General features: G+C 55.0%; 43 protein-coding genes (1 of these 43 running past the window's edge). 14 read left to right on the top strand and 29 right to left on the bottom strand.

What is annotated here, in order from left to right; all coding sequences use genetic code 11:
• From PCH01S_RS27865 to PCH01S_RS27855, 3 genes are all read right to left on the bottom strand, one after another.
• Window positions 1-303: the 5' portion of a chemotaxis protein CheX gene (locus tag PCH01S_RS27865; protein WP_042235442.1), read on the bottom strand. 162 nt of this gene lie to the left of the window's left edge; 303 of the gene's 465 nt are visible here — the first part of the coding sequence; its start codon is at window positions 301-303; its stop codon lies beyond the left edge, outside the window.
• A 345-nt stretch (window positions 304-648) separates the two neighbouring features.
• Entirely contained in the window at window positions 649-1,317 is a 669-nt protein-coding gene (locus tag PCH01S_RS27860) for a response regulator transcription factor (protein ID WP_042235439.1), read from the bottom strand.
• On the bottom strand, window positions 1,310-4,849 hold the full coding sequence (locus tag PCH01S_RS27855) for a PAS domain-containing sensor histidine kinase (protein WP_042235437.1): 3,540 nt from the start codon (window positions 4,847-4,849) through the stop codon (window positions 1,310-1,312). Before PCH01S_RS27855 ends, PCH01S_RS27860 begins: the two co-directional genes overlap by 8 nt.
• Window positions 4,850-5,112: 263 nt before the next feature.
• Between PCH01S_RS27855 and PCH01S_RS27850 the strand changes: the two genes are divergently transcribed.
• The gene (locus tag PCH01S_RS27850; protein ID WP_042235435.1) at window positions 5,113-5,814 is read left to right on the top strand and encodes a futalosine hydrolase; all 702 of its coding nucleotides are present in this window, start codon (window positions 5,113-5,115) and stop codon (window positions 5,812-5,814) included.
• The gene (locus tag PCH01S_RS27845) at window positions 5,811-6,641 is read left to right on the top strand and encodes a 1,4-dihydroxy-6-naphthoate synthase (RefSeq protein WP_042235433.1); all 831 of its coding nucleotides are present in this window, start codon (window positions 5,811-5,813) and stop codon (window positions 6,639-6,641) included. Before PCH01S_RS27850 ends, PCH01S_RS27845 begins: the two co-directional genes overlap by 4 nt.
• A 423-nt stretch (window positions 6,642-7,064) precedes the next feature.
• Here the strand turns inward: PCH01S_RS27845 and PCH01S_RS27840 are convergent, their stop codons facing one another.
• Window positions 7,065-8,183, bottom strand: coding sequence for an NADH-dependent flavin oxidoreductase (locus PCH01S_RS27840; RefSeq protein WP_042235431.1), 1,119 nt, complete (start codon window positions 8,181-8,183; stop codon window positions 7,065-7,067).
• A gap of 396 nt (window positions 8,184-8,579) precedes the next feature.
• Between PCH01S_RS27840 and PCH01S_RS27835 the strand changes: the two genes are divergently transcribed.
• A complete protein-coding gene (locus PCH01S_RS27835) occupies window positions 8,580-9,302 on the top strand; it encodes a DsbA family oxidoreductase (protein WP_042235428.1) in 723 nt (240 codons plus the stop codon).
• Window positions 9,303-9,406: 104 nt separating this feature from the next.
• On the opposite strand, the gene speD is transcribed toward PCH01S_RS27835, so the two are convergent.
• From speD to PCH01S_RS31560, 5 genes are all read right to left on the bottom strand, one after another.
• Window positions 9,407-10,249: an adenosylmethionine decarboxylase gene (gene speD, locus PCH01S_RS27830; protein ID WP_042235427.1), complete on the bottom strand. Its 843-nt coding sequence runs from the start codon at window positions 10,247-10,249 to the stop codon at window positions 9,407-9,409.
• Between the two features lie 162 nt (window positions 10,250-10,411).
• Entirely contained in the window at window positions 10,412-11,470 is a 1,059-nt protein-coding gene (locus PCH01S_RS27825; protein ID WP_042235425.1) for a site-2 protease family protein, read from the bottom strand.
• 158 nt (window positions 11,471-11,628) lie between these two features.
• On the bottom strand, window positions 11,629-12,207 hold the full coding sequence (locus PCH01S_RS27820; RefSeq protein ID WP_042235423.1) for a GNAT family N-acetyltransferase: 579 nt from the start codon (window positions 12,205-12,207) through the stop codon (window positions 11,629-11,631).
• Window positions 12,208-12,218: 11 nt separating this feature from the next.
• Entirely contained in the window at window positions 12,219-13,151 is a 933-nt protein-coding gene (locus PCH01S_RS27815; protein ID WP_042235421.1) for an AraC family transcriptional regulator, read from the bottom strand.
• Window positions 13,148-13,294 (bottom strand): hypothetical protein, encoded by a 147-nt coding sequence (locus tag PCH01S_RS31560; protein WP_156972873.1) that lies wholly within the window; start codon window positions 13,292-13,294, stop codon window positions 13,148-13,150. The genes PCH01S_RS27815 and PCH01S_RS31560 overlap by 4 nt, the downstream gene beginning before the upstream one ends.
• Window positions 13,295-13,519: 225 nt before the next feature.
• Between PCH01S_RS31560 and PCH01S_RS27810 the strand changes: the two genes are divergently transcribed.
• On the top strand, window positions 13,520-14,077 hold the full coding sequence (locus tag PCH01S_RS27810) for a DJ-1/PfpI family protein (protein ID WP_042235419.1): 558 nt from the start codon (window positions 13,520-13,522) through the stop codon (window positions 14,075-14,077).
• Window positions 14,078-14,217: 140 nt separating this feature from the next.
• On the opposite strand, the gene opuFB is transcribed toward PCH01S_RS27810, so the two are convergent.
• The 5 genes from opuFB to PCH01S_RS27785 all read right to left on the bottom strand — a co-directional run bounded on the left by opuFB (window position 14,218) and on the right by PCH01S_RS27785 (window position 19,649).
• Window positions 14,218-15,738, bottom strand: a complete 1,521-nt coding sequence (gene opuFB, locus PCH01S_RS27805) for an osmoprotectant update ABC transporter permease/substrate-binding subunit OpuFB (RefSeq protein ID WP_042235416.1) — start codon at window positions 15,736-15,738, stop codon at window positions 14,218-14,220.
• Entirely contained in the window at window positions 15,735-16,697 is a 963-nt protein-coding gene (locus tag PCH01S_RS27800; protein ID WP_042235414.1) for an ABC transporter ATP-binding protein, read from the bottom strand. The genes opuFB and PCH01S_RS27800 overlap by 4 nt, the downstream gene beginning before the upstream one ends.
• Window positions 16,698-17,049: 352 nt before the next feature.
• Window positions 17,050-17,526 (bottom strand): 2-thiouracil desulfurase family protein, encoded by a 477-nt coding sequence (locus tag PCH01S_RS27795; RefSeq protein ID WP_042235412.1) that lies wholly within the window; start codon window positions 17,524-17,526, stop codon window positions 17,050-17,052.
• A gap of 106 nt (window positions 17,527-17,632) precedes the next feature.
• The gene (locus PCH01S_RS27790) at window positions 17,633-18,961 is read right to left on the bottom strand and encodes a sensor histidine kinase (RefSeq protein ID WP_042235410.1); all 1,329 of its coding nucleotides are present in this window, start codon (window positions 18,959-18,961) and stop codon (window positions 17,633-17,635) included.
• Window positions 18,951-19,649, bottom strand: coding sequence for a response regulator (locus tag PCH01S_RS27785; RefSeq protein ID WP_042235453.1), 699 nt, complete (start codon window positions 19,647-19,649; stop codon window positions 18,951-18,953). Before PCH01S_RS27785 ends, PCH01S_RS27790 begins: the two co-directional genes overlap by 11 nt.
• A gap of 168 nt (window positions 19,650-19,817) precedes the next feature.
• Here PCH01S_RS27785 and PCH01S_RS31555 point away from each other — a divergent pair, with 168 nt between their 5' ends.
• Window positions 19,818-20,336 carry a CopD family protein gene (locus tag PCH01S_RS31555; RefSeq protein ID WP_084706692.1) on the top strand — a complete coding sequence of 173 codons (519 nt, stop codon included), beginning with the start codon at window positions 19,818-19,820 and terminating at the stop codon, window positions 20,334-20,336.
• Between the two features lie 194 nt (window positions 20,337-20,530).
• Here the strand turns inward: PCH01S_RS31555 and PCH01S_RS27775 are convergent, their stop codons facing one another.
• Complete coding sequence (locus PCH01S_RS27775) at window positions 20,531-21,484, bottom strand: helix-turn-helix transcriptional regulator (protein WP_042235408.1); 954 nt, start codon at window positions 21,482-21,484, stop codon at window positions 20,531-20,533.
• A gap of 140 nt (window positions 21,485-21,624) precedes the next feature.
• On the opposite strand from PCH01S_RS27775, the gene PCH01S_RS27770 reads away from it, so the two are divergent.
• The gene (locus PCH01S_RS27770; RefSeq protein WP_042235406.1) at window positions 21,625-22,704 is read left to right on the top strand and encodes a DNA alkylation repair protein; all 1,080 of its coding nucleotides are present in this window, start codon (window positions 21,625-21,627) and stop codon (window positions 22,702-22,704) included.
• Between the two features lie 278 nt (window positions 22,705-22,982).
• On the opposite strand, the gene PCH01S_RS27760 is transcribed toward PCH01S_RS27770, so the two are convergent.
• From PCH01S_RS27760 to PCH01S_RS27745, 4 genes are all read right to left on the bottom strand, one after another.
• Window positions 22,983-23,582: a response regulator transcription factor gene (locus PCH01S_RS27760; protein ID WP_042235400.1), complete on the bottom strand. Its 600-nt coding sequence runs from the start codon at window positions 23,580-23,582 to the stop codon at window positions 22,983-22,985.
• Window positions 23,579-24,715 carry a sensor histidine kinase gene (locus PCH01S_RS27755; protein WP_042235398.1) on the bottom strand — a complete coding sequence of 379 codons (1,137 nt, stop codon included), beginning with the start codon at window positions 24,713-24,715 and terminating at the stop codon, window positions 23,579-23,581. The genes PCH01S_RS27760 and PCH01S_RS27755 overlap by 4 nt, the downstream gene beginning before the upstream one ends.
• Before the next feature lie 65 nt (window positions 24,716-24,780).
• Window positions 24,781-25,836, bottom strand: coding sequence for a Delta(5) desaturase DesA (desA, locus tag PCH01S_RS27750; protein ID WP_042235395.1), 1,056 nt, complete (start codon window positions 25,834-25,836; stop codon window positions 24,781-24,783).
• Between the two features lie 147 nt (window positions 25,837-25,983).
• The gene (locus PCH01S_RS27745; RefSeq protein WP_042235392.1) at window positions 25,984-26,541 is read right to left on the bottom strand and encodes a DUF1273 domain-containing protein; all 558 of its coding nucleotides are present in this window, start codon (window positions 26,539-26,541) and stop codon (window positions 25,984-25,986) included.
• 251 nt (window positions 26,542-26,792) lie between these two features.
• Between PCH01S_RS27745 and PCH01S_RS27740 the strand changes: the two genes are divergently transcribed.
• Together PCH01S_RS27740 and nrdG are read left to right on the top strand one after the other, a co-directional pair.
• Window positions 26,793-28,772, top strand: a complete 1,980-nt coding sequence (locus PCH01S_RS27740; RefSeq protein ID WP_042235390.1) for an anaerobic ribonucleoside triphosphate reductase — start codon at window positions 26,793-26,795, stop codon at window positions 28,770-28,772.
• The gene (gene nrdG, locus PCH01S_RS27735; RefSeq protein WP_042235388.1) at window positions 28,769-29,302 is read left to right on the top strand and encodes an anaerobic ribonucleoside-triphosphate reductase activating protein; all 534 of its coding nucleotides are present in this window, start codon (window positions 28,769-28,771) and stop codon (window positions 29,300-29,302) included. The genes PCH01S_RS27740 and nrdG overlap by 4 nt, the downstream gene beginning before the upstream one ends.
• A 135-nt stretch (window positions 29,303-29,437) precedes the next feature.
• Here nrdG and PCH01S_RS27730 read toward each other — a convergent pair whose 3' ends face one another.
• Window positions 29,438-32,023 carry a metallophosphoesterase gene (locus tag PCH01S_RS27730; protein ID WP_042235386.1) on the bottom strand — a complete coding sequence of 862 codons (2,586 nt, stop codon included), beginning with the start codon at window positions 32,021-32,023 and terminating at the stop codon, window positions 29,438-29,440.
• Window positions 32,024-32,026: 3 nt separating this feature from the next.
• Window positions 32,027-33,292 carry a class I SAM-dependent methyltransferase gene (locus PCH01S_RS27725; RefSeq protein WP_042235384.1) on the bottom strand — a complete coding sequence of 422 codons (1,266 nt, stop codon included), beginning with the start codon at window positions 33,290-33,292 and terminating at the stop codon, window positions 32,027-32,029.
• A gap of 173 nt (window positions 33,293-33,465) precedes the next feature.
• On the opposite strand from PCH01S_RS27725, the gene PCH01S_RS27720 reads away from it, so the two are divergent.
• The 3 genes from PCH01S_RS27720 to PCH01S_RS27710 all read left to right on the top strand — a co-directional run bounded on the left by PCH01S_RS27720 (window position 33,466) and on the right by PCH01S_RS27710 (window position 36,552).
• Window positions 33,466-34,797 (top strand): helix-turn-helix transcriptional regulator, encoded by a 1,332-nt coding sequence (locus PCH01S_RS27720; RefSeq protein WP_042235382.1) that lies wholly within the window; start codon window positions 33,466-33,468, stop codon window positions 34,795-34,797.
• A complete protein-coding gene (locus PCH01S_RS27715; protein ID WP_042235380.1) occupies window positions 34,772-35,653 on the top strand; it encodes a WYL domain-containing protein in 882 nt (293 codons plus the stop codon). Before PCH01S_RS27720 ends, PCH01S_RS27715 begins: the two co-directional genes overlap by 26 nt.
• Before the next feature lie 125 nt (window positions 35,654-35,778).
• Entirely contained in the window at window positions 35,779-36,552 is a 774-nt protein-coding gene (locus PCH01S_RS27710; protein ID WP_241688742.1) for a class I SAM-dependent methyltransferase, read from the top strand.
• Window positions 36,553-36,657: 105 nt separating this feature from the next.
• Here the strand turns inward: PCH01S_RS27710 and PCH01S_RS27705 are convergent, their stop codons facing one another.
• The 4 genes from PCH01S_RS27705 to PCH01S_RS27690 all read right to left on the bottom strand — a co-directional run bounded on the left by PCH01S_RS27705 (window position 36,658) and on the right by PCH01S_RS27690 (window position 41,345).
• Complete coding sequence (locus tag PCH01S_RS27705) at window positions 36,658-37,797, bottom strand: glycoside hydrolase family 18 protein (RefSeq protein ID WP_042235378.1); 1,140 nt, start codon at window positions 37,795-37,797, stop codon at window positions 36,658-36,660.
• 2 nt (window positions 37,798-37,799) lie between these two features.
• A complete protein-coding gene (locus PCH01S_RS27700) occupies window positions 37,800-38,903 on the bottom strand; it encodes an acyltransferase (protein WP_042235376.1) in 1,104 nt (367 codons plus the stop codon).
• Window positions 38,904-38,918: 15 nt separating this feature from the next.
• Window positions 38,919-40,295: a glycosyltransferase family 2 protein gene (locus tag PCH01S_RS27695; RefSeq protein ID WP_042235374.1), complete on the bottom strand. Its 1,377-nt coding sequence runs from the start codon at window positions 40,293-40,295 to the stop codon at window positions 38,919-38,921.
• Between the two features lie 387 nt (window positions 40,296-40,682).
• On the bottom strand, window positions 40,683-41,345 hold the full coding sequence (locus PCH01S_RS27690) for a phosphodiester glycosidase family protein (RefSeq protein ID WP_042235372.1): 663 nt from the start codon (window positions 41,343-41,345) through the stop codon (window positions 40,683-40,685).
• Between the two features lie 195 nt (window positions 41,346-41,540).
• Between PCH01S_RS27690 and PCH01S_RS27685 the strand changes: the two genes are divergently transcribed.
• From PCH01S_RS27685 to PCH01S_RS27675, 3 genes are all read left to right on the top strand, one after another.
• On the top strand, window positions 41,541-42,131 hold the full coding sequence (locus PCH01S_RS27685; RefSeq protein ID WP_042235369.1) for a DUF1989 domain-containing protein: 591 nt from the start codon (window positions 41,541-41,543) through the stop codon (window positions 42,129-42,131).
• Between the two features lie 82 nt (window positions 42,132-42,213).
• Window positions 42,214-42,840 (top strand): LysE family transporter, encoded by a 627-nt coding sequence (locus PCH01S_RS27680; protein ID WP_042235367.1) that lies wholly within the window; start codon window positions 42,214-42,216, stop codon window positions 42,838-42,840.
• Window positions 42,841-42,935: 95 nt separating this feature from the next.
• The gene (locus PCH01S_RS27675) at window positions 42,936-43,700 is read left to right on the top strand and encodes a YqcI/YcgG family protein (RefSeq protein ID WP_042235365.1); all 765 of its coding nucleotides are present in this window, start codon (window positions 42,936-42,938) and stop codon (window positions 43,698-43,700) included.
• Window positions 43,701-43,756: 56 nt separating this feature from the next.
• Here PCH01S_RS27675 and PCH01S_RS27670 read toward each other — a convergent pair whose 3' ends face one another.
• The 4 genes from PCH01S_RS27670 to PCH01S_RS27655 form a co-directional block, all read right to left on the bottom strand.
• Window positions 43,757-44,413 carry a spore coat protein gene (locus PCH01S_RS27670; protein ID WP_042235363.1) on the bottom strand — a complete coding sequence of 219 codons (657 nt, stop codon included), beginning with the start codon at window positions 44,411-44,413 and terminating at the stop codon, window positions 43,757-43,759.
• Between the two features lie 96 nt (window positions 44,414-44,509).
• The gene (locus tag PCH01S_RS27665) at window positions 44,510-53,086 is read right to left on the bottom strand and encodes a GH36-type glycosyl hydrolase domain-containing protein (RefSeq protein WP_042235360.1); all 8,577 of its coding nucleotides are present in this window, start codon (window positions 53,084-53,086) and stop codon (window positions 44,510-44,512) included.
• A 278-nt stretch (window positions 53,087-53,364) separates the two neighbouring features.
• On the bottom strand, window positions 53,365-55,245 hold the full coding sequence (htpG, locus tag PCH01S_RS27660) for a molecular chaperone HtpG (protein WP_042235357.1): 1,881 nt from the start codon (window positions 55,243-55,245) through the stop codon (window positions 53,365-53,367).
• A 199-nt stretch (window positions 55,246-55,444) separates the two neighbouring features.
• On the bottom strand, window positions 55,445-57,671 hold a 2,227-nt coding region (locus PCH01S_RS27655; RefSeq protein ID WP_042235355.1), incomplete at its 5' end, for an S-layer homology domain-containing protein.

The following is a 57,671-nucleotide window of genomic DNA, read 5'->3' as shown; positions in this document are numbered from 1 at the left end:
GATGGCCGATGTATTTCCGGCAATCATATTCGCCATTTCACCTACAAAACTATGGAGCATTTCACCTTCAAGAGGCATGCCAAACATGGATTGTCCCAGTTTACCGAACGTTTGCATATCTCCTTCGATCACCAGTCTCCCTTCGACATCACCGACAATCCCGATCAACACCCCGATCTCGCCCTGGATGACCGCATTTTGCACCAAACTGGGCGGCTTCGTGTCGATGGGGATGGGAAAAACCTGGCTCATCGATGCAATGGTACTGTTCAGTAAATCTTGAATTCCGTTTGGATTCTGCACTTCAATCATCCACCCTTTATGTGTATAAAATGATCTGGGACCGGGACCCTCGCTGTGAAACGCCCGCGGCCCGCAGTTAGAGACGGGCACTTACCCGCAAACTCGCATTCTCCACCCTAGGGGAGCGCTAAAAATTTGAGCAATCCGGCATAGGTTAAAAGACCTAAAAGATGCTTTAATCATAAACCGCAAAAGAACGATGGTAACCGAAAAAACTTTGCGGGAACCCGCAAAAATATTGCGGAAACTTGTAAATTCCTGTCGGTTTAATGGTAATAAACAGACAAAAAAACCGTACCACGGCTGTGTACGGATGAGTTTATGTCGAACTTGATAAATTTTTTATCAGGCCATTTTCGGAAAATCTTCGTCGGACAGGAGACCCAACTGCTTCGCTTTCATGGCCGCTTCGATCCGTGATTTCACGTTAAGCTTGTGAAACAGGTTCGTCAAACAGTACTCCAGCGAGCGCTGGCTCATCAGGACGGAGGCGGCGATTTCCTTGTTGCTTCTTCCTCTCGCAATCTCTTTCAAGATCTCGTATTCCTTGGAGCTGACCGCCTGCGTTTCCGGATTGCCGCTTGCCGATTCCGCAAACTGGCTGCCCGTCGTCCGCCTCAAGTGTTTGACCAGGGACAAAGGCAGCACCGCTTCACCCCTGAGAGCGCACCTCACAGCCGTTACGAGCTGTTCCTTGTTTGCCGTTTTGAGGACAAAACCGGAAATCCCGGCTTCAATCATCAGATTGAAATGATTGTTGAATTCAAAGCCGGTGTAAATGAGGATGACGGCGTCCGGAATAAGGTTGAGAATTTGTTTGGCCAGATCGATTCCGTTCATCGTAGGCATGTGCAGATCGATCAGCATCACATCGAAACGCCGGGCAACCGCCAGTTCCATCGCTTCTTTGGCCGTATAGGCCAAGGAGACTTTCATATTGGTATCCTGCTCCAGCAGCATTTTCGTCCCTTCCATGACGGAAGGGTGGTCGTCGACCAATAAGATTTCAATCATCGTTATCCCTAACACTCCAATTTCTGATTTCGAATTTCTGATTCTGTTTCACCGGTACGTTAATGAAAACGGCGAGCCCATTGTTCGGGGAGGAGTAAAACTCAACGTCGCCATCCATGCTGCGAACCCTTTCTTTAATACCGTAAACTCCCATACTGTTAAAGGACTCCACCATTCCGCTAACATCCATACCGATTCCGTTATCCTCATAACTCAAATGAATCCGGTCGGAGTGAGCCGACAACTTGAATTGAACTTTCGCTGCGTTAGAATGTTTCGTCGCGTTGGCCAGAAGCTCCTGTACAATTCGATACAACCCAATCAGCAAATCGTCGTCGTGCAGGGAGCCGTGAAAAGCCGTGTAGTCAAAAGCAATCGAATAGTCGCTCCGCAATTGAGTAAATTCGAACAGGGCCTCCAGAGAAGCCACGAGCCCCTCTTCCTTGAGCATCGGCGGCCTCAATTCGTTGCACGTGATGCGGATCTGATAAATAACGTCGAGCAGCCCCTGTGTAATCTGAGCCAGCTTCTCGCGCAGGACCGGCGGAACCTCGTCGTCCGACGAGATCTCGTCCAGCTTGCGGTACCAGATGATCTGCTCCTGCAAAGCCCCGTCGTGCAAATCCTGGGAAAGACGCTTGCTTTCATTCTCGGACAAATTGAACAAAAGCCGGATCAGCCAGGAAGGCGTCTTTTGGCGGGTCGCCAGCTCGCGAAGCTCCTGAGTCAGATCTTCGATGACTCTGAAATTGTCGTACAGGACACTCGCGTAGCGGGCAATCGTTTTGATCCATACCCTTTTGGATTGAAACCCGAGTGAAGGGGGTTTTTCCCCGATGCAGAGCAGATAGCTTTTCCCTTTTATTTCCCCGATGCGGATCAAATGGCCGTCCGGCGTGTCGATAATTTCGCAGACTGGCAGCGGGTCGGAACAGCCTTCGACTATCTCCTCCCAGACGTGCTGGGGAATGTCCGGGCTGCCGTTTTTGACCGTAATCTTGTTCTGCTTGTCCACCTCAACGAGACTGATCTTCTCCGTGCGGATCATTTCCCGCACTTCCTGAATGAGCCTCCGGTCCAGCTCCTGTACATTCATAAGCCCGAATAAATCGCTTGAGAAGCGGTCCAGACTCGTTTGCAGCATATAATAGCGGTCCTTGCTCTCGCGGACAATCTGTTCCGCATATTCCCGGTCCATTTCCGCCTTCTTCTGTTCGCTTATATCCCGGATGACCGTCATGGCGACATCTCTGCCGATATACGGGATGGGAATGGAAACCATCTCGGCGTCGATGATCCGTCCGTCCAGACGGATCATTTTGTTCTCCGTAATGCGGGTGGCTTCCTTGCTCTCGTAAACCGTATGCAAGCGGGCCCGCACCTTGTCTCTATAATCCGGGTGGACGGTATCGTAAATCGGGCGGCCCAAGAGGCTGCAGCTCGTTCCCGCTCCGAACAGATCCAGCCCTGCCGGATTCACGTATTCGAATTTGTGGTCCCGGGTCAGAATCGTCGGAATCGGCGACAGCTCCACCAGATTGCGGCTGAGCCGCTCGCTTTCCTCCAAGGCCGTTTCGGCCTGCTTGCGCACCGTAATATCCTCGAAGAAAACGAGGAACGCTTCCGACCGGGCATCGTAAATGGCGGTCGCCAGCATATCGACCACCTTGCCGTCGCGCCGGGTAATCGCCAGGTCGATAGGATCGTTGACTCCGAATTCGCGGATAACATCTTCTCTCACGACAGGCGAGCCCGGCTGAATCCAGTCCTGCGGCGTCGTGCCTATGATCTCCTCCGGACATTCCGCCCCCAGTACCCGGACCGCAGCCGGATTCGCATAGATGACCTGCCCGTCTTTATAAAGCGCGATCGAAACCGGGGACATCTCCACAAGGCTGCGGTAGCGCTCTTCGCTGTCCCGGAGCGCCCGCTCCATCTCCTTGCGCGCGGTAATATCCGTATGTACATGCAAGGACGAGTTCGTGAGGCCGTCGTAGATGCCCGTCACTTCCACATCGATGACCCCGCCGTCCAGCCGGACCATCTTGTACTCCAGCGCCGGGCCATATTTCTTCTGCGCCATCGCCACCGCGCGTCCGCGGGCCTGCTCCACATAATCCGGATGCATGAACTCGTAAATGCTCCGGCCGATAACCTCGCAGGGCTGCACGGCGCCGAATAACTCCAGCCCGGCGGGATTCGTATAGATAAACCGCTCGTCGCGGATCATCGTCAAGGGCTGGGGCAGCAGCTCGATCAGATGCCTGTAGCGCTCTTCGCTCTCCACCAGCTCCCGTTCGATCCGGACTCTCTCCGTAATGTCCCGGGACACGACAATGACGCTCTCGACTTCGCCGCCGGCTCCTTGGACAGGGTTCGCCACACAGTCGAAATGCAGCTCGGAACCGTTCCTATGAATAAGCCGGCAGCGCGCCGTCCATACGCAAGCCGATTCCGGCATTTCTTCCAGCTTAAGCCGGAGAATCTTCTCGTCTTCGGGATGCATGATATCGCACAGCGACAAACCCGCTTCGGTCGCACCGTCCAAACCTAGCCGCGCTTTGTAGGAAGGTGACGTATAGCGGAACTTTCCGTCCGTACCGATTACGGCCACGAGGTCCGTCATGTTTTCCGCGATCAGACGGTACAAAGCTTCGCTCTCTTTTAACGACTGCTCCGTCCGTTTCTGCGAAGTGATGTCCCGGCACAGCACAAAAATTCCCGTAACCGCGCCGTTTACATACACGGGCACCATTTTTATATCCCAGTGGTACATACGGTCTTCTTTATGGTAAGAAGTCATTTCAAACGTCTGGGTCGTTCCCTGCACCACCTGCTCGAAATACACCGATATTCGCTTCAGGCTGTCCAAACCGAACAATTCGATAAGCGACAGCGGGTTCGCGATATTGCGCCCGTTCCCCGTAATTTCCAGGGCGGCCGAATTGATATCCAGAACCTTCCCGTGCAGATCCAGCTCCACAATCACATCCGAATGATGTTCGAATAGAGAACGGTAGCGCTGCTCGCTTCTCAGCAGTGCTTCCTCCGCCGCTTTACGGGCCGTAATATCCAGCACCACACCGTCCAAACGGACAAACCGGCCGCCCGTTTCATCCAGCGTCGGAATCATTCGCACCTGTACCCACCGGATCTCGCCGGTCGCGTGAACGATCCGGTACTCGCTGTAATCGGAAATCCCCTGCCTGACGTTAGCGCACGCTACCTTGTACCGCTGAAAATCGTCCGGATGGATAATTCTTTCCCACGCTTGCTGGGTAGCAAAATATTCAGGCCGATAGCCGGTAATTTTGAGTAGAGCTTCCGATGTGAAAGGAACGCGCCGGGACGAGTAATCGTACGACCAAGTGCCGACATCCACGGTATGCATAATTTTCAATAGCAGGCCGTACTTTTTGACAAGCTCTTCATGATGTTTCCATTTTTCCAGATTTCTTTTGTAAAGGATAAGAAGGATTTGGACGGTCAGAAGAAGGATGCATACAACAGCGCCGATGATAAATTCATTCAAGATGTGTGTCTCCTTTATGCGTTGAAGAGTAAGCTTGGGGATGATGTGCGGCAGATGCGGCTGCCATGGAACAAGAAAGATACGAATTGGATTCAACTAGCTATTAGTTCGGAAAAACCACGTTCCAGTCCTTCACGATCCGCGCGTAAATGCGGATAAATTTGGTAACGGGGAAAATTTGTTTAGCGCTAAAGTTTTTATACCGCGAAGCATTGGTTTATAATATAGCTTATCCGGATCAGCATTTAAAGGAGATCTTGCAAATGAGCCCTGATTTTTATTCGGCCTCTTCCCCGCTTCCTGCCGGAGGAACGCCTCACATCAAGCGCGTCCTGATCATGACGCCCGTGGAAGCCGAGCGGGACGCCGTGCTCCGCGGTCTGGCCGGAGCGCCCGGCTTCCGGGTGGAGCTCGCGGGCGTCGGGCCCGTGGCCGCGGCTGTCTCCACAACGGCGGCGCTCGCCGCCGCCGAATACGACCTCGTCATAACCGCCGGAATCGCAGGCGGCTTTGAGGGCCGGGCCGCGGTGGGCTCGCTCGTCGTATCGAGCGAGATTCTCGCCGCCGATCTGGGCGCCGAGACGCCCGGGGGTTTCCTCAGCCTGGACGAGCTCGGCTTCGGCTCGGCCCGCGTGCCCGTCGACGCGGCGCTTGCCGGCCGCGTCGCCGAAGCCCTGGCGGCCGCCGGGCTGTCCGTAAGCACAGGTCCTGTGCTTACCGTCTCCACCGTGACGGGCACGGCGGAGCACGCCCTGAAACTTGCCGGGCGGGTGCCCGGCGCCGCCGCCGAGGGCATGGAGGGCTTCGGCGCGGCAAGCGCCGCCCTCGCCCGCGGCATCCCGTGCCTGGAGCTCCGCTCGGTCTCCAACGCGGTGGGGCCGCGCAACAAAGCGGCATGGCGAATTCCCGAAGCGCTCGCCATGCTGGAGAAAGCCAGTTCAGTCTTACCGGAGGTGCTGTTATGAAAATCGCGTTTTCCCCGTGTCCGAACGACACGTTCGTCTTTCACGCCTGGGTGCACGGACTCGTTCCGGGCGCACCCGAGCTCGATGTCCTGTATGCCGACATCGATATTACCAACGGCCTGGCCGCTAGGCCCGGCGGACCCGAAGTGATGAAAATCTCTTACGCGGCCCTGCCCTGGGTCCTCTCGGACTACGCCCTGCTTCCTTGCGGCGGCGCTCTCGGCAGAGGCTGCGGACCGCTCGTGCTGTCCCGGGACTCCGCCGATCCCGCGTCCCTCTCCGGCAAGCGCGTGGCCGTCCCGAGCGAACGCTCGACCGCGTACCTGCTGTTCCGGCTATGGGCCGCCCAGCAGGTTCCGGGCGGCGTCGGCGAGATCGTCGTGATGCCTTTCCACGAGATCATGCCGGCCGTGCGGGACGGGAAGATCGACGCGGGCCTCGTCATTCACGAGGCGCGCTTCACTTACCCGTCCTACGGTCTCAGTCTGCTGGCCGATCTCGGCAGCTGGTGGGAGTCCGACACGGGACTCCCGATTCCGCTCGGCGCCATCATCGCGAAACGTTCGATGGATCTGCAGGCGGTGGCGGGATGGATCCGCTCTTCCGTGGAGTACGCGTGGGCTCATCCGGAAGCGTCTCAGGCTTATGTGCTCCAGCATGCGCAGGAAATGTCTCCCGAGGTCGCCAAGGCGCATATCGACCTGTACGTGAATTCATTCACGGCGGATCTCGGCGAAGACGGCTACGGAGCGATCGAAGCGCTGCTCGGTCGGGCCGCGCAGGAAGGGCTGGTGCCCGAGTTCGATCTGAAGATGCTTCGCGGGTAACGGGGCCCTGACGGAAGTGATGCGGCTATTGTTTGGTTGCTGTTTGGCGCTTTTAGCGCTACCTAGCGCTGTGTAGATGCGGCCTACTGTAGGGGTCTCCATAGCTTGTTGGCCTTACCCTCGTGAGAAGCGTCGTCCCGGCAGCCTTGTTCTGCAACCGTCAGCACTGGAAGTGCCCCGGAGTTCCTCAACGGACAACGGACGGGTTCCTGTTATAAACAACCGGAATTCCCGCTGCTTTTATTCGTTTACTGAATCGCCGGAATCCGGCGGTCTTTCATTTTATTTTTTTACTACCGTGGAAAAGCATAAAAAGAAGAAGCCCGCGTATAGCGTGGCTTCTTCTTTTTATGTCTATGGTTTCCGTTCGCGTATGTCTATGGTTTCCGCTCACGCCAGCCGCATCTCAGCCGGCCTAGTCGCTTAAACCACAGGGAACCAGCCCGGTGTATTTATGATCGCGTTCCACAGCGGGTCGGGAATGACCAGACGCTCCTGATCGTCTTTCGTCAGCGTCGTCTTGATCTCCGACTCGTGTCCGTCCGCGACTTTTCCGACCCAGTCCGGTTCCACGATCAGCTCGCGGCCCAGGGCGATCAGAGGCACGCCGGTCTCCAGCGCTTTCAGTGCGTCGTCCGCCGTATGAATGGAGCCTACGCCCATCACGGGCGTTCTGCCGCCGACGGTTTCGAGGATAATCTCGATCCGCGGACGGTTATCGTCCATCGTTCTCGAAGCCGACCAGAAATCCATCAGGGAAACATGGATATAATCCAAACCTTTGTCGGCCAGCGTATTTACGAGCTGAATGGAATCATCCATGGAGATTCCGGGTGTCTCGGCTTCTTCCGGCGAGAAGCGGTAACCGACGGCAAACGGTTGTTTCGCATGCTCGGCCACGATACGCTTCACTTCGTCCACGATTGCAAGCGGGAATGTCATCCGCTTGTTCACGTCTCCGCCCCAGCGGTCGTCGCGGCGGTTCGAGTGCGGGGAGAAGAATTGATGAATGAGATAGCCGTTCGCTCCGTGAATTTCGACGCCGTCATAGCCCGCTTCGATAGCGCGGCGGGTCGTTTCGCCGAAGTCGCGGATAATGCCTTCGATCTCGGCATCCGTCAGCGCTCTGGGCACGACACTGCCTTCCTTCTCTTCCGCCACGGCGCTTGCGCTTACGATCTCGCCGTTCGGCACCAGCTCCGGCGGACAGCTGCGGCCGCCGTGGAAAATTTGCAGGATGGCTTTGGCGCCCTGCCCTTTGATTGCCGAAGCGAGACGGGTCAGGCTCGGGATCATCTCATCGCGGTCGCCGGCGAACTCGCCGGGAAACCCTTTGCCGTTAGGCGTTACGTACGTGCAAGCCGTAATGACGAGACCCGCTCCATTGGATCTGCGCTCATAGTAGGCGATCTCCGCATCCGAGACGGTTCCGTCCTCGTGGGACGAAAAGTTCGTCATCGGAGCCAGCACGATCCGATTATCCAGCTCCACACCGCTGGAGAGAGAAAAACTCTCGAATAAAGGTTTGAATTTACTGTTCATCTGGTTTTTTCCTCCTCTATATCCAAACGAAGTTACAGGTTAGCTTTCTCTATGTCTTTTGGAAATATATAAATCCGGCAGGGAAACATCGGCGCTATGCCGATTCCACCGAATACCTCACCGGAGATTTTTGGAAAGCCAAAGCTTGCTAGGATTGTTTCCTGACTGTTATTTTATTGATAACAGTTTATGTTGTCAAGGGGCGTTTTGCCGCTTGTTTTTCCTTCGCACCTTTTATCTGTCTATTCCGCCTGTTTCGATTGGATTTAGAAGGAATGAATGGCGGCTTGCTTTCGGGCAAAACTGTAACTATAATGATTACATGAACCACTGCAAATAACTCCCTGTTTGCTTCGTGCGAACAGTCAGAGATAGAAATTTGGAGGTTTTCCTACTATGAAAATTGAAATCTGGTCCGATTTTGCGTGTCCGTTCTGTTATATCGGCAAACGCCGGTTCGAGCAGGCACTTGAACAAATTCCATTCAAGAACGAGCTTGAAGTGGTTTACCGCAGTTTCGAGCTGGACCCGAACTCCCCCCGGGACATCGGCCACAGCGTCCATGACATGCTTTCCAAGAAATACGGGATGAGCGTCGAGCAGGCGAAAACGATGAATGCCAACGTGGTCGCGCAGGCGGAATCCGTCGGGCTCACCTACCGCATGGACACGATCGTCCTGACGAACACGTTCGACGCGCACCGTCTGGCTCATTTCGCGAACGCCCACGGCAAAATGCACGAGATGACCGAACGGCTGCTGAAAGCCTACTTCACGGATTCCCTCCATCTCGGTGATCGTGCCGTGCTGGCTTCCCTTGCCGAGGAAGTGGGACTCGACAAGGCCGCGGCCGAGCAAATGCTGGCGGGCGACCAGTATGCAAGCGAAGTGCGCGCCGACGAGCAGGAAGGCGCCGAGCTGGGCATCACCGGCGTTCCGTTCTTCGTGATCGACCGCAAATACGGCATTTCGGGCGCCCAGCCTCTTGAAGTTTTCGTGCAGGCTCTGGAGAAAGCGTACGGCGAATCCAAGCCTCTCACGATTTTGGGCGACGAAGGCGGCGCGGCTGACGGAGCCTGCGCCGACGGCGTGTGTACGCCTCCCGCGCGGGACAAGTAACATTGCCCCGCTTCCCGGCGAAAGCACGTAAACCGCACAACAAAGACACGGGATCTCCAGGTCCCGTGTCTTATTTTTTTCGCCTCATGCGTATGCGTCAGACTTCACTTGTCCCCGCCTTCTACATCTTCAAGCGTCGCGGCATAAATATTTTTGCCGTAGAAGATTTCGTCCATCTCCAGCGTCAGGCTTTCCGTTATTTCCTCCTGCTCCCCGGCAGTCAGCTTGTCCTTCGTGTAGCCGAACAAATAGTTGTTAAGATCGAATTCACGCAGTTTACATTTCGTGTGGAAAATATTTTCCTGGTATACGTTCACGTCGATCATATGATACTTATCCTTAATGGACTGCGGAATATAGTTCTGGATGGAGCTGATTTCGTGGTCGATAAACAATTTATGGCCGTTAATGTCCCGCGTAAAACCGCGGACCCGGTAATCCATCGTAAAAATATCCGTGTCGAACGAATGGATCATATAGTTCAGCGCCTTCAGCGGAGAAATTTCGCCGCAAGTGGAGACGTCGATATCCGCACGGAACGTGGAAATGCCTTCGTCAGGATGATATTCCGGATACGTATGGACCGTGATGTGGCTTTTATCGAGATGAGCCACAACGGCTTCCGGCAGGGGCCCCGGGGATTCCTCGAACGATTCCGTGGGAGCGGTATCGACCGGTCCTTCCGATACGAGCATCGTCACGCTGGAGCCCTGCGGCTCGTAATCCTGCTTGGCGATATTCAGAACGTGGGCGCCGATGATGTCGGACACGGTATTTAAAATTTTCGTCAGCCTCTCCGCATTGTACTGCTCGTCGATATATTCGAGATACGCCTGCCGCTCTTCCCGGGTACGGGTATAACAAATATCGTACATATTAAAACTCAATGACTTTGTAAGGTTATTAAAGCCATGAAGGGTGATCCGCTGCTCGGGTGTCAGTGCCATCCTTGGTTTCCCCCTATCCTCATTCAGGTTAAAAAAGATTCTTTTTATTTTTACCCACTCTGCCCAATAAAAAACATGTCGAAAAAAGGGAGGAGCCGTCCCGTTCGCAAATACAAAAAGACCGCCCTTGCGGGCAGCCTCTGTCATGCGCTTTATCCGGTCTTACTTAAATCCGGGAAGTCCCCGTTCCTTCAACCATTTTTCTTCGTAATAATCAAACACGTTGTTCTGCACAAGCGCTTTGCGTTGTGCCGCATATTCGCGGCCGAGCTCCACGGATCGTTTGAGGACGGCCTCGACTTTAAGCCGGGTGATCGGCTCCGTAACCCCATGCTCCTGGACAAAAGCGTACAAGGATTCCGCTTCATCCTGCCTGCCCGCCAGACTCCAGCCCATCGCTTCCTCGCATAAAATGTGGGAAACGATCATTTTGTTGTGTCTACTCCCGGATTCATCGCGGAGAGCATCCATCAGAAACGGCATAAAATCAATGGCATGGATTCGTTCTCTGCCGATCACCTGGCTGAAATATTTCGAATAATACAGCACAAACAGATCTGTAAACTTCTCCGTGATTCCCTTCTTGTTGCCGATATATTTATCGAACAGGTACGTTTCCGATTTCAGCAGCAAAAATTTGAGGCTCTCTTCCTTCACATGCGGAATGGTAAATAAGATATTCCAATAATAATAAAGCGATTCGTACGGATCGGAAATCGTTTTGGCAAGCCTGCCGTCCGAGAAGATCAGCGTACCCAGGCCCATCGCCAGCGATAAAATACCGAACAGCGTCACGACCAGATGGTCGAAGCTGTTTTTAAGCAGCGTCAAGGCCAGAATACCCGTCACCAGGCTCATAATAGGCCCAAGAATGAATATGACCGACTGTTTCTTGTTATTCCGCTCATAAGAAGCTTCATCCTTGAAATCGGCCACATCCACCAGCACATTGCCGACATAATAAAAGTTCTTCCAAGAAAAAATGATCTTTTTCTGCGGAATGGACAAGGTAATGGGCCCCAGACTGAATTTGATTACTTTTCTGCCCGTAATAAACGCCCCCAGAACATGACCCAGTTCGTGCACAAAAAGGGCGGCTCCGCCCGCGGCCGCGAAAGACAAGAGGAAAACGACGATATTCAGAGCCATGCCGGGGCTCGCAACGGCAATTGCCGCAAGAACAACTAAACAGCCGATCAAAAACTTTACTTTTCCCTTCATTTCTCTCTCCTTTGAAGACCGGCAGAGCTTTGCGCCAACGCTTCCTGCCGTTTTGTTAAAAAGCTGTGTCAGGTTTATTTTACCTCATAAAATAAAAAGTTAAAAACACAAAGAGGCACATCCGCCTGAACGAATGTGCCTGACATGCCGGAACCCCTCTATTTATCCGGTGCCGCGTCGTAGTCTTCTTTTAAAATCGCGTAGATTTCCAGATCGACAATTCCTTTGCCCGACCATAATGCGGCCTGCCGAAGCGTTCCTTCTTTGCGGAAGCCGTTCTTGATCAGCACCTTCTTGGAAACATCGTTCGCCGGCATCACCTCGGCCTGAATCCGGTTTACCTCCGCTTCCGTAAACAGATAGGCGGTCAGCAGCCGGACGGCTTCGGTGGCGATTCCCATGCCCCAGCAATCTTCCGCCAGGAAATAGCCGATCGTCACCATATCGACTTTCTGGTTGAAATCGAAAGCCTCCGCGATTCCCGTCATTCTGCCGTCCTCTTTCCGGAAGATCCCCCATTTGATTCTCGACTTTTTGCCGAAATCTCTCTCGAAATGGCCGATCATCGAACGGACCGTCTCTTTGTTATGCTTGGGGATAATGCCGCAGTGCCGGAATACTTCCTCGTTGTCGTATATGTCGAACACCTCGTCGAGGTTGTCTTCTCCGATTTTTTTCAGCACCAGCCTGGAGGATTCCAGAACAGGAAGCTGCGCAAATACAGTTTGAATGTTCATGCCACACCTTCTCACAGCGGAATAAGTTCATCTTTGGGCCGTACGGGAATATACAGATCCACCTTCGCTTTGCCTTCCGGGTCCCGGAGCGGGTCGTTCATACAGAACTCCAGGGCGTACCTGTCGTCCGCTTCGTACCCGCTTCCCGGCAGCCAGTTTCCGTACAAGTTTGCGTAAGCGAGGGCAAGCTTGTCCACGGTATCGTAAAAAGCGTACCGGCCGTACGAGCCGCCCTCCAGCTTTTTAAAGCTCACCCCGGTGTGGCCTTCCCGCTCGAAATCGGGCGGCAGCGTGACGCAGGCATCGTAGCGGCAGGTAAATTCGTCCACGAGAGACGGATCGTCCAGCGAAATTCCGATGAACTGCTGGCGCTCCGGGGTGAGTCCGTTCCGGCCGGCCCAGCTCCCGAGCGTCTCCCAGGCCCGCCCCGTCTCCAGGTAGCTTCCCGTATGGCGAACGAAGGCCACTTCCAAATCCGACAGTTCTTTCAGCGTAACATTCATACTCCAAATCCTCCTCAGAAAGTGATTTACGTTACCGGCACTTTCATCATACTCGTAAGAGGAGGAGGGCTCTTCCCGCTTCTTGCGGTCTCCTAACGAAAAATTGCGGTCTTGGAGTTCTCTGCGGAGTTCACTCGGAGATTTCCCGTGCCGCCTTTTGAACACGCCGTTAAAAGTCGATAAAGATTCAAACCCGCAGGAATGCGCGATATCCAGCACCGTCCTGTCGGTATCCTTCAGAAGCCGGACGGCGTTCTCCAGCCGCTTGCGGGTCACGTAAGCGGCCGGAGTTACGCCTGTCACGGCGGCAAAAATGCGGGAGAAATGGTATTTGGAAAAATTCGATACGCCCGCCAGTGCGTCCAGATCGAGTTTGCGCGAGCTGTTTTCCTCGATGTAGGCGATCACTTTGCCGATGCGGTCGGCATATTCGTGCTTCATGGTATTCTTCGTCCTTTCGGGCGGAATCTTGCCACGGCCGGTTCGGACCGTACAGTCTCGCCGGGAATCGGCAGACGTTCCGCCGTAACGACCAGATCCATATTGATGCTTCCCGCGACCGCAATTTTGGCCGGTCTGTTCATGTTGAAGCTTCCCCTTTCGTACATCGCCAGTACTAACCGCCGTTAGTAAACCCACTATTAAACATAGTGTATCACGCCTGCGGGGAGGTTTGCTTGACGGCATTCTTACGTGGTTTGCCGCCGATCCTGCAAGAACCTAAGTCAGCCCTCTTTACAGATAGTTGCCCCCGATGCAAAATATGGATATGGGTGATCCAAGCCTAAAATCCTTGTAGGAGTGATCCAATGTCCAAAAAGATCCTGATCATTACAGGCGATGCAGTCGAAGCTTTAGAGGTGTATTATCCGTACTATCGCGTGCTGGAAGAGGGCTATGAAGCGGTTCTCGCGTCTCCCCAGCAGAAAGTGCTTAAAACCGTCATCCACGACTTCGAGGGCTGGGACACCTACACGGAAAAGCCCGGCTACCTTCTCGAATCCCACGTTTCGTTCGGTGAGGTCAATCCGGCCGAGTTCGACGCTCTGATCATCCCCGGCGGCCGTGCGCCCGAATATATCCGGCTTGATCCGAACATTCCCCGCATCGTGGGCCACTTCTTCGAAGAAGGCAAGCCGGTCGGGGCTATCTGTCATGCCGCTCTCGTGCTTGCGGCTCTAAAAAACAACAAATATTTCGAGGGGCGCACCCTGACCGCCTACACAGCCTGCCGGTTCGATGTGGAGAGCCTCGGGGCGAATTACACGGAAGAAACGCTGCACGTGGACGGAAACCTCGTCTCCGGGCATGCCTGGCCGGATCTGCCCGGTTTTATGCGCGAATTTCTGAAGCTCGTGAAAAGCTGACCGGACTTATTAACATCCTTTATCATTTATGCGATAAAAAAAAACCTGTCGAAGCTTCAGCTCCGGCAGGTTTTTTTACGTAATCAAGTCCATTCACATAGAAGGCGGACGAAAAGCAGCGTCGATTCGGCAGTCCTCGCCTATTTCCCCAGCAGACCCGCCCCCATCAAATAATCCTTCGCGGTCTGTTCCGCCGACACTCCCTGAACGTTCACCTTGTAGTTCATTTCGCGCATCTCGTCGTCGCCGATTTTCCCGCCCAGCTTGTTCAGAACCCCGCGCAGTTCCGGGTGCTCTTCCAGCGTCTTCGTGAGCAGTACGGGCGCGCCCTGATACGGCGGGAACAAATGCTTATCGTCCTCCAGCATCGTCAGATTATACTGCTTCAGTTCACTGTCGGTGGAGTACGCGTCCACAAGATTGATATCGCCGGACTGTACGGCCTGGTAGCGGATTTTGGGCTCCATCTTCTTGACGTCCGCGAACTGGAGACCGTACAGCTTCTGAATGCCCCGGTATCCGTCTTCCCGGTCGGAAAATTCCAGCGTAAAGCCGGGCTTAATCGTCTGCCGCACGTTTTGCAGATCGGATATGGTCTTCAGCCCTTGCTCTTCCGCAAGCTGTGTGGGCACAGCCAGCGCATAGGTGTTGTTGTACGCCATCGGCGTCAGCATTTCCATGCCGAATTTGCTCAGCATGCCGGCTTTCGCCTGTTCGTACACCTGCTTACGGTCGGTGCTGACCGGTGTTTCCTTCAAAAACTCGGAGATGGCGGTTCCCGTAAACTCCGGGTAAATGTCGATTTCGCCGGCCTTCAGCGCGTTGAAAACAAACGACGTTTTCCCTAAGCCCGGCTTAAGCTCGACCTTCAAATCCGTGTCCTGCTCGATGAGCTGCTTATACATCTGGATGAGAATCTCCGGTTCGGAGCCGAGCTTGCCAGCGATCACGAGATTCTTGTCCTTGCCGCCCGTGAAGTACGGGATCAGCAGCAGCAGAAGCACGACCAGGACGGCCGCCCCGGCTGCCGGCACGAAGCGCCGGAACGACATGCGCTCGAACGCTCTCAGCAGCAGGTCGAACAAGATGGCGAGCAGCGCCGCCGGAATCGCGCCGAGGATGATGAGAGCGGAATCGTTGCGGTCTATGCCGAGCAGGATGAGATCGCCGAGACCGCCCGCTCCGATGAGGGCGGCCAGCGTCGCCGTGCTGATGATGAGCACGGTCGCCGTCCGGATGCCGGCCAGAATGACGGGAAGCGCGAGCGGCAGCTCCACTTTGAACAAGCGCCTGCGGCTGTTCATCCCCATCGCTCTGGACGCTTCGATCAGCGAGGCGTCCACCTCTTTGATTCCCGTATACGTGTTGCGGAGAATGGGAAGCAGCGCGTATATAACGAGCGCAATGACCGCCGGCACCCGTCCGATTCCGAACAGCGGAATAAGCATGCCGAGCAGCGCCAGCGACGGAATCGTCTGCAGAACGGCCGCGATGCCGATAATGCCTTCCGCTCCGCGGGTTTTCCGGGTGAGGTAAATGCCGAGCGGAACCGATAGGAGGACGGCGAAGAACAAGGCGATGACGGACAGCAGAATATGGTCCGCCACGGCGCCGAGAAGCTGAGACTGCCTCTCGCGGAAAATCTCGGCCAACGTATTCATGTCCGTGCCCCCTCCTTCAGCCGCCCGGCCATGAACTTCAGCAGCGCCTGCCGCGAAACGGAGCCTACGATCACGCCGGCCTTCTCGACGGCGAGCACCTCTTCATCGGCAAGCAGCTGCAGAGCCGCTTCCAGCGGCACTTCCGCCTTCGCGATAGCCGCGGGATGGGTCGGGAAATCGGACGGACCGATTTCCAGCAGCACATCTTCCAGCGTCAGCCGGCTGCCGAAGAGCGGTTTCTGCCCGCCGACGAATTGCTCGACAAACGCGTTCGCGGGAGTTTGTAAAAATCCCTGCGGGGTGTCCAGCTGGACGATCTCGCCTTCGTTCATGAGGCAAATCCGGTCACCCAGCTTCATCGCTTCCTGCATATCGTGCGTGACGAACACGATCGTCTTCTTGATCCGCTGCTGAAGCTCCAGCAGCTCGTTCTGAAGCTTCTCCCGGCTGAGCGGATCCAATGCGCTGAACGGTTCGTCCATCAGCACGATCTGCGGGTCCGCGGCCAGGGCGCGGACGACTCCCACCCGCTGCTGCTGTCCCCCGGACAGCTCCTTCGGCTTGCGGGAGCGGTAGATCTCAGGCTCGAGTCCCACCATATCGAGCAGCTCGTCTACGCGGGCGCGTATTTTCGCGCGGTCCCATTTGCGCATTTCCGGCACGATGGCGATATTCTCTTCGATCGTCATATGCGGAAACAGCGCGATCTGCTGAAGCACATAACCGATGTTCCAGCGCAGCTCGTGGACGTCGTATTCGCTCACTTTGCGCCCGTTGATCCACAGCGTTCCCCCGGACAGCGGGATAAGCCGGTTGATCATTTTCAGCGTCGTCGTTTTCCCGCACCCGCTGGGCCCGATAAACACGAAAAATTCCCCTTCGTTAATTTCCAGATTCAGATCGTTTACGGCTACCGTATCGTCCGCGTAACGTTTAGAGACGTTCTCAAAAAGGATCATAGTTTTCTCCTCCGCGGCACTGACTTTAGTTGGCCCCTGTGTACCTGTCTCTATTTATAATAGCCTTCCGGGCAAAAAATGAATCTGCGAAAAAAACCTTGATAGGCATATAGGCCCGTCAAGGTTTTGAGGAAGTTATCCGGCATGCGGGTAAGACTGCACGTCTTGCCCTTCTAAGCTTTCCCGTACATCAGCAGCTTGTAAAGTTAGATCCGTCCGGTCCTGCTTGATCCGCCCGAACATCCGGTGCAGTCGGTTGTCGTTGAAAATGATAGAGCCTTTCTGACCGAAAGCCACCCCGTTCACTAGATGCGAAGCTGCTTCCGTGATCCGCTTTTATATTCTCTCTGTCTTAAACAGACACGTATTCCGACAGGCCATGCTCCAGCAGCTCATCCTCCGAGATCACTTTGAAACCTTCTTTGCGGAGCAAAGCCGCCGTGACTCCCTCGCCGGAAATTTTGGTTCCGTTAAAAGCCCCGTTGTAGATGGCCCGGCTGCCGCAGGAAGGGCTATTTTCTTTGAGCACGACTACGGTCGCGCCGACCTTGCGGGCAAGCTCCAATGTTTTAAAAGCTCCGCTCGCGTAAAGCCCCGTTACATCGTTCCCGGACCGGTCGACCACCTTCGCCCCGCCGGCCAGCACATCCTCGCCCGTGCCTCCGATAATTTCAGCCGGTTCGCGCGGAGTCGTGAACCCGCCCAGCAGCTCCGGACAGACCATCGTGGCCTTGCCTTCGCCGACTAATTCGGAAATCTTCTCCACCAGACTGTGTGTCGCGTTATACCGGCATTCCAGTCCGGCCAAGCAGGAACTGACAAGTATCATTCAGACTGACATCCTTTACCCGTAAAGTTTGTAAACCGCTACGGAAAGTGTAGCACCGCCGATTTCGTCTGACAACCATACGCACTCGCAAGCCTACGGACGATTTCTACACGGGAAGAAGCACAGTGAAGACCGTTCCCTTGCCGGATTCGCTTTGCACCCCGATGCTCCCGCCGTGCAGCAGAATGTTCTGCTCCGCGATGGCAAGACCGAGACCTGTGCCTCCGCTCGGGCGGGTCCGGGAATGGTCGGCGCGGTAGAACCGGTTAAAGATGTGCGGAAGATCTTCGGACGCGATTCCGCTTCCGTTGTCTTCGACGGTCAGAAGGACAACAAGCCGTCCCTCCCGCACCGCCGTCCCGGCCCCGATTTTAACCGTACCGCCGGCGGGGGTGTAGTGCAGGGCGTTGATCAGAATATTGTACAGCGCCTGAAGAATCCGATGCTTCTCCACGGGCGCATAGATATCTTCTTCCGGCGTCCGGAGCCGGACGCGAATGTTTTTATCCTCCGCGATATACCGCGTTTTTTCGATTAGGCCTTGAAGAAGCGCCCCGATATTTTCCGGTTCCCGGCGCAGCTCCGCCCTCCCCGCCTCCATTCTGGACAGCTCCAGCACATCGTGGACCAGGCGGTTCAAGCGGAGCACTTCATCCAGCAGGGAAGAAACTTTCTCCTGTTTCAGGGGTTCGTCTATTTCCTGAGCGAGCTCCAGCTCTCCCTGCATAATCATCAGGGGCGTTTTCAGCTCATGCGCCACATCGGACAACATCTGCTTGCGGGAACGCTCCAGGCTCGCGAGACTGTCGTTCATCTCCTGCAGAGCCCTTGCGATGGCGCCGAATTCGTCTTTGCGGGCAACGGGAAGCTTGACGTCCCCGCCGCTGCCTTTTTTTATGGAATCGATGCCCTGTAAAAGCTTGCGTATGGGAGAGGTGAATCTCCTGGACAAAAAAAAGCTGATGACAAGAGCCGCGACGAAGGTGAACAGCAGCGATACCCGGACCACGACCGGAAAAATCCCGTACCACATGGATTTGAACTCGTACGTTTTGTACTGCTTGGCGTCCATGACGAACAGCGTGCCGATTTTGCCCTCCGCATCCGTCAGAAAGAGCGGAAATCCCTCGTCCTGGAGCGTCCTCAGAGGAAGCTGGCCTTTGTGCACGACCAGGCTGCCTCCGGAGACAAGCGCGATTTCGGGAAAAAAAGAGCCGCTGTCCATCTCTTCCGCCCGGACGCCGGCCCATGAGTTTCCGCCAGCCGCATAATGGCGCTGAAAGTTCTCTTTCAAGGCGGTAAAAGCGGGCTTCTCCCGCATGTATTCCAGATCGCGGATAATATAGAACTGGATGTGAGTAACCGCGAACAGGGAGAACAGGATAAACGCGATAAGAATGCCCATGGAAAGCATCAGCTTCGCTCTAATTTTCATGGCCCGCTCCGAACCGGTATCCGAAGCCGTACACAGTCCGGATATAAACCGGCTGCTCGGGATCGTCGCCGATCTTCTTCCTGAGCTTGCTGATATGCGAATCCACCGTGCGCTCGTCGATGACGAACTCCTCTTCGAAAGCATGCTGGAGCAGCTGCATCCGGCTGTAGACGCGCCCCGGCTTCGAGGCGAGCAGATGGAGCAGCCTGAACTCCGTCGGCGTCAGGCGGAGTTCCTGCCCGCCTTTGAACACCTGCAGGCTCTCCTCATGGATAGCCAGCTCTCCCCGGCGGAGCACGCTCTGCGGAGCGCTGCCCGGCAGGCGGTTCATCCGGCGCAGCAGAGAGCGGATTCGCGCCGCAAGCTCCCGCAGGCTGAACGGCTTCGTCAAGTAGTCGTCGGCGCCCATCTCCAGGCCCACGATCTTATCGGTCTCCTCCGTCTTCGCCGTCACCATAATGATGCCGGGCTCCCCCATCTCGCGGAAACGCCGGCAGGCGTCCAGACCGCTCATGCCCGGCAGCATCCAGTCCAGGACGATAAGATCCGGCCGGTGATCGGCATAAAGTCCGACGGCGGAGACACCGTCCCTTGCCGTATACAGGGTGTACCCTTCCGAACGGAGAAACGTCTCCATCAGCGCTAAAATCTTTTCCTCATCTTCCACGATCAGCAGTTTCACGGTCATGCCGGACGCGCCTCCCTTCGCTTTGCTCTTTTCCCCCATTATACAAGTCTTCCATCCACGGGAACGAAAAGAACACCGTCTCTGCGGAAGTTCTCCATAAGTTCGCAACATTTGCCCGGTAGCATCGGTTAAGAACGTTCTCATTTCTATCTATGGAGGCTGATTTCAATGTCTTACCGTTTATCTATGAAACAGAAAAATTGGGTGGTGGTCCTGCATGTGCTGTCTATCGTAGGATGGCTGGGAGGCGCGGTGTGCATGCTCCTCTTAAGCCGTCATATGCTGTATGCCGATCAGGGGGAACAACTGTATTACACGCTGGAAAACATGCACCTCATCGACAGCACGCTGATCCGGTACCCCGCGCTGATTGCACTCGTTACCGGCATTGTCCTCTCTCTGTGGACCCAGTGGGGGATTTTCAAATACTACTGGATTCTCATCAAGCTTGTGCTGACCGTCTCCCTCATCGTGTTCGGCATCACCTGCATGGGACAGTGGCTTTCGGAATTGTTCCGCACAGCGGACGAAATGAGGCTGGCCGCTTTGGGCGACGCCAAATTTCTCGACACCGCCTACCGGCTGCTCGGAGGAGCGGTCGCCAACATCGGGGCGCTCGTCTTCATGACGGCGATTTCCTATTTCAAGCCACTGGGCAAAATCCGTAAAACGGCGCGCAAAAGCTAACCCGGCCGCACTGAACTGCCGGCTCTCCGCCGGGCAATTCCGCGTGAAGAGCTTCCGCTCCGGGGAGGCGGCAATTTCCGCGCCCACGGCCCCCTTCGACATCTGCGGAAGGGGGCAGGGCGCCTGAAGCAGACGCCAGGCGCGGCTGCCGCGCTGCGCTGCCGCTCCTGGCGGCTTGCGGTGCCCGCCCGCCGTCAGCCGGGACCCGGATACTGCACGCTGAGTTCCGCGATGAGCTCCCGGATGGCGGCTACGAGAGCCGCCGGCTGCTCCACCCGTGCCTCCTTGCCGAAGCTCACAAAAAAGCGGGCGGTCCAAGGGATGAAGTCCGGCCGGATCATCCGGCTGATCGTTCCGGTCCCGTCCTCGTACACGGTTAACCCTTCGGCCATCCAGGTTTCCGTGCTGCACCGGCGGACGCCTTCCTTATCGAGCAAAACGTGCAAAGGAGAGGCTCCCTCCTCATCAGAGAGCGACAAGTATTCTTGGACGGTAAGCTTGTCATAGTTCCGCTTGCCGCTCTGATCCTCCACCGGCTCGATGGCGGTGATCCGGTCTACGCGGAACACACGGATCGCGGAGCGCTCGAAGCAGTAGGCCGGACAGTACCATAAGCCGTTCGTCGCATAGATGCCGATGGGCTGGATTTTTCTGGTGACGATATCCGTATTGGCGTCATACCGGATCCGGATGATCCGCTGCTCCACCGCCTGTTCCAGAAGTCCGGCCAGATGAGGCGCTTCCACATGGCGCTGGGGGGTCCAGAACGTGAAACGCGTCCGGAGTCCGTTAATCCGCTGCCGGGTCTCTTCGGGGAGATAGTGGGTAAACTTTTTCAACGCGGAGAGCGATTCCGGCTGAAAAGGCAGGTCGGCATAATCGCGCAGCGACTGGTAGGCGAAAAACATCGCGACCGCTTCATTTTCCGAAAATAAAATGGGCGGCAGCGTCTTCTCTTTCAACATCTGATATCCCCCGGCCGCTCCCGGCTCGGAATATAAGGGAAGACCCGCTTCGGTCAGCTCCTGCAGGTCCCGGAGGATGGTCCTTTTGGAAACACCGAACTCCCGGGCCAGTTCGCCTGCCGTAAACCTCCGCTTCGTATTGAGCGTAATCATCAGTTCGATCTGTCTTCGGGATTTGGACAATGGCCTGGGCTCCTTGCTTTTGATTTGGTTACAGACAGCTTCAAGAATTGCTTTTAGTATACCTCACAAACGTTGACAATCCTTGTCACCATTCCATGTTAAGTTGATTACAGGCCGTTGAATCAGGAAAGGGGCAAGTCATGGAACTGCTAAAAGATTTATATAGTCCATCTTTTTTCGACCGTTTTATTACCCTTGTTAAAGAAAAATATCCCTCATTTGACGGGGACCGCTTCCGCGGCTCCATTTATGACGGGAACTGGGATACGGAGGCATTCAAACAGCGGATGCGGCATATTGCATGCTCGCTTACCGAGACGCTCCCTTCCTCTTATCCCGAAGCGCTGGAAGTGCTGAAGGCCGTCGCGCCGCAGTGCAGGGGAGTCGAGTATTTGTTCTTCCCCGACTTCATCGAGCTTAACGGTCTCGGTTCGTACGAGCTGTCTATGGAATTTTTGCAAACATTCACTCCGTACTCCAGCTCCGAATTTGCCGTCCGTCCTTTTCTGCTGCGGGAACCGGTGCTCACTCTGGAACATATGAAGCAGTGGGCGCGCCACGAGAACGAACATATCCGGCGTCTGGCCAGCGAAGGGTGCAGACCCCGTCTGCCGTGGGCTTCCAATCTGCCCGCCCTGCGGGAAGACCCCCGTCCGATTCTTCCGATTCTCGAAACGCTGAAGGAGGACCCTTCGGAATACGTGAGGAAGAGCGTGGCCAACAATCTCAACGACATATCCAAGGACCACCCCGAACTCGTGCTGAAGCTTGCCAAGGACTGGTACGGGAAATCACCGGCCACCAATTGGATCGTGAAGCACGGCTGCCGCTCGCTGCTGAGAAAAGGCGATTCCCGTGCGCTCTCCCTATTCGGGTATGAAGAGATTCGAAGCATCTCGGTTCATGCCCTGGAGGTGAAAACCCGAAGCATAGCCGAGGGAGAGGATCTGGCGTTTACATTCCGGCTTGTGAACGAATCGGAAGACATACAGGCCCTGCGGGTGGATTATGAAATCGGGTACCGGAAGAAAAACGGGACGCTTGCGCCGAAACGTTTCAAGCTGACCGAGAAACCGTTCGGACCGGGCGCTCATCCCCTTGCCAAACGACACTCGTTCAAGCTTCTGACTACCCGCACGTATTACGCCGGTGAACACGAGGTCCGCATTCTCGTTAACGGAACCCCGATGGCCGCCGTGTCGTTTGAATTTACGGGGTAACGGTAATGCGGCAGCTTTCCGCCTGATGCGCCCGCAGTCCCCCGCATCTTTTCCGGCCGGTCTAAGCTGCGGCTTGCCAGTAGTTTAGACCGATTAGCAAAAGGCTCAGGCCGCCTCCCGAGGCAGCCTGAGCCTTTATTCCCGCTTTCCGTGCTGCGGAAAGCAAAAAACCTTTCCGCAGCGTCTGCGCCATTTTCACAGGACACGCGTTTGCGGAAAGGAAATATTGGTCCGGCACGGATCGAGCCGCTCCGGGATCGGACAAGGTCCGTTCCGGTTTATTTGAACCAGCCCTTCTCCTTGAAGCGGGTAATGGCTTCGATCCGGTTGCTCACGTCCAGCTTGTCGAGGATCACCGAGATGTAATTGCGGACCGTCCCGGTCGTAATGTACATCTGGCTGGCGATCTCCTTCGTATTCTTGCCGTCGGCGATCAGAAGCAGCACTTCCTTCTCCCGCTCCGTCAGCGGATTTTCCCCACTGTACGCTTCGTCCACCAGCTCCGAGGCGTAGAGCCTCCGGCCCGCCATTACGCTGCGGATGGAATCCGCCAGTTCTTCGCTGGGGCTATCCTTGAGCAGGTAGCCGTTCACGCCGGCCTTCATGGCGCGCTCGAAATAGCCGGAGCGGGCGAACGTCGTCAGGATGATGACCTTGCAGCCGGAGCCTTTCAGCTCCTCGGCCGCGTCCAGCCCGCTCTTCGCCGGCATTTCGATGTCCATGATGCAGACGTCCGGCTTGTGTTCCTGCACAAGCTTCAGCGCGTCTTCCCCGTTGCCCGCGACGCCGACAACGGTCATATCTTCTTCCAGATTAAGCAGGGAAGCAAGCGCGCCCAGCAGCATCCGCTGATCCTCGGCGATCACAATGCGAATCATTCCCCCGCCTCCTTTGCCGGTTGTTTCAAGACGATCGGAATTTTCATGACGACCGTGGTCCCTCCGTCGGAGACAATGTCCAGCGTGCCGTTAATAAATTCCAGACGTTCTTTCATCCCGCGCAGCCCGTTCCCGCGGAAATAATCGAACTGCTCCGCCCGGCCGTTCCCGTTGTCCTTCACCTTGACGACGAGGTCCGTCCGCGACGGTTCGATCACGATCGTGCAGGCCGTGGCACCGCTGTGCTTGACCACATTGGTGACCGCTTCTTTGAGGCACATGCTGACGACATTCTCCGTTATCAGCGAAGCGTCGATCTGCTTCGGGTCGCCTTCCAGCTTGAATGAAATCTGCGCCGCTTTCAGAATCTGCTTGACCCGAAACATTTCCTCGGCGACCCGCGTGCTGCGCATGTTGGTCACCATCTCGCGTACTTCTTTCAGCGCGCTCCGCGCCGTCTGCCGCACATCGTTAATCTCGGCCCGCGCCTGACTCGGATTCTTGGCGATAAGCTTCCCCGCCAGATCGCTCTTGAGTCCGATCAGAGAAAGCTTCTGCCCCAGCGTGTCGTGCAAATCCCGGGCGATCCGCTGGCGTTCCTCCAGCTTGACCAGCTCGTCAATCCGCTTGTTCGCATCCTCCAGCTGCTCCTGCAGCTTGTCCCGTTTGTTCTTGGTATACGTATTGACCGGAAGCAAGATCACCCCGATCAGGGAAATCAACACGAACGGCAGCTGCGTAATGAAGACCGGATTTTGCGTGACAAACCCGTAATTGATCGTAGCGATCGTACTTACCAGATGAATGGTATAGAAGGTGAAGAAGCCGATCTTGTTATGGATATTCCCGATAAAAAAAGCGAGAAACAGCGAGAAATACACATACCCGAACAGCACCGTCATCGAGATCGAAACGACGATCTGGACGCTCGTCCAGAAATACACAAGCCACCCCTTCGATACGACGGACAGCACATAGCAGCAGAAAAACACGATGATCATGCCGATGCCGAAGACGTTCTTGAGGGTGGAACCCGAACTGAATATGAAATAAAAAGGAAGGATGTAAAAGACTACCCACACATAAGGACTGAGACCGGTGTTTTTCTGAAAAATTCGAATCCAATTCTGCATGGTCTCTTCACCTTTTCTGTGGCGCCATTTTACATCCATTTTAGCATAAACCGTTAAGTTTGGGGTTATTCGCCCTGGAAACCCGGTTTCCGATTTTTCAGGACATCACTTGCGGCTCCCGGCGTGCGGAGCACATGTTTGACATCTTTAAAGCTTACGAACGTCTTGCCTTTTTCATCCCACAGACGGAAACGGAGAGACTGCAGGCTCGTGCGGAGCGTGATGGTCGTCGCTTTTTGTAGAGGGGGCGTGGAATTGTGCGCTTTTTCCAGGTGGTAATTCGGCACTCTCGGGCTCAGATGGTGAACGTGATGGTAGCCGATGTTGCCTGTGATCCACTGCAAAACTTTCGGAAGCTGGTAGTAAGAGCTGCCGTCAACGGCCGCTTTCACGTAGCTCCACTCGTCTTCCTTCTCGAAGTAGGAATCTTCGAACTGGTGCTGCACATAGAAGAGCCAGATGCCCAGCAGTCCCGAGACGAAGAAGACCGGCGCCTGCACGAGCACGAATGCCTCCCAGCCGATCAGCCAGCACATCAGCGCATACAGCAGCACGATCAAGATGTTGGTTACATACGTGTTGATGCGTTCCTTGCGCTTCGCTTTCTTGCGGTTGAAACGGTACTGGATCAGGAAGACGGCAATCGGCCCGAGGCCGAACATGACTAGCGGATTGCGGTAGATGCGGTAAGCGGCCTTGCGGAACCAAGGAGCCGCCGCGTATTCTTCCACGGTCAGCACCCACATGTCTCCGGTGCCGCGCTTGTCGAGATTGCTGCTGGTGGCGTGGTGCACGGAGTGGCTGTATTTCCACTGCTCGTACGGACAAAGCGTCAGAACGCCGGTAATCGTGCCGAGAATATCGTTCGCCCGGCGGCTTTTAAAGAAAGACTGATGACAGCAGTCGTGAAATATGATGAACGTCCGGATGACAAACCCGGCTGTGATTAAAGTTAGAGGAAGCGTGATCCAGTAGGAGACGGAAAGGCTTGCGTAAGCCGCATACCACAGCAGGAGGAGAGGCACAATCGTGTTGAAAATCTGCCGGATACTGGATTTTGTATCGGTTTTTTCGTAGGGGGCGACATCTTTTTTCAAATTCATAACTTTCGTCTGAGACATTCTTATGTGTCCTCCTCGTTCTGACGCGGGGTCAATCACCGGGCATCAGCGCGCTATTCTACCCCCATTATAGAGATAACCGCTTGCGCGCAGTAGTCATAAACGTCATGAGGGCACATGATAAATGTCATATAGGCCGGGATGCGGTCAGTAAAAATCCGCCCGGTTCTCTTCGTCCGCTATGTCCTGGATCTCTTCGGGCGTGATGATCATAACGGCGTATCCGTCTTCGTTCTGCTTCTTGAGGGCCCGCTCTTTCATAAAACGGGGACTCCCCTCGCCCGCTTCTTCGTCATAAAAAAGAAGAAGGCCGTCCGTTTTGCGCAGAAGAAGGTCGTCCCGTGCCTGAAGCTGCCACACGCCGGCATACGGCTGCTTGCTGACGGCTCCGTAGAAATCCACGTCCTTCAGGATGCCGCGGTAAAACTCCTGCTTGTCTTCCTTCCATTTCTCTTCCGGGTTGGCGTAGGCGGTCAGAATCGAAAGCTTCAGCTGGGGATACTCCTTCTTGAGTCCGATCACGACCTCGCATGCCCACAGATCGACCCCATATTGTCCCGGCGTGATCACCCATTCCAGCCCGTCTTCGATGAGCGGGACCAGCCGGCCTGCGATCGATTTTTTGATATATTCAATGCCTTCATGCTTTTCGTTAAAAATGTTCAGCTCATGCGCCCGGTAGCCGGTTACGAGAAGGTTTTTCAACTGCGGACACTCCTTAGGTGCGGGTGATAACGTACATCTTCCAATATACACGAAATGAAGGGATTCCGCCTGCGGAAGGACGGGCCTTGCTTGTCTGTGATTTAAACGACACCAAAACACTAGATCGTGTGCTAGATTAAACGAAAACATCTATATATAGTGTTTTAGGTCTAAGGAGATGAAAACTCTCAATCTGAATGGGAGACCTCTTACCGGTAATAATCTGCTGTTTTGGGAAGGGAGACATCTACATGTCGTTGTTAGACAGGACGGGCCTGGGCAACGCCGATGCCATGCTGGAGGAAATAAAACAATGGGGAGACGCCATTATGGAGGGCAGCGATGCCGATCTTCTGCGCGAGAATGCCAATCTGAACGGAGAGAGTTTCTCGGGGAAAATGAGCAAGTTCGGAAGCGAGTATGCCAGATGGTACGCCCGGCGTTTTACGATGCCTGCGATTCTGGTACAGGCTGTAGACGCCAATTATTTGTATGTGCACGATCTGGACCAGTACGTACTCGGAACGACCAACTGCATGTTTATTCCGTTCGCCAAACTGCTTCGGCGAGGATTTGATACAGGCAGCGGCAGCGTGCGGCCGCCAAACTCAATCTCGTCGGCGATGGCGCTCGTCGCCATCATCTTCCAATCGCAGCAGAACGCCCAGTACGGCGGTGTTTCCGCCAATAAGCTCGATCACGACCTTGCTCCTTATGTGGCCAAGTCGTTTGCCAAACATTTCAGGAAGGCGCTGCGATATTTCGGCGAGAACGAACCGGTAGACGACGAGCGGGGCATCTCGATGAGCCGGGCGGATTTGCGGGTATTATGCCCCGAATCTTATCGTTATGCGCTTGAAGAGACCGAAGAGGAGACGATGCAGGGCGCAGAGAGTCTGATTCATAACCTGAACACCATGTCCAGCCGCGCAGGCGGACAAATCCCGTTTACCAGCATCAATTACGGGACCTGTACTTCCCCCGAAGGGCAGTTGGTCATTCGGTCCATTTTAACAGCAACGATGAGAGGACTCGGGCACGGGGAGACACCGATTTTTCCTATTCAGATTTTCAAATGCAAGAAAGGCGTAAATCTGGAATCCGGGGACCCGAATTACACCCTGTTCCTGAAAGCGGCTGAATGTTCGTCGCGAAGGCTGTATCCGAACTTCGCCAATCTGGATGCCCCGCTCAACCTCGAACACTACGACCCGGCCGATCCCGATACGGAGTTCGCCACTATGGGCTGCCGTACCCGGGTTGTCGCCGACCGATTCGGCCGGAACCGTTTGTCCGGCAAAGGCAATCTGTCCTTCAATACGCTGAATCTGGTGAAGCCCGGCATAGAGTACGGCATCGTTTCGGGCCGTCGCAGTAAGGCGGATGAAGCGGGGTTTTACCGCAAACTCACTCGTTATCTCGAGATTGCTCTTGACGGATTGCTGCACCGTTTCGGCATTCAAGCCGCCCAGAAGACTAAAGCATCGGATTTCATGATGCGGGAAGGCGTCTGGGAAGGCGGGGAACAGCTTGATCCCGACGATACTGTAGGCGACCTGCTCAAACACGGCAGCCTGTCTATCGGATTCATCGGCCTAGCCGAATGCATGAAAGCGATGTACGGCTCTCACCACGGTGAAAGCCCGCAGGTGTACGCCAAAGCCATCGAGCTGATCCGTTATCTGCGTCATTTCTGCGATGCCAAAAGCGAGGAGCTGAACATCAACCTTACGCTATTCGCGACTCCTGCCGAAGGATTGTCCGGCAAGTTCACCAAGCGGGACCGGGAAGCTTACGGCTGCCTGCCCGGTGTCACTGACCGTGAATATTACACGAACTCTTTTCATATTCCCGTGTATCATCCGATGACATCGGCGGAAAAGATCCGTCTGGAAGCCCCGTTCCACGATTTATGCAACGCCGGAGCCATCACCTACGTGGAACTGAATGGGAATGCCCGCAACAACATGCCCGCCTTTGTCAAAATCATTAAGTTTGCGCTTTCCCGGCAGGTCAGCTATTTCAGCATCAATCATCCCATCGACCGCTGCAGTGCTTGCGGTTACGAAGGCATTATCGGTGCCGTTTGTCCTGCTTGCGGCAGTCATGAAAAGGACGTACATATCCGCCGCCTGCGTCGTGTGACCGGCTATCTGACCGGAGACTACCAGACTCGCTTTAACGGGGCCAAGCAGGCCGAGGTCAGAGACCGGGTGAAACACAGTCCATGAATATTTGCGGTTATGCACCCGAGACCATTGACGAAGGCGAGGGGCTGCGGACAGCTCTCTATATTAGCGGCTGCCGGCATTACTGCCGGGGGTGCTTCAGCCCCAGGACGTGGGACTTCGATTACGGCACGCCCATGGGAACTGACTGGGAAGAGCGGATTATCGCCGAAATTCAGAGCAACCCCCTACTCGACGGCATATCCATTCTGGGCGGCGATCCCTTCTTTTCCGCCGGTGAGGTGAGTTCATTTCTGGACCGTCTCCGGCAGAGAGCGGGCACCGTCAACGTCTGGATTTACAGCGGCTATACTTACGAAGAACTCGCCGCAAATCCGGAGAGCGTTGAATTCGGTCTGCTAAGCCGCTGCCAAGTGCTCGTAGACGGCCGGTATGTGGAGGAGCTCCGGGACCCGGCGCTTCTGTATAGGGGAAGCCGCAATCAGCGGCTAATCGATATCGGGTCAAGCCTACGTCACCGGAAGGCCGTTTTGTGGCAGTCCGCTTGGGACCGAGAGCCGCCGACGGCATAGCATCCGTACCCGCTTGGCTTTTGACAGGCAGGCGACAGCAGTCAACCGCACGCTGCTGGCGGCTCGGCTGCCCGAACCGCGGACAGTCCACACCAAAAACCGTCCTAACGAAAACGTCAGGACGGTTTATTTGCTCTACAGCCTCGGGTCGATCTCTTTCTCCTTCGCCACTTCAAACAGCACATTGGCCGCCGCTTTCTTATACGCCTCGTTGTCCGGCGATATATCGCTGTATTTCACGGCAAGCATTTCCTTGCTCAGACGATATTCGTTCAGCGAGGTCCGCAGCTTGAGCTTGATGTTCTTCTGCTTCATAAGTTTGCCGTACTTGTGCGGAAAACGGTAATCGTACCCGTAAACGAGGGTCAAATAATCCCCGTTGCGGACTTTCATGTAAGGCACGGTCTCGCTGCCGGGCAGTTCCGGTTTGATAACGACCCCTTCCATATGAAAATCGGTTGTCAGACTCTTGAAATAAGCCTCCGCCTTCTCATAGCTGTCCGGGTCTCCCAAATTCAGCAGAAGAAACTCATCCCCGGACAAAAATCCGTACGCCTCGGACGTCGTCATCTGCGGAAGCTGCTCTTCGCCGTTTTCGTATATCAACTTGAGGATCGCAAACGGCTTGTATTCCGGCTCGCCAGCCTCCCCGTAAAGCTCCAGCTGCCTTTTATACGTACGGTAGGCGGCCTCATGCTCTTCCAGCGGGACCCGCTTCTCCAGCAGACCGCGCATGTGCTTGTAGTTCTGGTAGACGCTCGCACCGTATTTTTCGCTTAAACGGGCCTTCGGCATCGTGAACTGATCTTTTTCGAAGCCGCTTGCCGTGTAAGCCTCCGCAAGTTTGCCGAACGCCTCCTCAAAGCCGTTCGCCTTCAGAAAGTCCAGCTCCGCTTCCAGCGCCTTCTCGATCGGCCTGAACTGGCGCTCGATAAGCCCCTCGCCCAGAGCGTGCCAAGGAAGCAGCTCGCCATCCAGCAGAAGCACGGCTATTTTGTTTTCTTCCATATAGGAATCGAATTTGTCCAGCAGGCTTCTAAAAATATCGCTTAAATCGGCTCCCTTGATCTTGTAGCCGTTCCGACTGACGCCATAGCAGTGATCGGGGTCGCGGTGCAAATAGATCTGGCATCGGGAGCCCATATATTTGGGCTGAAGCACGACTTGATGCACTCCATGATCCGCAAAGTAGCGCAGACCCTGCCTCAGTGATTCCAGTTCCCCGGCGGTCTCGTCTTTGTCTGCGGGAGACATGGTTCCCGAGATGGTGTTGACCCGGTTCCTCGAGCAGTAATGCAGCCTTCTCAGTTCCTCGGCGTCCAGGTCCTGGAGAGTCACTTTGCGCTCTTCCCGGAACAGAACCGGCAGATCTTCCGGCAGTACCGACGCCTCCGCGCTGCGCGATTTGAAAAACGGCTTGAACGACAGGCTGACCGCAGTCAGTTTGTTGCCGTTCACGCAGCCCGTATCCACGTGGATTTTGTTCCCGATCCGGAACGCGTTCTTCGCCGCAACGTGACCGAATACGTGATACGGATGATTCCTGACCGCTTCTTCCTTCACAAAAGCGAGCTGCTTTTCGAAAGATTCTTCCCGGTCCAGCCTGAAATTACGCTGATGACGCGCCGAATTCGCATCCAGCTTCCCGATATATTTATTGCGGCACGGCGAATGCGTCACGTAAAAAGAAGGCCCCCGGGTACCCACCTTCCGGTAAAACGGCTTCGAAATTTCGACGAGTTCGTTGAATTTCCGCAGCAGCTCGGCATCCTTCCTCAACGTCTCCACGGACGTGAAATACGAATGAAACAGTTCCTCCTCCACGCCGCCGATCTCGCCTTTCAAATATTTGAACACGAAGTTCTCATGGTTACCGAGGACAAACAAGAAGTGTTCACGGTTTTCGTAAAGGAACTCCACGACGGCTCTCGTACGATGGCCTTTATCGATCCAGTCTCCCGTCAGCACGATTTTCGTATGGCGCAGCTTCTCCGGCAGCTCCAATGAATTGCCGCTGAGCTTAAAGCCGTAGTCCAGCAGGAGTCCTTTCAGATCGTCCACACATTCGTGGACATCCCCGACGATGATGCAGTCGTACCCCTGCGGGAGCACAGCTGCAAGATACTCATCTAGATCGAGGATTTCGACCGTGTAGGCTCCATTCGCCTCCCCCGTATCCGGGGAATAGAAGTCCTTGGCCCGCACCTTGTGGATTTTCGTATACCCTTCGCGGGAGAGCGAACCCATCACGTCTTTTTTCAGCCGGTTGATATGCGATGTAATCAGCTTCTTGGACCGTTCGGACGCATAATAATCGTGCCGCTTCCGGTAATCGAAAAGGATGACTTCCAGGTTGTAGTTATTTTCCTTCGCCACAGCACGGACCTTCTCGCGGAAATCCTCGGCCAGTCCCGTCGTATCGACCACCACAAACTCGGCATTGACGGGAAAAGAAGTCGCCATCTTCAGCCGTTCGAACAAGAGATGAAAAGCCTGGCCGCTGGATTCCAGCATAATTTGATCGTATTTATCGTAATCGAATCCGAGAATTTCCTGCCGGATAAGGTCCGAGGACAAATATTGGACGTTCGCTTTCACCGCTTTATCGGAAGCCTCGAATTGAAGACCGGGAATGAGAACCTCCTTGGCGAAAGTCGTTTTGCCGCATTCGGTCGAACCGACCAGCATGAAAATCGTATGGACGCGGGTTTGAATGTTCACGGGTTACGCCTCCTTTTTCGTTAAAATAACGCCCTGTGTCGTGCGGATGGAGTTGACTCCGTCCCCGATGGCCGCCCGTTCGGCCCGGCAGCCTGCAGCCCCGATAAAACCGTCGATCCACTGCCCGAATTCTTTCTCGCCCATCTCCCATTTATGATCGGGATGCCTGAAGCCGTCCAGTTCATAGAAGGGATTGAAATCGGCATTAGGCGTCGTAATGATAAACCGGTCGAAGTCCACTTCCGCACAAACCTGTAAAATCAGTGCCTGGGCTTCCTCGGGACTCATGTGTTCAATGACCTCCGTCAGAATCACATCGACTTTTTCTCCGTTATACTGGTCGAGAAAATGCCTGATCGAAGGCAGGGGAACGAGATTATCCAGTTCCTTGGCCCGGGCCTTGCGGGTGACCGTTTCCAGCGCTGCTTCATCGATATCCACCGCGTAGTAAGTGTCTTCCAGTTTAGCCGCGAACGGGATGGCGTAAAAACCTTCCCCGCATCCGATATCGAGAACCGCTTTGTCAAAAGGAAGCTGCCCGCGGATGAAGGTCCGCCTCTGATGACCGGTTCCTCCGAAATCGAAATCGATTTCGTAGCGGTCCGTTTTTTCCAGCTCCCCCTTATACTTCTTAAAGCGCTCACGCGAATTGAGGAAATTCCTCACGAACAAACTGCGGATATAAAACGGCGCGTCGATCACCTGAACGCTGCGGATGTACTTCTCGAGCAGAAGCTCGGAAATGTCGATATATTCGTTGCCGAACGTGGACAAGAACAGGCAGAGCACGCTGACGGCATGCAGCAGGTGATACAGGCTAAGACCCGTCGTCACTGTCAGGGAGTAGGTTTTATGCGCCTGATGCGCGATTTCGAACGAAAAATCCGGCAGATGCTTTTCAAAAAAATGAATGTACCGAATCATTTCGATATGAATCATTGGAATCCGGACGGTATGCGTAAAGCCTTCCGAATCCCGTTCGTCCCGTATTTTAAGCGGAGCCGTAAAAAATTCGTTCCATGCGTTAAGCGGAAACAGCGGCGTATTGTAACGGGACACATTGAGGTATTCGAATTCTTCCTTGTCATGCTGTTTGTAGGAAATTTCGTTGTCCGCGTCCTTAAAATACACGTTAAAGGTGTTCTCGCCGGTGTACCAGCCGTAAGCTATGCCTTTGCGGACCGGTCGGAGCAGCATGCCGGATTCCGGATTTTTGCGGATAAGGTACGAAAACTGCGGATTTGTCGAGCTAAGCTGAACAATAGCCATAAGAAAGTTCTCCTTGTCTTTGTCATATCCCCATTATGACTCATCCGGCGGCGGCGGAACATGGCGAAAGTATTACGATGCCGGGAGAAAGTTTCCGTTTCCCCTATCACCGGCCTTTGATACAATGAAAAGATGACAGATTTTAGGGAATAAAAACAGGATGGGGGAGGACCATGGCCCGCGAAAGCTTCGATAAAGAAATCCAGTTCCTTCGTCTGCTTGTTCTGACGAGCGGCGCCTACAGCCGGCAGCAGTTTGCCGAGCGTCTGGGCATTTCCGTACATACGTTTGATAAAACGCTTCGCCGGCTCAAAGAAATAGCGAGCACCGTCTCTTATCCGCTGGCCGAAGAACAGGGCCGGGAATTCGCGGAGATGCTCCGTTTCAATTACTATGAATCGTCCGATCCTCTGCTCCTCTTCCTCTACCGGGCAAAGTCGATGAAGGAGTCCGAAAGCCGGCGTTTGCCCTTCCTGCTGGCGGTCATGCAGGAGCAGGACCAGGCCATGTCCGCCGGAGAATTGATCGACGCATGCTGTGGCGGAATGCCGGACGACGTCCCTCTGCCCGACGAGAAAACGATCCGCTCCGACCTCAAATATTTGGAGGAAGTCGGCGTGATCCGTAAAGAAGGGAGCGGCCGCCCCTACCGGTACCGGCTGCATAACGATCTGATCCGGCAGCTCAGCCGGGAGGAGCTTCTGGATCTGTACGATTTTGCGGACGTGATGGCGAATACCCGGCTTCCTTCCGTGCAGGGCTATCTCCTCCGGGATAGCCTCAAGAAAGCGATCCGGCAGCAGGGGCTGGAAACGGCGATCGCCGAGCCTTTTTTATACAAATATCACTATTACTCGCGCATTCTGGACGAAGCGCATCTGTTCCCCCTCTTTCAGGCGATCCGGCAGCGGAGGAAGCTCCGGTTTCTGTATTTTTCGCCGAAAACGCACAAAAGCTATGCCTCCCGCAATACGAATCCCCTGTTCGAACGGGAGACCAACGGGAAACAGGCGCATGTGCTTCCGCTGAAGGTCGTGTATGACCATCAGTACGGAAGATGGTATCTGCTCGCAAGCGACGCCAGGCAGGGGATCATGAAGTTCCGCATCGAAGGACTCACCCAGATCGAGGAGCAGAACCCGGTCCCGGAAGAAGAATTCCGGCGCAAGCTTGCGGAACTGGAAGAGAAAACGCGCTACAGTTGGCTCATTGATACATCCGGCCCCGTTAAGGTTCGCGCGCGTTTCTACAGGCCGCTGGATGCTCCGGCCGACTTTATCAAGGAGAGGGTGCTGCTGCAAGGGCAATGGGGAACGATCACCGAAGAGAACGAAGAATCGTTCGTCTACGAAATTACGGTCAACGGACTGACCGAGATCAAGCCATGGCTGCGCAGCTTCGGGTCCAGTTGTGAAGTGCTCGCTCCCCGGCAGCTTAGAAAGGAATTCATCGCGGAATGGAAGGAGATTCACGCCTACTATGAACCTGTTCGAGAAAATCTTTAACTACCAGATGATTTCCCGGCTGGAGGAGTCCGGCGTCGTGGCGCTGACTTCCCATGAGCGCACCTGGTTAAAATCCGTTCTTAAGCATCCCGCTGCGGAAGAGGCCTTTGCGGCCGAAACGCTGGCAAAGCTGCGCGGCCTTCTCGAAGAGGAGGCGGATCTGGAGACGGATTCCCTTGTCACGGAGAAGGCCAAAAGCCCCGACAAGCAGGTGTACCATCCGCTTCTGCGCCCCCTGCGCCGTTTTATGCGGGAACGGCAGGGAATCCGGCTCAGTTACCGGATCCGAAACGGCCGTACGATGGAGAGCCAGTCCGGCATCCCTTACAAACTGGAATACTCCATGGTGAAGAAAGAATGGTACCTGCTCTGGTACCACTTGCGGAACCGCATGTATATGGCGACCAAGCTCGGCAGCATCCTTGAGCTGGAGGCCGAGGCCCCGGCGGACGGTGTATACGAGGAGATTACCGCCAAGCTCGACCAGAGCGTCGGGCTTCGCAAAGAAAGCTCGGTCATCGAAGTCGTCCGCACTTATAACCGTGAGTTGTCGCGGATTTTGTACGCATTCTCCTGCTTTGAGAAGGAAGTCAGCTATGACGACGAGAACGATCTGTACCGGATCAGACTGACCTATATGAGGGAAGACGCGGAATACATTTTATCGAAAATCCGTTTTCTCGGAATGAGAGTAAAAGTCGTGGAAGGACGGCATCTGCGGTGGCGGATGGCCGATTCGTCGGCGCGGGCGCTCGCACGCTACGGGGATGAACCTGAAGAAAACGGCGGCACATCGCCTGATGCAGAGATGGAAAAGCACATAGAAACGCCAAAAGCGTCGGCTCCGGGGAGCTGACGCTTTTTTTGTGCGAATAGATAAAAGAAGTAAACTATTTTCAAACGATTGTAAGCAATAGATAAAACAAGGTATAATTTACCATAAAATACTAATGCCGATTCAATGGTAGGAGAAACGTTGACATGGCTGATATGATTCCCAGCGGAAAAGGAGTGGTGAGAAAAATGAACGAAACCGTGTATGACCCGGATTTTTTTAAGTCGCAGCAGGAGGGGTCCAGGAAATCGGCCTGCGAGATAGTTCCTATTCTCTTGGACCTTATTAACCCGGAATCCGTCATCGACATCGGGTGCGGCACGGGCGCCTGGCTTTCTGTTTTTAAAGACCTCGGAGTCCGGGAAATCCTGGGTGTGGACGGTGATTATGTGAATGAGGATATGCTCCAAATACCGAAAGAGAATTTCAGAAAACATGATCTTGCCGCGTTTTTTTCTTCCGGAAAGCAGTATGATCTGGTCGTTTCCCTGGAGGTCGGCGAACATCTGCCCCACGCTTCCGCCGAAACTTATGTAAATACCCTCGTCTCCCATGGGGATGCGGTTCTATTCTCGGCCGCCATTCCTTACCAAGGGGGGAAGAACCATATCAACGAGCAGTGGCCGGGCTACTGGGCGGAGCTTTTTAACAAAAAAGGATTTGTCGCCGTTGATTGTATCCGCAAGCAGGTCTGGGAAAATGCTCATGTCCAGTGGTGGTACGCACAAAACACCCTGCTTTATGTAAGAGAAGAAGCCCTGAGCCGTTATGCTTCCCTCAAGGATTATCAGCCTTCGGAATCGGATTCTTTATCGCTTGTTCATCCTCGCTTATATCTGCATCTGGCCAAAGATTTCTTTGGAGACGACGGCTATAAAGACGGCTATATTATCGGCAAGAAATTTACTCCCCGGATATAACCCGCCGTTCGGAAGCGTGCAATCCGGCTCCCGGATCAGTAAAAAAGGCCGCCTCCTGAGAGACAGCCCGGAGCCGTGCGCTTCTGAAGCGTCCGTTCCCTTTTCCTATTCGTTCAAATGATCCCCCAAATACTTCACAAGCCCGTCGTCCGCATCCTGGGAATATTCCCAGACCATGGCGCCGCCGAGATTGTTCGCCTTAATGTAGGCGATTTTTTCCCGGAGCGCTTCTTTATCTTCGTAAGAGATGAATGTTTCGCCGTCGTACAAATAAGCGGCTTTGGCTTTCTCGTCGAAATACCGTTTGAACCCGTTCTTGTCCATGTATTTCTTCTCGATGGTCTTGTAGCTGAGATCGGTCTTGTCGATGTCGATCGGCTTGCCCGGGGAGAACGCCCCGTCGCCGTCGCTTTTGACGTCCTCCCATCCGTACGAATACGCGGGAACCCCGAGCAGCAGCTTCGCCGGATCGATATGGTGATTGAGATACAGCTTCACGATACTGTCCACGCTGTCTATGGATTTGTTCTCCGCATCCTTGTACAGATTGGAGTTGAGCCCCGTCGTATCCGACCATTTGCCGGTCAGATCGTAGCTCATCACGTTGATGTAGTCGACGTATTTTTCCACTTTCTTAACCTCGACGTTCTTGAAGTACCAGTCCTGCGTCCCTGACGCGAAGGTCAGGATGTACTTCTTGTTCTTATGCGGAAGCTGGTTCAGCTTCTCTCTGAGCTCCTTCATCAGGAACGTGAAGTTCTGCGTGTCTTCGCTGCGGGATTTTTGCGTTCCCCACGCATCCGAGGCCGGATATTCCCAGTCGATATCGACCCCGTCCAGGCCGAGCTCTTTGACCAGAGCAATAATGTTGTCGGTAAACGTCCGCCGGTTCTCCTGCAGACTCGCGTCGGAAAAGCCGTCCGCCCCGTATCCCCCTACGGCGAGTACGATGCTCGTTTTGGGGTTGTTTTTTTTGAGCTTTTTGATATTCTCTTTGATTTCGGCATCCGCCGCTTCGTCTTGATGAAAGGATACCTTGTACTTGTCCCCTATCTGGGCGAAAGCCAAGAACGCGATATCGATCTTCTTCTCCTCGAAGTTGATCTCGTCCAGCTTGTCCCCGGTCGGGATGACGTAGACGGAATTGATTTTATGGTCTTTGGCCTGACTGGTGGTATAGAAGTAAAAGCCCATTCCGGAGATCAGCAGCGCCACGAACAGTTTCGTATACAGGTGTATTTTCATCGTTACCCTTTCCCGCCGAATAAGACATTCGTCACGATTTTGTTGAGATTGAGAATTTTCACGAGAATGTAGCTGACCACAAAAACCGCGCCGAGGTTAAACAGAAGCGTAATGGTCGTCTCGACCAGGCTTCCTTCGACCTCCGTCCTCCGGGAGACCATAATTTCGATAAGCAGGTGGATCAGGTAAATGCTGAAGCTCGCTTTGGAAATGGAGCCGACGAGCCGTTTGACTTTGTCGTTCACCTTGGCGCTGATCGCGGCATCCTTTTCTTTAAAGAGAATAAAGAGGCCGGCTGCCATGAAAAATGTCGTCACGGAGTAATTGCCGTAGAACATTTCGTCCAGCACCCCGCTGTACATGGAAGCGAAATACGTGGCCACCGGCGTCAGAAAGAAGGAGACGATCCCCAGATTGAACAGGACGTTCTTCAGCTTGGGCGATATTTCATAATGGAATAAATAATAACCCAGGATAAAATAACCGAGATACCCCATAAACAAAGGGATGTTCATGATGGGCACATACAGGCTTTCCGACGTAATCCGCAGCACGCAGTCCGTAATGAAGCGGTACGCGATGCTGACGGTAAACCAGAGCAGCAGGTAATACCGCAGCTCTTTCTCGGTGCATGCCTTGACCATTCGGCTGATGAGCGGCACCGTCAGGTAGATAGCAATGATCGCATACAGGAACCACAGGTGGATATAGTTGCGGTCCAGAATGAACTTGTAAGCGAAGCTGAGCAGGAACTCCCCCGCGCCCATGGTACTTTTCTGCAAATAATACTGGGTGAAAATGCTGTAGATCAGAGACCAGCTTACGAGCGAAACGAAAAGCGGCATGATGCGCTTCAGGAAGAACGTTTTGTAGGATTTGACTTCCGACCGCAGAATCATCGCCCCGCTGATCATAAAAAAGACGGGCACCGCGAAACGCGCGGCGGAATTGAACAGATTGCTCACCCACCAGGAGGCCGTGTTGAAATCGTTCGTGCTGGTCAGCAGGGTGGCGGTAATATGTAAAATGATCACGGCGAGAATCGAGAGAATCCGCAGGAGATCGATGTAAATGATCCGGTTCGTTTTGAGCACTGCGTTGTTCATAAAAGGTTTCCTCCGTTAGCTCTGGGATAGTGGGGAAGCGGGTGCGGAAGGCGGGGCGGTTACGCTCCGGGAGATGGATGCGATTCCTTTTCTCTCGACATACCCCCAACCTTCGTCGTTATCGAAATATTTGAATGTCCCCACAATATTGATATAGAGCAGCACATTCCGGTACGTCAGCAATTCCAGCTGGCTGAAAATAAACATGCGGATATAGTCTTTGAGCGTGTAGGTGCTCCCGTATTTCTTGCAGAGCGCGAGCGCAATGACAATCTGAATAGCGTTGATGAGCAGCGTGGCCGACAGGATAAGCAGCGCCATCCATATGCCGTCTCCCGCTAGCAGCAGCTGGAACAAATAGACGAAAGTCGTGAACGCCGTCAGCGTCCCCAGCACAAAGCCGTCAATGGCGAAAAACAGCCGGACGCCCAGATTGAACTTACGAGGCAGGTCCGACCAATAAATGAGGATGCAGTCGACAAAAGCCTTCTGCCAGCGGATCCGCTGTTTGTAGAAGTTCGGCATGTTCTCGGGGCATTCGGTGTAACAGACGGCCTCGGGGGCGTAGACGAGCTTTTTGGAAAGGTTGTTCGCTTTGATATATTCGTGGATTTTCAGCGTGATGTCGATATCCTCGCCGACCGTGCTCCGGAACCCGTCCACCTGGATGAGCACCTCTTTGTAAAAAGCGCCGAAAGCGCCGGAGATGACCACGATCGAATTAAGCGCCGATTGGGTCAGTTTTCTAACGTAGAAACCGTGAATATAGGAGATGATCTGACTCTTGATGAGGCCTTTGCCCGTAAATCTCTCTTGGATTTGCCCGTCCTTTCTTTCCGCGCCCTGGACAATCTTGACGGTACCGCCAAGCGCCATGACGTCGGGATCGTGAAAATACTGGTTCACATATTGAAGCGAGTGGGCTTCGAGCATCGAGTCGGCATCCAGCGTAATGACGATGTCCGAGAGGGCGTAATCGATTCCGGCGTTGAGGGAGTCGGCTTTGCCGCCGTTCTTTTTATCAATGACATAAATATGGGGATACTGCCGGGAGCGGTAAAAGGCTCTAACCGGCTGATAGGTTAGCTCCTTCATGACCTGCCGGTCGTCTTCCTGCAAATCCAGCAGCTCTTGGAGCCTCCGGAGAGTCGCGTCTTTCGATCCATCGTTGATAATGATGATTTCATGATTCCGGTATTTCAGGCCTTCCATCGCTTCGATACAATTGCGGATCGTCAGTTCCTCGTTGTAGGCCGGCACAAGAACGGAAATCGATTTTTCCTCCAAGTCTTCCTCCAGCTTCTTTACCTTGCTGAACAGCAGCGGAATAAAGGTATACAAGAGCTGGAACGCCAAAAAAACGATGGTCGTTACGTATAACAGGATCTGCATCTCTCTACTCCTCCTATCTTTTCTCTTTGTCTATAGGTCTCCTCCGGTTAAGGCACGCATTACAGCGTTAAAGGATTTATCCGATAATCTCCTTTCTTCTGGAAATGTAGTTCTTTTTATCTAATTTAGTCTAATCTACTAATAGTGTAAAACTCTTACATCATCCGATAAAGCGAATACATCACACCTTTACTAAAATTTTCCTCCGTTTTGCTCCGATTATCTAACCCTCGTAAGTGAATGTTTTGCATTTTTCGTTATTTGTGAAGAAAAAAAAGACTCAAAGCGTTTATTTTGAGTCTTTTAAGGTATTAATTGTATTTTTTAATAGGATTATTAAGAAAAATTAACTAATTTAGGCCGGAGTTAAAAAAATCTACATATTTCTCAGCTCTTCAAAGCGACCATCTGATAGACGAGGCGCGGCTTGGCATCCGATCCGCCGTAGGAGCCTTCGGCCACTTTATACTGCGAGGAGCCGCTTCCGTCCAGGAAAATGCCGTCCAACAGCGTTCCGGAGCCGATTTTCTCTTTGATCGCGGTACGGAAAGCGGCCGCTGTCGGCTTCGAATCGGTCACGATCAGCCAAATATTGTTCGCGTTGTTGTACACGAGGGCGGTCCGATTGGCCGCGCCGTCCGGGTTCTGGATATTCTCCGCGGCTGCCTGGGTTTTCCAGGCGGAATCGCTGCTTTTCAGCATCATGCTGATGCCGCCCTGCGCCCAGTAGTTGCTTTTGTTGGCCACCTGAATCTCGCTCATCTTCTGAACGACTTGAACGGAGAACCCCCCGCTTTGGTCGTCCCATACCAGCGTACCTCTGGCGTACTTCGCGTTTTCGCTGCCGTTGGGCGCCACCGCTACATTGTTGTTGACGGCAATCTGAAGCAGCGTACCGTCGTAAAAATACCCGCCGTTCACTCCGTAAGCCGTCTGTCCGACAACGCTCGATGCGCCGATGGATTTGATGGTAATGTTTTTGGGACTCGTTTTAATCGAGTAGAGCTTTACTCCGTTGGATGCGGTGACCGTTGAAAAGGTATAGGCCATTTATATTCACTCCCCTTTAAGTTTTCAGGGCGTCAGCCCTTCACTTTAAAGGTGGAAAAGGGCGTGCAAATACAACCGCTAAGGCCGGATTTTCTTCCTTTTTTTCCGGCTCTAACCGCGGCCAAGCGCTGGCGAATACCTCCACGGGACCCAAGCCATACTAATAAAATCTTTCCATACAGAGGAGGACCTCTTTTGTCCACGCAAAAATGGCGGATTCCCGCAACCGAAGGGCTCGGATTCCGGCTTGGCAAAGGCCAGACCGTGCGGATCACGGACGTGGAAGGCGAGCAGGTTGCCGATATCGTCGCCTACCGGGCGGACAATCCCACGGAGAAGTTCGACCCGACCGTCACGATGGATGCTCTGCGAAAAATGAAAGTAACCCCCGGGGACATCCTGTATTCCACCCGGTATACGCCGCTGCTCACCATTGTGGCCGACACGGTAGGCCAGCACGATTTTATCAACTCCGCCTGCCGGCCGGAAATGTACGAGTTCACGTACCGGAAGAAGGATCATGCATGCTGTTACCACAACTTGAACAAGGCCATCGCCCAGTTCGGCATCGAGCCCCCGGAACAGCACTATCCGTTCAATTTGTTTATGCACACGGTTATACAGCCGGACGGTTCCATCCGTGTCAAAAGACCGCTGTCCAAGGCCGGAGATTACGTGGACCTGCGTGCGGAAACGGATCTGCTGGTCGCGATGTCGGCTTGTCCGGCTTCGGAAAGCATCTGCAACGGCTACGTCTGCACCCCAATTGATATCCAAATTTTGTAAATTATTCTAAGCGGGACATCCTCTGAATACAATGACTTGTACGCTTGTACCTGTCATCCATCTCTAAGGGGAGTGTTGCTTTTTGAATGCCTTCTTAACCTATGTCGTGCTCGGCATCTCGTTATCCGCGCCCGTAGGCCCCGTCAATGCCGCCCAATTGGAAAAGGGTGTCCGCTTCGGCTTTCTTCACGCATGGCTGGTCGGAGTGGGCGCAATGATTGCCGATCTTTTTTACATGCTGCTGATTTATTTCGGCGTTGCCCATTTCCTCGATACCCCCTTTATGAAAACCTTCCTGTGGCTGTTCGGCTGCTTTGTTCTTCTATACACGGGAATCGTGACCCTGAAAAGTCTCAAGCTGAATGAAAGCGGCGAAATGCGGGAGTCTCCTTCCGAAATAAGCTCATTCCGGTTCGGCTTTTTTATGGCGCTGACGAGCCCCTTAACCATTCTCTTCTGGCTGGGTATATACGGCTCCATTCTTGCCCAAAGCCCTCAGAGCCACGACCCCGGCCAGGCGCTTTGGCACAGCCTCGGCATATTTGTCGGCCTTATGATCTGGGATATCGCGATGGCCCTCTTCGCAAGCTCTTTTCACCGGTTCGGCAACCCCCTGATTCTTCAGATCACTTCCCTGCTCGCCGGGATTTCGCTGATTCTGTTCGGACTCTACTTCGGCTATGAGGCTCTTCTGATGCTTGCGGGCTGACCCTCGTTTACCTCCGGTAACCCCCGGAATGCACGGGCATTCACCTATTCTAATCCGATCTCATACACTGCATGGTGTGGAGAGGGGTTGGAGAGATGGCGGAACTCCGCAGCAAGATATGGATCGAGGAGCACGGAATGGAGCTGCCGGAATGGCAGCGGACGGCTTTCGGGGAATTCGCCGCGATGATCGCGGGCCCTGAGAACAAGTACCCCTGCGTGCCCGGACATCAAGGGTACGTCACGAATAATCTCCGGTACGGCTTTGCGCCCGATCCCCGGACCGCCCAAGCCGTATCCGATACGGCCGAGCTTCTGAACGCCTATGGGAGCTGCTCGCGTGAAACGGGGAAATACGCCTCGCTTGTTATTTTTTTCGAAACCCCGGAGGACTTGAAAAAGCACGCGGACGTTCTTGAGTACGAAACCTTGTTCTGGTCCCTCCTCAAGCGGTTGCACGACAAAGACACGGCCCCCTGGCCCGAGAATATCCCGCAGGACCCGGCGAAGCCCGAGTGGGAATTTTGTTTCGCCGGTCAGGCTTATTTCGCCTTCTGTGCGACACCTGCGCACGGGCAGCGCAAAAGCCGGCACTTTTCTTCGTTCCTTGTGGCGTTCCAACCCCGCTGGGTTTTCAATGAGATCAATGATACGACTGCGTTCGGACGGAATATCAGCAAAATAATCCGCGATAAACTCGCGGACTATGATGACGTGCCGGTGCATCCTTCCTTAAAATGGTACGGACAACCGGACAATCAGGAATGGAAGCAGTATTTCCTGCGGGACGATGAAACAGCTCCTTCCCGGTGCCCGTTCATGGCGATGAAAAATCAGCTTCAAAAAAATGCACCATTCTGAAAAAAAGAAAACCCGGTATGGTTTTAACGCAAGCCATAACCGGGTTTGTTGTATGTTTACTGGTAGCGCGGAGCGAAATTCGCCGGAATGCCTTGATTGCCGATAGGCGATTGCGGGTAGCCCGGTGTTGGTACGAACGTGTTCAGCATGCTCTGCATATCGTTTTGTTGAAGCTGAGGCACTTGGTAGTACGCATGTTTGTTTTGGTACAGGAAAATCTCGTAAGCCAGCTCGATGAAATTCTGCACCTGGGAAGCAAGAACACGGCGGACAACCGGATTCGTGACTTCCGCGGCGGACATCGTCAGAAGAGACGCGTGCGTTTTGATCAGTCCGAGCATATGGCCGCTGATTCCCGCGTCCTTCACGTCCGCCAGAGACTGGTTCGGCTTCTTGGGCTGGCTCGGCTTGATGCCGTACTGAATGTTAGTCGGCTGCTGCATCATGTACGTGGACGTCTCATGGCTCGGCTTCCGGCCTGTCGCGAAACATTCCGCGGTGAGGTTGTATTGGGAAAGGATAAAGCTGTACTGGCGGTCGATGATGTCCAGAAGCTCCGGGTCTTTGACGAAAGTCCGGAACAGCATAAACTGGTCGAGCACGTTGATCGTGCCGGAAAGCACCTCGTGCATGTCAAAAAATTCGTGGCCGCCGTGGTTAAAGTTAGGCAATCCTTGCTGGTTCTGATTGTTGAAATAATTTTGCTGCTGCATGTGAAATCCCTCCGCTAGGTTGATGGTTAACAACTTGAATAGTTTAGGTTTTGAATCGTCTTTTTATGAGGAGGACTTTCTTTCTCCCCCTCGGGATTACAATGTCACGACAATCTCGTGAACCCGGTTATCGTCTGTCAGCGGAACGAACGGACCTTCGCCGGAGGAGAAATCTCCATCCGCCTCCTGTCCGTCGATCGTCAGACGCATACAACCGCTTGATTTCCGCGACGGATTAAGGACCGTGATCCGGTATTCGGATTTCCCGAAGCGGTATACCGCCGAGAACTCCGGCCATTCCGGAGGAATACAAGGACGGATGGACAGCTTCGCGCCCCGGCGTCTAATGCCGAGAATCCACTCCAGTCCCGCCTGGTACATCCATCCGGAGGCGCCGGTATACCAGGTCCAGCCCGCATGTCCCCTGTGAGGCGGCTCCGTGTATACATCGGCAGCCATGGCATAAGGCTCACCGACGTACTTCCGGACCTCCGCCGCTGTTTTGGTATGCATGATAGGGTTGAACATCTGGAACAGTTCAAGCGCCTTTTCCCCGTTCCCGAGACCGCACCAGGCCACAATACTCCAGATCACACCGTGCGTGTATTGGCCGCCGTTTTCCCGGATACCCGGAGGATACCCCTGGATATATCCCGGGCTCGGGTCGGTCTTGTCGAACGGAGGCGTCAGAATATGGGCGACGGACAAGCTGCGGTCGACAAGTTCCCGGTCGAAGGATTTCATGGCCTGGCGGGCTCTATCGTCCGGAGCCATGCCGGAGATGACCGACCATGACTGGGCGATGGAATCGATGCGGCACTCCGCATTGTGGATCGACCCGAGCCACTGACCGGCATCCGTGAAGGCACGGCGGTACCACTGGCCGTCCCAGGCGCTTTCGTTCAGCGCCGCGGCCAGCTTCTCCCGCTGGCTCCGGAAGCGCACCGCATGGTCTTGTTTACCTCGGATTTCGCAAAGTTCGGCCATGCCCTGGAGGACATCTCCAAGGAACCATCCCAGCCAGACGCTCTCTCCCCGCCCCTCGGGGCCGATCATACTCATGCCGTCGTTCCAGTCACCGATGCCGATCAGAGGCAGCCCGTGCTCCCCGAATTTCAGAGCGCGGTCTACCGCCCGCACACAGTGATCGAAGATCGTATCGCTATTGCCGGACAGGACCGTTTCCTCGTAGCGCTCGTGTTCATCCGCTTCAAGCGGTTTGCTCGTAAGGAACGGCGCCGTTTCGTCAAGGATGCTCCTGTCTTCCGTATGATCGATATACCGGGACACGGCGTAAGGGAGCCACAGCAGGTCATCCGAAAAACGGGTACGGATACCGCGGTGCGTCTCCTCGTGCCACCAGTGCTGGACATCCCCTTCTTCGTACTGATGAGAAGCGTGAAGCAGAATTTGGGCGCGGGTCAGGTCCGGACGGCTGTTCAGCAGTGCCAGCGAATCCTGGAGCTGATCCCGGAACCCATAGGCTCCCCCCGCCTGATAGAACGCGGTACGGGCCCACATACGGCAAGCCAGTGTCTGATAGAGGAGCCAGTGGTTCAGCATCATATCCATTTCCGGCACGGGAGTGGACACGGTCACGGTTCCAAGCAAGTCTTCCCAGAACGTACGGACAGCCTCATAAGCGGCCATGCAGGCATCAGATTCCCTGTACTTGCGGGCTATCCGCACCGCTTCTTCGCGGGAATCTCCGCAGCCCAGAAGAATATAGACCGTCCGCGCGGCGCCCGGTTCCAGTTCAAACTTCGTCCGCACGGCCCCGCATCCGTCATAAACGGGACCGGTCACGCCCGACAGGTCGGGCCGGCTCATCGCAGCCGGATCTTCAAACGTCCGGTTGCGACCGATAAATTCAAGCCTGTCGCCCGTCCAGGACAGGCTGCTTTCGTCGGCATGCACGGTTAAGAAGGCGGTGGCATCCCGGAAGTTTTCCTGATACGCGTTTCGGGCGATCAGGCTGTCCGCTTCGTCGTCCCAGTCGGTCATAATGAAGGAGGCATTCCCTTCCCGCTGGACGCCCAGCACCCATTCCGCATAGTAGGTAGCGGACAAAGATTTCTTGTGTGAAGTTGTGTTGCGCAGCTTCACTTCGACAATCTTGACGGGGTCCTCCAGCGGGACGAATACCGTCATTTCCTGCCGTATTCCCCGGCTTTCATGCTCGTAGCGCGAATATCCCCTGCCGTGAGCCACCCGGTAAACGGAAGGATCATCTTGCCGCCGGGAAGGCGCCATCTGCCAGAAATCCCCGTTTTCTTCATCGCGGATATAGAAAACTTCGCCCGGCGGGTCCAGGGCGGGATCGTTCGACCACGGGGTCAGCTTGCATTCCCGGCTGTTGCGCCACCACGTGTATCCCGTGTACAGCTCGGAGGCCAGACAGCCGAACCGCGGATTCGCCATCACGTTAATCCACGGAGCCGGGAGATGCTCCCCGTTTTTGAGCGTGATCCGGTACTCCCGGCCGTCCGGGGAAAAGCCTCCCCACCCGTTGAAAAATAAGGTGTCGGCGGCAGGAACTGCGCCGGCGGCCTCAACCCCGTTGATGCCCGAGACTCCGGTTGTGCCCGCTGCGCCAGAGGCCTCAGCCGCAGCCCCGGCCGTACCGGAGACGGCGGACGCATCCGGCCGGAGCGGAGACGGCGCTTCCCCTGCCGTAACCGGCAGCGGCACATCGCGGGCATCCTTCCGGGGCCAGATCTTCAGCTGCGCCCGCAGGCTGGGCCCGTCCGCACGCAGAACGACCCGCGCCGCCGCAAGCAGCAGCGCATGGTCCTCTTGCGGCATTGCGGAAGCGGGAACGACATGGATGCCTCCCTGCCCGGCGGCAACCGCATTCCCGGCTGCCTGCTCCGACAAGCGGACGAGCGCATCCCTCAGCTCCTGCTGATAGCCGCCCGGAGATTCGTTAAACAGCACGAGATCGAAAAACAGCCCGTGCCGCCGCAAATATTCGAAGCCTCCAAGCAGCTTCTGCACGAACGGCAGATTTGCGCTGTCGGCAACTCTCGCCAGCACGATGGGTCTGTCGCCGGAAACTCCGTAAGCCCAGAGGCCCTGCTGCCCTTTGCTATTGGCGGCGATGCTTTCCGCCTGCTCAGGCTTGAACGGCCCCCTATAAAGCACGCGGCCCGCCAACGCCCGGTAAACGGCTGCCTCCGCCGGCGTGATATGCAGATGCTGCAAATCGATCTGGCTGCGGGTCCAGGCGAGCTGGAAGGTTCTGTCGACCTGCTGCGCCTGAAAAAGCTGCCGGACCATGTTCAAGCTTTGCTCCTTCGAATCCGCGACGCCCGTAACCGCGCAGAGCCGGATGCTCTCGCCCGGTTTGAGGCTGATGCGGCGGCGCATGACGAAAGCCGGATCGGCTACGGAACCGACCGTACCCTCGAGGCGGGAAGCGAGTCCTTTCGGCCTCGCTAGGGAATGACCGCGGCCGATGAAAGCGGCCCGGTCGGTCTCGAATTCGGCCGGGCCGAGAACCGCGCCGAAGGCCGACAAGTTGTGAAAAGCCCAAATCGACTTCTCTCCCGCATTCCGCGGACGTTTCCGGGCAAGCAGGCAGCCCGTCTCCTCCTCAAACTGCGTTTCGACAAACAACTTCGTGAAAGCCGGATGAGCTTTGTCCGCATCGGGCAGCGCCAGAGCGATTTCCAGAAACGTCGTCACTTCGACGATGCGGGCCTCGCTGCTTTTGTTCTCCAGTGTCAGCCGCCGGACTTCCGCGTTCATTTCGGGCGAGACCGTAATTTCAAGCACGGTCTGTATGCCGTCATCCTCCCGGCGGAAAGTTGTCCGCTCCTGGGAGAAGAGTACGCTCTGAGAGTCCGAAGGAACGCGGCAGGGCTGGAAGGCGGGGGACCATACCTTCTCCCGGGTAACATCGCGGATGTACAGGTACACGCCCCACGGGTCTCCGACGGGATCTTCCCTCCAGCGGGAAACGGCCAGTCCGTTCCAGCGGATAAACCCGCTTCCGCTGTTGGTAACGGCCGTCGTAAACGTCCCGTTGGAGTGGACGCCCACTTCCGGAGCCGGCGTGTCGGCCGCTATGCTTTCCGGCGCTGAATAAGTGCGTTCCGCCTCCGGTTTTTGAATACGCGACTTTCCCGGCAATTCCCGGGTCAGCATCGACTCGCGAGGCGGAATGCGTTCGATCAGAAGCAGTTCGGCCGCCTGGACGCGTTTGTCGCTGTGAAAATAATCGTACATTTTAACGGGGAGAAGCAGGTTCGCGATTGTCAGCAAACTCATGCCCTGGTGGTGGGCCATAAAGCTGCGGATAATTTTGCAATCTTCCCCCTGCGGCATTCGGTCCGCCGTAAAATCAATCGCTTCGTAGAAGCCGTATTTCCCCCTTGCTCCAAGCTCCTCCATCCGGTTCAGGTCCTCCAGCCCTTCCCGGAGGGCAAACGGAAGCGCCATAACCGCCGCATAAGGCGCGATCACAAGATCTTCTTCCAGTCCCCGCTTGAATCCGAGGCCCGGCACACCGAATGCCCGGTACTGATAGTTCATCTGGTAATCGAACGCGTAATAGCCCGATTCCGAAATGCCGAACGGGACGCCCCGTTCATGCGCGTATTCCATCTGCCGCTTGACGACGCCCCGGTAAGTGCTGTCCCAGAGCGTATTGCGGTAAGTCCGCATGATGAGCCACGGCATCATATACTCAAACATCGTACCCGACCACGAAATCAGCGTGGTCTTGTTCCCCTGGAGTTTGACCGTGCGGCCCAGCGCCATCCAGTGGGATACGGACACCTGGCCCAGCGCGATCGCGACGAAGCTGGTCTGCCGCGCCTCGGACGCCAGCAGATCGTACAAAATGCGGTCCCGTTCCCCTGTCGCGCCGTGGTACCCGAGAACGAAGAGCTTGGCCTTATGATCGTAAAGCTGCGTAAAATCGGTCGCCGCGATAAGCGATTCGAGCCGCTGTACAAGCTGCTGCCCGCGGGTCAGCCAATCCGGAAGGTTCGACGGAGCCTCGTGACCCGCATGCTCGGGCCCGCTTCCTTCGGCCGTCAGGACTGCCGAACGCCCGCTGCCGCTTTTGGAGCCGCTTTTGGGGCCGATGTTCCGGCTGTTGTCAGGGTCCTCGCCTTTTCCCTCCGTATTTCCATCAATCCCGTTCAACGCGGATTCTCCGCGCGGGGTCTGATCCAAATCGACAGCAAATTCCACCCCGTAGGCCCCTGCCGGTGCCCGGTTAATCTCCATATAGCGGCCTTCCGTTCCCGCTTCTTGCCCCAGCCAGCTTGCCAGGCCCTGCTTGACCGTCATCAGACTTGCAACGAAGTTGCCCGAATCGACTGTGGACACATAGGCGGGCGGAAGAATCCCCAGCGTCAGCGTGTCGTACCAGTTGTATAAATGACCGTGCCATTTCTCCAGGTTTTCGACCGTCCCGATCGTATTTTCCAGCTTTTCAACCAGCGATGGAGTGTCGATAAAACCGAATTCGCGTGCCGCAAGCGCCGAAGTCAGCAAAAAGCCGATATTGGTCGGAGACGTCCTGTGAGCCACTCCGTTCGGCGGGTCTACCTGAACGTTATCCGGAGGCAGGTAATGATCCTTTGGACCGGCATAGTCTTCGTAAAAAGACCAGATTTGTCTCGCCAGCACCCGGAGTTTCTCCTGTTCCTCCGCTCCAAGCGGCGCTTCCTCCCGCTCCACTGGCCGGTCCAGCCATGAGACGGCCAGAGGGGCCAGCGCCCAGAACAAGCTTAGCGCGAGACCGGCCCACAACAGGGACGCCGAGGCCTGTACAGCCGAGGCGAGCGCAAACACGATAATGAGCACATACCCCCAGCCCGCTTGAAGAAGTGGTGTGCGCTGCTGTCCCCGGGTGCTTCGCTCGATATGCGACGAGCTGGTCCACTCCAGCAGCCGGCGCTTGCTGACGAACACCCGGTACAGCGTTCTGCCGATCGCATCCAGCAGCACAGCCGTTTGAAAAGGCAGCGTCCAGATCTGGATCATTACGTGCAGGGCTGTCGCCAGCAGACGTCTCGGCTGCTTGTAAATCCGGGGGAGGATGAACAACTGCCGGAGCAGCGGCAGAAACATCGTCGCCAGCAGCACGGCGGCCCAGCGCCAAGGCGATCCCGGCAAAACGGTCCAGGCGAGAACAAGCAGGACGAACACCGCAGGCGGAAGCAGACTCCGCCTCAGGTTGTCCAGCATCTGCCAGCGGGTCAGAAAAGATAAATCAATGGGCCGGAGCACTCCCCGCCGGTCGCAAATACGGGAAAAAAGCCAGCACACAAGCTGCCAGTCGCCGCGCACCCAACGATGAAGCCGCTTCTGGTAGGAAACAAACTTGGCCGGATGATCGTCGATCAGCTCGATATCGGACAACAGCGCGGCGCGCATAAAACCGCCTTCCAGCAAATCGTGGCTGAGTACGGTATTATCGGGAATCCGCTCGCACAGAAGTTCGGCAAACACATCCACATCGAAGATACCTTTCCCCGTAAAAATGCCCTGGCCCAGCGCATCCTGGTAAGGGTCCGAAGCCGCGAACGCATACGGGTCCATGCCCGGCTCGGACCAGAAATACGCCAGCCGCGAGCGCATCGCCGAATCGTGGCTGATCCCGATGCGCGGCTGAAGCACCCCGTAGCCTTCTACAACCCGTGTCCTCGCTTGGTTCAGGCGGGGGCGATTGTACGGCAGGTGCAGGGTTCCGATCATCCGCTGCGCACTGCCCATCGGCAGCTGCGTGTCCGCATCCAGCGTGATCAGATAGCGGATACGCGGCAGTACGGACGCATCGCCGAATTTCACCGCATAGCTGGTATCGCCGCTGCCTCTCAGCAGCTCCACGAATTCGACCAGCTTGCCGCGTTTGCGCTCCCAGCCCATGTACACGCCCTCATGAGGATTCCAAAGCCTGCGCCGCTGGTAAAAATGAAACGTTGTTCCGCCTGCCGCGGAGTACTTCTCGTTTAGCGCGCGAATTTTATCCTCGGCAAGACGGACCAACCGGTCATCTTCCGGAAGCTTTTCATCCGGCGCATCCGTAAAATCGCCTAAAAGCGCATAGTGGATGTTGGAATCGCGGTTGGCCAGATAGTGCACCTCCAGGCGGTCCGCAAGCTCCGCCACTTCGTCGGGCGAAGACCAGATCGCCGGTATAACCACCATCGTGCCGGCTTCCGCCGGAACACCTGCGGAGAAATCATACCGGAGCAGGGGACGCGGACGGCAAATCCGCTCAATGCCGAAATGCAGCCAGTTCATTCCCCATTCGCTCACGGGCAATAGTAAAGCTGCGAGGACGACTGCCCAGGCGAGAGCGGACAAACCATGCCCGATTCCGATCCATGCGGCCGCGATAAGCCAAAGCACGGCGAACAAGCCGAGCATCGAGGCGAAATAAGTACCGGCCCGGCGCCTGGAGATAGCGTTCTCGGGCATCGTCCGGGGAGAGCTGCACTTCCGCAGCGAGGCGATCAGCTTCTGTACACCTTCCGATTCGAGCAGATAATAGGAAGGAAACTGCTGCCGGGTGCGATCCCCCGCCGCCAGAGGCGCCGCAACTTCTCCATTCTCATGGAGAATAAGGACCTCGCTCCGGGCGGAAGCGTCCGCGTGACCGGAGGCCGCACCCGGGCTGCCGGAACCGGCGCGGGCGGCGTCCGCCCTCTCCGCCGCTTCCCTGGCTAGCGCCACCGCCTGTCCGGCAACCAGATTCTCGGGCACCCGCAGACGGCGGGCAAGCCGCTCCACTTCGGCGAGAATCTGGTTCCGGCTGTACGCGTCGAGCAGCGGGTACACGCCCGTATACTCCTGGCGGAGCGTCCGGTCCGGCAGACTGATCTGCTCGAAGAGATCGTTCCAGTCCCAGCGTTCGTTCTTGCGCAAGCTGGTGATTACGCTCCCCGCCCGGGCCTGATAAGCCGTCTGGAGCCGATGCTCGTAAGAAACGATGCGGTCGAGGTCCTCCGCCCCGTTCTCATAACTGCAAATCAGCCATTCCCGGACGGAAGCCGCGTCCCCGGCCCATTCCCGCAGATGGCTGATTAAATGGACGATCCACGGGCCAGGCAAAGGAAGCGTGAGGCCCGCTTTTTCCACCTGGAGATGGACCGTCTCGGGACTTAAAGCGGCAGGCTCGATCAAGGAAAGGATGCGCCCGACGTCTATGCAGACTTCGCGGCGCTCCCGGACGAAAGCCATCGTTTCCGCCAGCTTCTTCACCAGAACCAGACGCAGAATGAGCGGCACCGAACGGGCTTCGGTCAGCGTTAAGGCGCTCACTTCTTGGTAGGCCTGAATATAAGCAAGTATCGTTTCCTCGCTCAAAATTCCCTCGACGTGCGTCAAATAGTCTTCCATCATGGACTGAATGCGGAGAAGCCCGCTGCCGCGCAGTCTCGGCATGCGGTCCAATGCGTCCTGAAGGAGCAGAGCCCTGACTTCCTGGGCCTGCTCTTCGACAAATTCGGAATTGTCCAGCAGCCACTGCTCGGCCGGTTGCGTACAGCCGGCATGAACCGTCTGCAGGGAAAGAACAAAATCCCTTAAGCTTTCTATGTCCTTCTTAAAATGTTGTTCGATATAAGCGGGCCTTGTACGCGGCAAGGTCGTTACGTGCTGCAGTGCAAGTTCCCTCGCTTTTTGGCTGAGTTGTTCGTTCGTATAGGTCATCGGTTCCTCCGGAGATCAGTTAGTCAAAGGTGTACTGTTCGTCCGGTGTAACTAAACAGTCCGGGACAACTAAATTATTCCCAGCTTTGGCTGGTTTTATGAGCCGGAAAGCATCCTCCGCAGGATCGGCCTTGAACGAAGCCGTTTCGCCTTCATGCTTATGCTTGCGCTTGCCTGCGCAGTTCAGCTTTTCCCTAGCACGGACATGCAAGCACGGACATGCAAAAAAGGCCTCGTTCCGGAAGGAACGGGCCTTTTTGTCTGAACCGCCGGGCGGCTTAGACCATGATTTTGCAAATATTGTTCGTAAATTCGACCGGGTCGCTCACTTGGAGACCTTCGATCAGAAGAGCCTGATTGTACAGCAGGTTCGTGTACAGGTTCAGCTTGTCTTTATCGCTTGCATACGCTTCTTTAAGGGAGCAGAACACGTCGTGGTTGACGTTGATTTCCAGCACTTTGTCGGCCTGGACTTCCTGTCCGTTCGGCATGGCCTTCAAAATTTTCTCCATTTCGATCGTCAGCTCGCCTTCGGTAGACAGGCAGACCGGATGGGATTTCAGACGTTTGGACGCCTTGACGTTCTTCACTTTGTCCGACAGGATCGCTTTCATAGCTTCGAAGAGATCCTTACTGTCGTTTTCCTCTTCTTCCGTCTGCTTGTCCGCCGCGTCCGGCTCGATTCCGAGGTCGCCGCTGGACACGGATTTGAATTCTTTTTCCTTATAAGCCATCAGCATTTTAATGGCAAACTCGTCGACATCGTCGGTGAAGTACAGAATCTCGTAGCCTTTGTCGAGGACCATCTCCGTTTGCGGAAGTTTCTCGATGCGGTCGATAGACTCCCCGGACGCGTAGTAAATGTACTTCTGGTCTTCCGGCATGGCCGATACGTATTCATCGAGCGTGACCAGCTTTTTCTCTTTGGAAGAAGTGAACATGAGCAGGTCTTGAAGATCGTCCTTGTGGGTGCCGTAGTCGTTATAAACACCGAACTTAAGCTGACGCCCGAAAGACTTGTAAAACTGCTCGTATTTGTCTCTTTCGTCCTTGAGCATGCCTTGCAGTTGGCTCTTGATTTTGTTTTTGATATTTTTGGCGATCAGCGTCAGCTGGCGGTCATGCTGCAGCATTTCCCTGGAAATGTTCAGAGACAGATCCTCCGAATCGACCATACCTTTTACGAAACCGAAGTAATCCGGCAGCAGATCCCCGCACTTGTTCATGATCAGAACTCCGTTGGAATACAGCTCAAGACCTTTCTCGTATTCCTTCGTGTAATAATCGAACGGAGTACTTTCCGGGATGAACAGGATCGCTTTGTACACGACGGCGCCGTCCGCGCTGATATGGATATGTTTGAGCGGCTTGTCGAACCCGTACCGTTTTTCCGCATAAAAGTTTTCATAGTCTTCCGTCGTCAGCTCATTTTTGTTTTTGCGCCAGATCGGAACCATGCTGTTAATTGTCTGTTCTTCCTGGTATTCTTCGAATTCGTCGTCGCTGCCTTCTTTGGGTCTGCGTCCGGATACGTCCATCTTGATCGGATAACGGATAAAATCGGAGTATTTCTTAATAATCGCCTTCAGGCGGTATTCTTCCAAATACTCGTCGTAGTTGTCGTCCTCGGTGTTCTCTTTAATTTTCAAAATGATTTCGGTTCCGACCGTTTCTTTGTCGGCAGGCACAATCGTGTAACCGTCCGCGCCTTTGGACTCCCATTTGAACGCTTCCTCGCTGCCCAGCGCCCGGCTGATGACCGTAACGACGTCCGCCACCATGAAAGCCGAATAAAACCCGACGCCGAACTGCCCGATAATGTTGTGGCCCTCTTTGGCTTCGTTTTCCTTCTTGAAAGCGAGCGAACCGCTCTTGGCGATTACGCCCAGGTTGTTTTCAAGATCCTCTTTGGTCATACCGATTCCCGTATCGGAAAGCGTCAGCGTACGGCCGGCCCGGTCGGCTTTTAATTTAATGAAATAATTGTCGGCGTTGAACGCCAGGTTGTCGTCCGTCAGGGCTTTGTAGTAAATTTTGTCGATCGCATCGCTGGCATTCGAAATCAGCTCTCTTAAAAAGATTTCCCTCTGGGTGTAAATCGAATTAATCATCATTTCCAGCAAACGCTTGGATTCCGCTTTAAACTGCTTCTTGGCCATGAGTGAATCTCCTTCCGCAAGATCATAGTTAGCACTCCAATGTCCTGAGTGCTAATTCCTAGTTTTATAGTACCTATTCCATTTTTTGAAGTCAACCGCTCCGTTAAAAATATATGCGCTTGTTTTCTCTCTTTTTGCATGAAAAAAGAGTTATTCCCCAGCCGTTTGAAAGACCGCTGGAGAAATAACTCTTCTCTTCTTAAATCAGTTCGGATTTCTGAAGAAGTCTTTGCACGATGGCGGCGACTTCCGCTCTTGTAATCGACGCTTTCGGAGCCAGCTCCGTGGCGGTTCTACCCGCAAAGATTGCGCCCTGCAGGCAATCGGCCACGCCGCTTTTCGCCCATTCGGCAGTCGCTGCGGCATCCGCATAAGGAGCCAGCAATTCCGCCGCTTCTTTGGACGGCAACTTGTCTCGGAGGCCGGTAGTCTTCATCGCTTTTGCCATGATGACCATGGCTTGTTCGCGGGTGATTTTGTCGGACGGACGGAAAGTTCCGTCTTCAAAACCGCCGATGAGCTTATACGCGTAAGCGGTTTGAACCGCAGCGCTGTACCAATCCGACGCGTTCACGTCCGAGAAAGGCGCGGACGCTTTTTCCTGTTTAAGTCCTAGTGCTCGCACCATGATGGCCGCAAACTCCGCACGTGTGATCGCCGTATCGGGGTTAAACGTGCCGTTTTCGACTCCGCTTACGACCATGCGGGAGCCCATATCGTTGACCGCATTCTGAGCCCAGTGCCCGGCAACGTCCCGGAATTCGATCGGGTGCCAGATCACGGAGTAGGTGCTGTTCGTTAAACTGTTGATTTTCGCAAAATAGTGCCCGTTTACGTTTACGATCCGGGTCGGCACGTGACGGACGGTACCGTCCGCTTCCACGACAACGCCGGTTGTAATCTTGCCGGGATCCACGCCATCCGGGATGGCAATGGTGCGCTCTACGTAAGCGTTGAAACGGGACACTTCAACCGTTGCGCCGCCGTAAGTACCTTTCACCGTAAAGTTGAGCGCCGGAGCTACCAGCGTGAAATTCCCGGCGGCCGCCGAATTTTCGACGACTTTCAGCGTTTCCTTGGACGGAGCGGCTACTTCGATGCGCACTTTGATATCTTCCAGTGCAGACGGCTTGCCGAGCTGATCCGACAGCGCACTAACATTGATTTGTTCCGCAGGAATCGTGTACGTGACATCTCCGAAGGAGATTTTAACGACGGCCTGCTTCTGTTCCATGGATTTCACCATTTGACCCGTCAGTTCGCCGACGAGCACATCCGCTTTCTTATCTTTCGCAAGCGGGATGGTCACAACTGCATGTTGGCCTTCGGACGCCAGCTTCTCGGCCAGCTTCTTCGGATCCACCGTAACCGTCAGTACCGATTGACCGTTTACTTCGGTCGACTTCACGGTTCCGGCACGTTCCGTCTTCCCGTTAACGAGGATATCGGCTCCTTCGTTAGCCGGTACTTCCGTAACGGGCGGTGTGGTCGGCGTTGGCGTGCTCGGTTCTGAGGAACCTCCACCCCCGCCTCCGCCGCTTGACGGAGCATAAGGCGTGACGGAATTCGATGGAACCGAGGCCGCGCTTCCGCCCGCTGCGTTAAGAGCTTTAACGGTGAACGTGTACGCGGTGCCGTTCGCAAGCCCGGTTACCGTGATCGGGCTGGCCGTGCCGCTTACCACTTTATCGCCGGGCGAAGCAGTAACTTCGTAGCCGGTGATCGCGGTGCCTCCGTCGGAAACCGGAGCCGTGAAGGAGACGACCGCTTGGCCGTCACCGGCCGTGGCGGTAACGTTAGTAGGCTCGGAAGGTACGGTATACACCGTCAGAACCGCTTCCGTGGACGTAACCGGCTGGCCTACCGTACCTGACACGACGACACGGTATTTGTAACCGTTCATGCCCTGCGAAACCACCGGAATGTTCAGTGTGGCGTTCGTCTCGCCCTGCAGGTCTTGGAAGCCTGACCCGGTGTCTAACTGCCACTGATACGTCAATCCCGTTCCCGTGGCGATAACTGTAAAGGAAGCGGGAGCGCCTTCAAGCACCGGCGGCACGTTTTGCGGATGCGCCGTAATCGCCGGAGGGAACGTTGGAATCGGCGGCAGCACGTTCAGCACCGCCCCGTTCGACGTCACCTGTTGACCTCCCATGCCCGACACGACAACGCGGTAGGTGTACCCGTTCATGCCCATCGACACGGCCGGAATGGTCAGTGTGGCGTTCGTCTCGCCCAGCAAGTTTAGGAAACCTGATCCACTGTCTTCCTGCCACTGATACGTCAATCCCATTCCTGCAGCCATAACGCTGAAAGAAGCGGGGTTTCCTTCAACCACCGGCAGCGGGCTTTGCGGATGCAGCGTAATTACCGGAGGGAACGTTGGAATCGGCGACATCACGTTCAGAACCGCCCCGTTCGACGTT

It is taken from the genome of Paenibacillus chitinolyticus NBRC 15660 (genome assembly GCF_000739915.1).
Taxonomy (GTDB): Bacteria; Bacillota; Bacilli; order Paenibacillales; family NBRC-103111; genus Paenibacillus_F; species Paenibacillus_F chitinolyticus.
The sequence above is the reverse complement of the archived record's forward strand: the minus strand, read 5'-3'. Positions and strand labels throughout refer to the sequence as shown.

Coding starts and splice junctions, on each gene's coding strand:
- htpG (WP_042235357.1), bottom strand. CDS start 55,245: ATGGCCAAGAAGCAGTTTAAAGCGGAATCCAAGCGTTTGCTGGAAATG.
- PCH01S_RS27700 (WP_042235376.1), bottom strand. CDS start 38,903: ATGAACAACGCAGTGCTCAAAACGAACCGGATCATTTACATCGATCTC.
- PCH01S_RS27860 (WP_042235439.1), bottom strand. CDS start 1,317: ATGATTGAAATCTTATTGGTCGACGACCACCCTTCCGTCATGGAAGGG.
- speD (WP_042235427.1), bottom strand. CDS start 10,249: ATGGCACTGACACCCGAGCAGCGGATCACCCTTCATGGCTTTAATAAC.
- PCH01S_RS27740 (WP_042235390.1), top strand. CDS start 26,793: ATGTCGTTGTTAGACAGGACGGGCCTGGGCAACGCCGATGCCATGCTG.
- PCH01S_RS27695 (WP_042235374.1), bottom strand. CDS start 40,295: ATGCAGATCCTGTTATACGTAACGACCATCGTTTTTTTGGCGTTCCAG.
- PCH01S_RS27815 (WP_042235421.1), bottom strand. CDS start 13,151: ATGAAGCACGAATATGCCGACCGCATCGGCAAAGTGATCGCCTACATC.
- PCH01S_RS27755 (WP_042235398.1), bottom strand. CDS start 24,715: ATGCAGAATTGGATTCGAATTTTTCAGAAAAACACCGGTCTCAGTCCT.
- PCH01S_RS31560 (WP_156972873.1), bottom strand. CDS start 13,294: ATGAACAGACCGGCCAAAATTGCGGTCGCGGGAAGCATCAATATGGAT.
- PCH01S_RS27785 (WP_042235453.1), bottom strand. CDS start 19,649: ATGACCGTGAAACTGCTGATCGTGGAAGATGAGGAAAAGATTTTAGCG.
- PCH01S_RS27845 (WP_042235433.1), top strand. CDS start 5,811: ATGAAAATCGCGTTTTCCCCGTGTCCGAACGACACGTTCGTCTTTCAC.
- PCH01S_RS27850 (WP_042235435.1), top strand. CDS start 5,113: ATGAGCCCTGATTTTTATTCGGCCTCTTCCCCGCTTCCTGCCGGAGGA.
- PCH01S_RS27840 (WP_042235431.1), bottom strand. CDS start 8,183: ATGAACAGTAAATTCAAACCTTTATTCGAGAGTTTTTCTCTCTCCAGC.
- PCH01S_RS27825 (WP_042235425.1), bottom strand. CDS start 11,470: ATGAAGGGAAAAGTAAAGTTTTTGATCGGCTGTTTAGTTGTTCTTGCG.
- opuFB (WP_042235416.1), bottom strand. CDS start 15,738: ATGAATACGTTGGCCGAGATTTTCCGCGAGAGGCAGTCTCAGCTTCTC.
- PCH01S_RS27810 (WP_042235419.1), top strand. CDS start 13,520: ATGTCCAAAAAGATCCTGATCATTACAGGCGATGCAGTCGAAGCTTTA.
- PCH01S_RS27790 (WP_042235410.1), bottom strand. CDS start 18,961: ATGAAAATTAGAGCGAAGCTGATGCTTTCCATGGGCATTCTTATCGCG.
- nrdG (WP_042235388.1), top strand. CDS start 28,769: ATGAATATTTGCGGTTATGCACCCGAGACCATTGACGAAGGCGAGGGG.
- PCH01S_RS27760 (WP_042235400.1), bottom strand. CDS start 23,582: ATGATTCGCATTGTGATCGCCGAGGATCAGCGGATGCTGCTGGGCGCG.
- PCH01S_RS27800 (WP_042235414.1), bottom strand. CDS start 16,697: ATGATCCTTTTTGAGAACGTCTCTAAACGTTACGCGGACGATACGGTA.
- PCH01S_RS31555 (WP_084706692.1), top strand. CDS start 19,818: ATGTCTTACCGTTTATCTATGAAACAGAAAAATTGGGTGGTGGTCCTG.
- PCH01S_RS27710 (WP_241688742.1), top strand. CDS start 35,779: ATGGCTGATATGATTCCCAGCGGAAAAGGAGTGGTGAGAAAAATGAAC.
- PCH01S_RS27675 (WP_042235365.1), top strand. CDS start 42,936: ATGGCGGAACTCCGCAGCAAGATATGGATCGAGGAGCACGGAATGGAG.
- PCH01S_RS27820 (WP_042235423.1), bottom strand. CDS start 12,207: ATGAACATTCAAACTGTATTTGCGCAGCTTCCTGTTCTGGAATCCTCC.
- PCH01S_RS27665 (WP_042235360.1), bottom strand. CDS start 53,086: ATGACCTATACGAACGAACAACTCAGCCAAAAAGCGAGGGAACTTGCA.
- PCH01S_RS27795 (WP_042235412.1), bottom strand. CDS start 17,526: ATGATACTTGTCAGTTCCTGCTTGGCCGGACTGGAATGCCGGTATAAC.
- PCH01S_RS27720 (WP_042235382.1), top strand. CDS start 33,466: ATGGCCCGCGAAAGCTTCGATAAAGAAATCCAGTTCCTTCGTCTGCTT.
- PCH01S_RS27835 (WP_042235428.1), top strand. CDS start 8,580: ATGAAAATTGAAATCTGGTCCGATTTTGCGTGTCCGTTCTGTTATATC.
- PCH01S_RS27715 (WP_042235380.1), top strand. CDS start 34,772: ATGAACCTGTTCGAGAAAATCTTTAACTACCAGATGATTTCCCGGCTG.
- desA (WP_042235395.1), bottom strand. CDS start 25,836: ATGTCTCAGACGAAAGTTATGAATTTGAAAAAAGATGTCGCCCCCTAC.
- PCH01S_RS27725 (WP_042235384.1), bottom strand. CDS start 33,292: ATGGCTATTGTTCAGCTTAGCTCGACAAATCCGCAGTTTTCGTACCTT.
- PCH01S_RS27670 (WP_042235363.1), bottom strand. CDS start 44,413: ATGCAGCAGCAAAATTATTTCAACAATCAGAACCAGCAAGGATTGCCT.
- PCH01S_RS27770 (WP_042235406.1), top strand. CDS start 21,625: ATGGAACTGCTAAAAGATTTATATAGTCCATCTTTTTTCGACCGTTTT.
- PCH01S_RS27705 (WP_042235378.1), bottom strand. CDS start 37,797: ATGAAAATACACCTGTATACGAAACTGTTCGTGGCGCTGCTGATCTCC.
- PCH01S_RS27690 (WP_042235372.1), bottom strand. CDS start 41,345: ATGGCCTATACCTTTTCAACGGTCACCGCATCCAACGGAGTAAAGCTC.